The sequence below is a fragment of the Bacillus sp. SD075 genome (assembly GCF_017355165.1).
GTDB lineage: Bacteria > Bacillota > Bacilli > Bacillales > DSM-1321 > Peribacillus.
This window is the reverse complement of the sequence record NZ_JADILK010000035.1, coordinates 1-48502: the sequence shown is the minus strand read 5'-3', so window position 1 is coordinate 48502 and position 48502 is coordinate 1. Positions and strand designations below refer to the sequence as shown.

Annotated in this window: 53 protein-coding genes, 1 pseudogene and 2 riboswitches; of the genes and pseudogenes, 45 read left to right on the top strand and 9 right to left on the bottom strand. The window is 40.5% G+C overall.

All coding sequences use genetic code 11. The features are described 5' to 3' along the window. Positions 1-62: 62 nt before the first annotated feature. Positions 63-305, bottom strand: coding sequence for a hypothetical protein (locus IOC57_RS19205; protein ID WP_207440199.1), 243 nt, complete (start codon positions 303-305; stop codon positions 63-65). A gap of 224 nt (positions 306-529) precedes the next feature. Here IOC57_RS19205 and IOC57_RS19200 point away from each other — a divergent pair, with 224 nt between their 5' ends. From IOC57_RS19200 to IOC57_RS19150, 11 genes are all read left to right on the top strand, one after another. Continuing rightward, positions 530-1240, top strand: a complete 711-nt coding sequence (locus IOC57_RS19200; protein ID WP_207440198.1) for an anthrax toxin lethal factor-related metalloendopeptidase — start codon at positions 530-532, stop codon at positions 1238-1240. Positions 1241-1297: 57 nt separating this feature from the next. Further along, positions 1298-2092, top strand: coding sequence for a thymidylate synthase (locus IOC57_RS19195; RefSeq protein WP_207440197.1), 795 nt, complete (start codon positions 1298-1300; stop codon positions 2090-2092). Further along, positions 2089-2574, top strand: coding sequence for a dihydrofolate reductase (locus tag IOC57_RS19190; protein WP_207440196.1), 486 nt, complete (start codon positions 2089-2091; stop codon positions 2572-2574). Before IOC57_RS19195 ends, IOC57_RS19190 begins: the two co-directional genes overlap by 4 nt. Before the next feature lie 150 nt (positions 2575-2724). After that, positions 2725-3993 carry a threonine ammonia-lyase IlvA gene (ilvA, locus tag IOC57_RS19185; protein ID WP_207440195.1) on the top strand — a complete coding sequence of 423 codons (1269 nt, stop codon included), beginning with the start codon at positions 2725-2727 and terminating at the stop codon, positions 3991-3993. Positions 3994-4185: 192 nt separating this feature from the next. After that, positions 4186-4377 carry a twin-arginine translocase TatA/TatE family subunit gene (tatA, locus tag IOC57_RS19180; protein WP_034307557.1) on the top strand — a complete coding sequence of 64 codons (192 nt, stop codon included), beginning with the start codon at positions 4186-4188 and terminating at the stop codon, positions 4375-4377. An 85-nt stretch (positions 4378-4462) separates the two neighbouring features. After that, positions 4463-5209, top strand: a complete 747-nt coding sequence (gene tatC / locus IOC57_RS19175) for a twin-arginine translocase subunit TatC (RefSeq protein ID WP_207440194.1) — start codon at positions 4463-4465, stop codon at positions 5207-5209. 135 nt (positions 5210-5344) lie between these two features. Then, positions 5345-5608: a DUF2535 family protein gene (locus IOC57_RS19170; protein ID WP_306668291.1), complete on the top strand. Its 264-nt coding sequence runs from the start codon at positions 5345-5347 to the stop codon at positions 5606-5608. A 216-nt stretch (positions 5609-5824) separates the two neighbouring features. Further along, a complete protein-coding gene (locus IOC57_RS19165) occupies positions 5825-6667 on the top strand; it encodes a DegV family protein (protein WP_207440193.1) in 843 nt (280 codons plus the stop codon). Between the two features lie 153 nt (positions 6668-6820). Further along, positions 6821-7411: an SCO family protein gene (locus tag IOC57_RS19160; protein ID WP_207440192.1), complete on the top strand. Its 591-nt coding sequence runs from the start codon at positions 6821-6823 to the stop codon at positions 7409-7411. A 278-nt stretch (positions 7412-7689) separates the two neighbouring features. Continuing rightward, the gene (locus tag IOC57_RS19155; protein WP_207440191.1) at positions 7690-8532 is read left to right on the top strand and encodes an SGNH/GDSL hydrolase family protein; all 843 of its coding nucleotides are present in this window, start codon (positions 7690-7692) and stop codon (positions 8530-8532) included. Then, entirely contained in the window at positions 8529-9113 is a 585-nt protein-coding gene (locus IOC57_RS19150) for a YpmS family protein (protein WP_207440190.1), read from the top strand. Before IOC57_RS19155 ends, IOC57_RS19150 begins: the two co-directional genes overlap by 4 nt. Before the next feature lie 54 nt (positions 9114-9167). On the opposite strand, the gene IOC57_RS19145 is transcribed toward IOC57_RS19150, so the two are convergent. Next, positions 9168-9917, bottom strand: coding sequence for a DUF4397 domain-containing protein (locus tag IOC57_RS19145; RefSeq protein ID WP_207440189.1), 750 nt, complete (start codon positions 9915-9917; stop codon positions 9168-9170). Positions 9918-10154: 237 nt separating this feature from the next. Here IOC57_RS19145 and msrA point away from each other — a divergent pair, with 237 nt between their 5' ends. After that, positions 10155-10646: a peptide-methionine (S)-S-oxide reductase MsrA gene (msrA, locus tag IOC57_RS19140; protein ID WP_207440201.1), complete on the top strand. Its 492-nt coding sequence runs from the start codon at positions 10155-10157 to the stop codon at positions 10644-10646. Further along, positions 10636-11064 carry a peptide-methionine (R)-S-oxide reductase MsrB gene (gene msrB, locus IOC57_RS19135; RefSeq protein WP_207440188.1) on the top strand — a complete coding sequence of 143 codons (429 nt, stop codon included), beginning with the start codon at positions 10636-10638 and terminating at the stop codon, positions 11062-11064. Before msrA ends, msrB begins: the two co-directional genes overlap by 11 nt. Positions 11065-11115: 51 nt before the next feature. On the opposite strand, the gene IOC57_RS19130 is transcribed toward msrB, so the two are convergent. Then, positions 11116-12204, bottom strand: coding sequence for an SGNH/GDSL hydrolase family protein (locus IOC57_RS19130; protein ID WP_207440187.1), 1089 nt, complete (start codon positions 12202-12204; stop codon positions 11116-11118). A 305-nt stretch (positions 12205-12509) separates the two neighbouring features. On the opposite strand from IOC57_RS19130, the gene IOC57_RS19125 reads away from it, so the two are divergent. From IOC57_RS19125 to IOC57_RS19040, 18 genes are all read left to right on the top strand, one after another. Next, on the top strand, positions 12510-12659 hold the full coding sequence (locus IOC57_RS19125) for a YjcZ family sporulation protein (RefSeq protein WP_207440186.1): 150 nt from the start codon (positions 12510-12512) through the stop codon (positions 12657-12659). 354 nt (positions 12660-13013) lie between these two features. Then, a complete protein-coding gene (locus tag IOC57_RS19120; protein ID WP_207440185.1) occupies positions 13014-13988 on the top strand; it encodes a S66 peptidase family protein in 975 nt (324 codons plus the stop codon). A 224-nt stretch (positions 13989-14212) separates the two neighbouring features. Continuing rightward, positions 14213-14542: a hypothetical protein gene (locus IOC57_RS19115; RefSeq protein WP_207440184.1), complete on the top strand. Its 330-nt coding sequence runs from the start codon at positions 14213-14215 to the stop codon at positions 14540-14542. Positions 14543-14722: 180 nt separating this feature from the next. Continuing rightward, positions 14723-16087, top strand: a complete 1365-nt coding sequence (locus IOC57_RS19110; RefSeq protein ID WP_207440183.1) for an aspartate aminotransferase family protein — start codon at positions 14723-14725, stop codon at positions 16085-16087. A gap of 2 nt (positions 16088-16089) precedes the next feature. After that, positions 16090-16800 (top strand): 3-oxoacid CoA-transferase subunit A, encoded by a 711-nt coding sequence (locus IOC57_RS19105; protein ID WP_207440200.1) that lies wholly within the window; start codon positions 16090-16092, stop codon positions 16798-16800. Further along, positions 16767-17432 carry a 3-oxoacid CoA-transferase subunit B gene (locus IOC57_RS19100; protein WP_207440182.1) on the top strand — a complete coding sequence of 222 codons (666 nt, stop codon included), beginning with the start codon at positions 16767-16769 and terminating at the stop codon, positions 17430-17432. The genes IOC57_RS19105 and IOC57_RS19100 overlap by 34 nt, the downstream gene beginning before the upstream one ends. A gap of 9 nt (positions 17433-17441) precedes the next feature. After that, positions 17442-18713 (top strand): peptidase, encoded by a 1272-nt coding sequence (locus IOC57_RS19095; protein ID WP_207440181.1) that lies wholly within the window; start codon positions 17442-17444, stop codon positions 18711-18713. 79 nt (positions 18714-18792) lie between these two features. Beyond that, on the top strand, positions 18793-19641 hold the full coding sequence (ablB, locus tag IOC57_RS19090; protein WP_207440180.1) for a putative beta-lysine N-acetyltransferase: 849 nt from the start codon (positions 18793-18795) through the stop codon (positions 19639-19641). 82 nt (positions 19642-19723) lie between these two features. Further along, positions 19724-21109: a sigma-54 interaction domain-containing protein gene (locus IOC57_RS19085; RefSeq protein WP_207440179.1), complete on the top strand. Its 1386-nt coding sequence runs from the start codon at positions 19724-19726 to the stop codon at positions 21107-21109. A gap of 120 nt (positions 21110-21229) precedes the next feature. Next, positions 21230-22633 carry a lysine 2,3-aminomutase gene (gene kamA, locus IOC57_RS19080; RefSeq protein WP_207440178.1) on the top strand — a complete coding sequence of 468 codons (1404 nt, stop codon included), beginning with the start codon at positions 21230-21232 and terminating at the stop codon, positions 22631-22633. A gap of 1 nt (position 22634) precedes the next feature. Next, a complete protein-coding gene (locus IOC57_RS19075) occupies positions 22635-22910 on the top strand; it encodes a YokU family protein (protein WP_207440177.1) in 276 nt (91 codons plus the stop codon). 460 nt (positions 22911-23370) lie between these two features. After that, complete coding sequence (locus IOC57_RS19070) at positions 23371-23613, top strand: YozE family protein (protein ID WP_207440176.1); 243 nt, start codon at positions 23371-23373, stop codon at positions 23611-23613. 14 nt (positions 23614-23627) lie between these two features. Then, on the top strand, positions 23628-25394 hold the full coding sequence (locus IOC57_RS19065) for an ATP-binding protein (protein ID WP_207440175.1): 1767 nt from the start codon (positions 23628-23630) through the stop codon (positions 25392-25394). A 150-nt stretch (positions 25395-25544) separates the two neighbouring features. Then, positions 25545-26252, top strand: coding sequence for a hypothetical protein (locus IOC57_RS19060; protein WP_207440174.1), 708 nt, complete (start codon positions 25545-25547; stop codon positions 26250-26252). Positions 26253-26432: 180 nt separating this feature from the next. Further along, positions 26433-26603 carry a YozD family protein gene (locus IOC57_RS19055; RefSeq protein ID WP_064505166.1) on the top strand — a complete coding sequence of 57 codons (171 nt, stop codon included), beginning with the start codon at positions 26433-26435 and terminating at the stop codon, positions 26601-26603. 231 nt (positions 26604-26834) lie between these two features. Continuing rightward, on the top strand, positions 26835-27539 hold the full coding sequence (gene deoD / locus IOC57_RS19050; RefSeq protein WP_207440173.1) for a purine-nucleoside phosphorylase: 705 nt from the start codon (positions 26835-26837) through the stop codon (positions 27537-27539). A gap of 284 nt (positions 27540-27823) precedes the next feature. Beyond that, entirely contained in the window at positions 27824-29281 is a 1458-nt protein-coding gene (locus IOC57_RS19045; protein ID WP_309487735.1) for a lmo1851 family serine protease, read from the top strand. Between the two features lie 117 nt (positions 29282-29398). Then, positions 29399-30286: an LCP family protein gene (locus IOC57_RS19040; RefSeq protein ID WP_207440171.1), complete on the top strand. Its 888-nt coding sequence runs from the start codon at positions 29399-29401 to the stop codon at positions 30284-30286. 172 nt (positions 30287-30458) lie between these two features. Here the strand turns inward: IOC57_RS19040 and mtnA are convergent, their stop codons facing one another. From mtnA to IOC57_RS19025, 3 genes are all read right to left on the bottom strand, one after another. Next, the gene (gene mtnA / locus IOC57_RS19035; RefSeq protein WP_207440170.1) at positions 30459-31505 is read right to left on the bottom strand and encodes an S-methyl-5-thioribose-1-phosphate isomerase; all 1047 of its coding nucleotides are present in this window, start codon (positions 31503-31505) and stop codon (positions 30459-30461) included. Between the two features lie 14 nt (positions 31506-31519). Further along, on the bottom strand, positions 31520-32722 hold the full coding sequence (gene mtnK, locus IOC57_RS19030; RefSeq protein ID WP_207440169.1) for an S-methyl-5-thioribose kinase: 1203 nt from the start codon (positions 32720-32722) through the stop codon (positions 31520-31522). Between the two features lie 78 nt (positions 32723-32800). Continuing rightward, positions 32801-32954: riboswitch (SAM riboswitch) on the bottom strand. Between the two features lie 71 nt (positions 32955-33025). Further along, positions 33026-33808, bottom strand: a complete 783-nt coding sequence (locus tag IOC57_RS19025; protein ID WP_207440168.1) for a carbon-nitrogen family hydrolase — start codon at positions 33806-33808, stop codon at positions 33026-33028. A gap of 100 nt (positions 33809-33908) precedes the next feature. On the opposite strand from IOC57_RS19025, the gene IOC57_RS19020 reads away from it, so the two are divergent. From IOC57_RS19020 to IOC57_RS18990, 7 genes and pseudogenes are all read left to right on the top strand, one after another. Next, positions 33909-35081 carry a pyridoxal phosphate-dependent aminotransferase gene (locus IOC57_RS19020; RefSeq protein WP_207440167.1) on the top strand — a complete coding sequence of 391 codons (1173 nt, stop codon included), beginning with the start codon at positions 33909-33911 and terminating at the stop codon, positions 35079-35081. Between the two features lie 131 nt (positions 35082-35212). Beyond that, positions 35213-35365: riboswitch (SAM riboswitch) on the top strand. 105 nt (positions 35366-35470) lie between these two features. Beyond that, on the top strand, positions 35471-36703 hold the full coding sequence (gene mtnW, locus IOC57_RS19015) for a 2,3-diketo-5-methylthiopentyl-1-phosphate enolase (RefSeq protein ID WP_207440166.1): 1233 nt from the start codon (positions 35471-35473) through the stop codon (positions 36701-36703). A gap of 6 nt (positions 36704-36709) precedes the next feature. Continuing rightward, positions 36710-37369 carry a 2-hydroxy-3-keto-5-methylthiopentenyl-1-phosphate phosphatase gene (locus IOC57_RS19010; protein WP_207440165.1) on the top strand — a complete coding sequence of 220 codons (660 nt, stop codon included), beginning with the start codon at positions 36710-36712 and terminating at the stop codon, positions 37367-37369. Beyond that, a complete protein-coding gene (locus tag IOC57_RS19005) occupies positions 37366-37995 on the top strand; it encodes a methylthioribulose 1-phosphate dehydratase (protein WP_207440164.1) in 630 nt (209 codons plus the stop codon). The genes IOC57_RS19010 and IOC57_RS19005 overlap by 4 nt, the downstream gene beginning before the upstream one ends. 24 nt (positions 37996-38019) lie before the next feature. Further along, positions 38020-38553: a cupin domain-containing protein gene (locus IOC57_RS19000; RefSeq protein ID WP_207440163.1), complete on the top strand. Its 534-nt coding sequence runs from the start codon at positions 38020-38022 to the stop codon at positions 38551-38553. A gap of 123 nt (positions 38554-38676) precedes the next feature. Next, positions 38677-39603 carry a CobW family GTP-binding protein gene (locus IOC57_RS18995; RefSeq protein WP_207440162.1) on the top strand — a complete coding sequence of 309 codons (927 nt, stop codon included), beginning with the start codon at positions 38677-38679 and terminating at the stop codon, positions 39601-39603. A gap of 67 nt (positions 39604-39670) precedes the next feature. Next, positions 39671-39817: pseudogene (locus IOC57_RS18990) on the top strand (DUF2188 domain-containing protein); the annotation flags it as partial. Between the two features lie 57 nt (positions 39818-39874). On the opposite strand, the gene IOC57_RS18985 reads toward IOC57_RS18990, so the two are convergent. Then, positions 39875-40117, bottom strand: coding sequence for a hypothetical protein (locus IOC57_RS18985; protein WP_048688669.1), 243 nt, complete (start codon positions 40115-40117; stop codon positions 39875-39877). A gap of 109 nt (positions 40118-40226) precedes the next feature. On the opposite strand from IOC57_RS18985, the gene IOC57_RS18980 reads away from it, so the two are divergent. The 6 genes from IOC57_RS18980 to IOC57_RS18955 all read left to right on the top strand — a co-directional run bounded on the left by IOC57_RS18980 (position 40227) and on the right by IOC57_RS18955 (position 45369). Further along, positions 40227-40493: a hypothetical protein gene (locus IOC57_RS18980; RefSeq protein WP_207440160.1), complete on the top strand. Its 267-nt coding sequence runs from the start codon at positions 40227-40229 to the stop codon at positions 40491-40493. A 118-nt stretch (positions 40494-40611) separates the two neighbouring features. Then, on the top strand, positions 40612-41574 hold the full coding sequence (locus IOC57_RS18975; protein WP_207440159.1) for a YncE family protein: 963 nt from the start codon (positions 40612-40614) through the stop codon (positions 41572-41574). 5 nt (positions 41575-41579) lie between these two features. After that, positions 41580-42266 (top strand): response regulator transcription factor, encoded by a 687-nt coding sequence (locus IOC57_RS18970; RefSeq protein ID WP_207440158.1) that lies wholly within the window; start codon positions 41580-41582, stop codon positions 42264-42266. Further along, a complete protein-coding gene (locus IOC57_RS18965; protein ID WP_207440157.1) occupies positions 42263-43678 on the top strand; it encodes a sensor histidine kinase in 1416 nt (471 codons plus the stop codon). Before IOC57_RS18970 ends, IOC57_RS18965 begins: the two co-directional genes overlap by 4 nt. 21 nt (positions 43679-43699) lie before the next feature. Beyond that, positions 43700-44137, top strand: coding sequence for a FixH family protein (locus IOC57_RS18960; protein ID WP_207440156.1), 438 nt, complete (start codon positions 43700-43702; stop codon positions 44135-44137). A gap of 461 nt (positions 44138-44598) precedes the next feature. Further along, on the top strand, positions 44599-45369 hold the full coding sequence (locus IOC57_RS18955; protein ID WP_207440155.1) for a CAP domain-containing protein: 771 nt from the start codon (positions 44599-44601) through the stop codon (positions 45367-45369). 194 nt (positions 45370-45563) lie between these two features. On the opposite strand, the gene IOC57_RS18950 is transcribed toward IOC57_RS18955, so the two are convergent. Continuing rightward, positions 45564-46031, bottom strand: a complete 468-nt coding sequence (locus IOC57_RS18950; RefSeq protein ID WP_207440154.1) for an Hsp20/alpha crystallin family protein — start codon at positions 46029-46031, stop codon at positions 45564-45566. Between the two features lie 158 nt (positions 46032-46189). On the opposite strand from IOC57_RS18950, the gene IOC57_RS18945 reads away from it, so the two are divergent. After that, on the top strand, positions 46190-46963 hold the full coding sequence (locus IOC57_RS18945; protein ID WP_207440153.1) for an SDR family oxidoreductase: 774 nt from the start codon (positions 46190-46192) through the stop codon (positions 46961-46963). A gap of 64 nt (positions 46964-47027) precedes the next feature. Here the strand turns inward: IOC57_RS18945 and IOC57_RS18940 are convergent, their stop codons facing one another. Further along, positions 47028-48383 (bottom strand): MATE family efflux transporter, encoded by a 1356-nt coding sequence (locus IOC57_RS18940; RefSeq protein WP_207440152.1) that lies wholly within the window; start codon positions 48381-48383, stop codon positions 47028-47030. Positions 48384-48502 lie beyond the last annotated feature (119 nt).

Sequence of the window (48502 nt, the reverse complement as noted above, 5' to 3'; positions counted from 1 at the left end):
ATGTAGACACACTCGATTTTCATCGAGTTTGTCTACAGTCTGAGCTGACATCAAAAATGATGTCAGCTTTTTTTTTGGAAAATATCAAGTATTTGAAGAAGTGCTGTAAATGTAGTGAAGAAAAGCAAAGGCAACAAAAAGTTAAGCCAAAGAGAAGACATTAGAGGATGGAGCAGTATGCCAAAGAAAATGGAGAACAGAAAAAGGTCGAGAATGATAAACACTCTTAAACTGTATATATCAAGGACTTCTTCAGCAAGTTCACGACGCTCATTCAAGATGGCTTTTTTATTATTGGTTTCCATGCGATCACCTTACACCTTTTACGATTATATACTGTTGATATATGAAAAGAGCGGATCAATGGTTCTTCTCCTAAATGAATGTGCAACCCAAATTACCAAAAAAACATAGAGTTTTTGCACTAGAATGATATGTTATACTAATATAATAGTGTAAAAGATTTAGAGATTTTAAATTACATATATTTTCTTAACAATAAAGAGGAATTAAGAAAGGGGAGAAGAGGGTGAAAAGGAAGAAATGGTTATCCATACTTGCATTATTTGTCTTCTTACTCTCAATGCTCTCCTATTCATTAGCGAAGGGTGAAGGGGTAAAATGGCGGAATTTACCCAAAGATAACCTTTTAAGACAAGCTGAACTTTTTAAGGGAAATAAAGAATTGCAAAGAATATTTTTATTTCCAGAAGAGGAGTATGATGAAAGGGAAGCACTTAAAATTGCTGGAACCATTAATAAACTACCTCATTCCCTTTTGGTGAAAACTGCTGAAAGTGGTGTGAGGATCAAACTATTCGATGGTGATTTAACAGAAAATCAATCAGCGGCCAAATTAAAGGGGAAAACTCCACGTGGTTATTTGAATAAGGAAACAACTTGGGATGATGTGCCTGGTATGGGCGGATCACATACGGTATTGGTGAAAATCGGAGCAAGTGACAAGGGCAAGGGGCATGGCTCAGTTAATTTGGAACTACATGAACTGGGGCATTCCATTGATGTTATAGTGTTTGATGGAATCCGTGATGACATGGATTATTTGAAGATTTGGGGGAAGGAAGTGGATGGGCTGTTTCCTGGACAGACGTATTTTACCAATTACCCTGAGGAATACTTTGCAGAAACGTTTGCCATGTTTTATGTGAACAATGAACAAAGTCAATTGCTTAGACAAAAAGCTCCCGAGACTTATAATTTTATTAAACAATTAGATTAAACATTGGGCAATAATACGTTAAAATAAGGAGAATGAAAGTAGAAAAGGTGGTTTATCATGAAGCAATATTTAGATTTATGTAAGCATGTACTCGAAAATGGATCGCAAAAAGGTGATCGTACGGGAACAGGAACGATCAGTACCTTCGGATATCAAATGAGATTCAATTTAAAAGATGGATTCCCTGTACTTACAACGAAAAAGGTTAGTTTAAAAGCGATTATCCATGAACTATTATGGTTTTTGAAGGGTGATACAAACGTTGGCTACCTTAAGGAAAACAGCGTGCGCATTTGGAATGAATGGGCTGACGAAAAGGGGGAATTGGGTCCGATTTATGGTCATCAATGGCGTTCATGGGGAACTGCCGATGGAAGGCAAATCGACCAAATCAGTGAATTGATCGAACAAATCAAAACGAATCCAAATTCAAGAAGATTGATAGTCAGTGCTTGGAATGTTGGGGAACTGGATGAAATGGCCCTGCCGCCTTGCCATGCTTTCTTTCAATTCTATGTCACTGATGGCAAACTTTCATGCCAGCTATACCAACGTTCAGCGGACGTCTTCCTAGGTGTTCCTTTTAATATAGCTTCTTATGCACTCTTAACGATGATGATTGCACAGGTGTGTGATTTGGAAGTTGGGGAATTTGTACATACTTTCGGGGATGTCCACATCTATTCTAACCACCTTGAACAAGTGGAACTGCAATTGACTCGTGATCCGAAACCATTGCCAATCATGAAAATCAATCCAGAGGTGAAGGATATCTTTGATTTTAGCTTCGATGACTTCGTTCTGGAAAATTACGAAGCCCATCCCCATATAAAAGGTGAGGTGAGCATATGATATCGTTGATAGTGGCTATGGATTCAAATCGTGTGATAGGTAAAAACAATGGACTGCCATGGCATTTACCGGCAGATTTGCAGTATTTTAAACAAGTGACGATGGGGCATCCGATCGTCATGGGCCGAAAAACATTTGAATCGATCGGCAGGGTCCTGCCTGGCCGTGAAAATGTCATCGTTACCCGCAATCAGGATTTTAAAGTGGAAGGCTGCATAGTTTTACATGAGATTGCCCAAATCAAAACGTTTGCAGATAATCATGAAGAGGAGGTCTTCGTGATCGGCGGAGCCGAAATCTTCAGGGGAATCCTTCCTTTTACCGACCGTCTGTATATAACGGAAATTCATGAAACCTTTGAAGGTGATACTTTCTTTCCCGTAATTGATGAAAATGAATGGGATAAAATCTCCTCAAACCCGGGCAGCATAAATGAAAAAAATCAATATGCGCATGATTTTATTATTCTACAAAAAAAATAAAGTACTAATCCGATTATGGGGAAATGACCATAATCGGATTTTTTTGGTATGGAACAAACAAAAGAAAGAATTTTTAGAAAAATCAATTACATTAATAACAGTAAAGTGCTATAATGATTGAATTCATTAGGAAGGAAAAGAGGGATTGTTATGAATCAGACTGCATCTAAGAATAGGGGGATTCAATTGGAAGATATTCTAATTGCCTATAGAGAACTGAAAGAAATCGTTTTACATACTCCTTTACAAAAAAATCAGAGGCTTTCTGAAAAATATGATTGTAATGTTTATTTAAAACGCGAGGATCTACAACACGTACGTTCCTTTAAATTAAGAGGGGCTTACTATAAAATGAAAAGCCTGACCGAGGAAGAGACGAAGAATGGAATCGTTTGTGCAAGTGCAGGAAACCATGCACAGGGAGTTGCTTTTTCCTGCAGCCAATTGGGTATTCACGGGAAGATTTACATGCCTGCTACAACTCCAAGGCAAAAAGTCGATCAAGTTCAGCTATTCGGAAGGGATAATGTGGAAATCATCCTTATCGGGGATACATTCGATGATGCATTTGCCATGGCGATGGAATGCTGTGAAAAAGAAGAGCGTTCCTTTATCCATCCATTTGACGATGAAAAGGTAATCGCCGGGCAGGGTACAACTGCTGTAGAAATCCTGAATGATTGTGAAGATGGAATCGACTATGTATTTGCCGCTATGGGCGGGGGCGGTTTAATGGCCGGAGTATCGAGCTATTTCAAATCGGTTTCCCCAAAAACGAAATGCATTGGAGTGGAGCCGCAAGGTGCTGCTTCGATGGAATACTCCTTCAAGGCAGGAAAAGTTTCTGAACTTGAAAACATAGATACCTTCGTTGATGGAGCAGCTGTCAAGTGTGTGGGACAGTTGACATATCAGCTTTGTAAGGAAAACCTGGAAGAAATCGTTGTTGTACCTTCAGGCCAAATCTGTACGACGATTCTCGATTTATATAATCAGCATGCGATTGTCGCTGAACCGGCAGGGGCTATATCTGTAGCCGCGCTAGATTTATACAAAGAACAAATCAAAGGCAAGACGGTTGTTTGCATGGTCAGCGGAGGGAATAACGACATTGGCCGTATGCAGGAAATTAAGGAGAAATCCTTATTATATGAAGGGCTGCTTTATTATTTTATCGTGAATTTTCCACAACGTGCTGGAGCTTTAAGGGAATTCCTTGATGAGGTGTTAGGGCCGAATGACGATATAAGCCGTTTTGAATATACGAAGAAAAATAATAAAGAAAGCGGTCCGGCCCTGGTTGGTATTGAACTAAAAGTTAAAAGGGATTATGAAGGGCTCATTCAAAGGATGAGCAAGAAAGGCTTCTCATTCGTGGAGGTCAATAAAGACAGTAATTTATTTCACTTATTGATTTAATCATGGACAAAATGTTAAATTAGGATAGAATAATACCTATGTTTTTACATTTTATTTTGCCGGACCAGTCGTATATGGGCATACTGTCGATTTGTTACCATTCTATGACGAATTGCCAGTTCCCTTTCAATTGGTTGGAAATGGTATTATAATCGGAGTAGGTCTAATTACAACACCAAAGGGGATGTATCCATGTCGAATATTGGAGTACCTGGTCTAATTCTCATCTTAATATTGGCTTTAATTATCTTTGGTCCGAAGAAACTCCCAGAAATTGGACGGGCTTTTGGACAAACGCTTCGTGAGTTTAAAAAGTCCACGAGTGATTTAACAAAAGGTGATTATGAAGAAGATAAGAAGCTACAACAAAAAAATCATGAATGATTGAATGCTGGGCGTAAGATGGAATCGTCTTGCGCCTTTTTGCTGGAACAAAGATACTGATTTTCAGATGAAGGCGTGATCAACTTTGGAGGATAAAGAATTAAATATCATCGATCATCTCGATGAATTGAGAAAACGGCTCATCATAACGGCTGTTGCTTTTGTCATCTTTTTTGTCGCCAGTTTTATTTATGTGGAGGAGATCTATAATTGGTTCGTGAAAGATCTCGATTTTGACCTGATGGTATTGGGGCCGAGTGATATTATCTGGATTTATTTTATGCTTTCAGGTGTCGTAGCCATTGCGGCAACGATACCGGTAATTGCTCTGCAAATCTGGTTATTCGTTAAACCCGCTTTGATGCCAAATGAAGTAAGGGCGACCCTTGCCTATATTCCAGCACTTTTCCTGCTTTTTATCGGAGGGCTTTCTTTCGGTTATTTTGTCATCTTCCCGACCATTCTGCAATTTTTGATTGAATTGGGCGATGGGATGTTCATAACTAGTTTTACAGCGGATAAGTACTTTTCATTCGTATTTAATATGACGATACCTTTTGCTGTTTTATTCGAGCTTCCAGTCGTTACCATGTTTTTGACCTCACTTGGCATAATTAATCCTTATGTGCTGCAAAAGTTAAGGAAGTATGCATACTTTGTACTGGTTGTCATAGCGATATCGATTACGCCGCCTGACTTTATGTCAGACTTTATGGTGATGATTCCACTGCTGTTATTATACGAAATCAGTATTTCTTTATCTAAAGTCGTCTATAAACGAAGGGTGAAACGTGAAAGCCTGCGGGAAGGCACCTATGAGGAAGGTTTATGAAAAGAAACCCATAATGGCATTTTGCCCTTATGGGTCTTTTTTAAATGAAAGTCAACCTGATTTATCTGTTTTTTTACACATTTGAATATTTATACTTTTGGATTTATTGTGTATAATATAAGCAATCGGTTAAAAATGAGGATTGATATTTTGATGTTCAAATGCTTGGAATTCAAAGATTGTTTTGGACATAAGGTCACAATTTCAGAAATACCTGTCTTACTGCCTAGTGATCCGAATTTTTTTATGTTGACCGTGCGTTTGGAGATATTTGTTAAGAAGGTTTTTGCCAATAAAGATCATAAAGAAAATTACTCATTTAAGCATTATTTAGCTTCTGTACTCAAATGGCCCGTTTATAACAAGCTTTTTTTTGGAAGTTTACTCAATAATGCTTAATGCGGACTGTTCCATAGCTAACTTCTCCGTTAAAAGAGATAACAAATGCCATGAAGTTACGAATAAATCGGCATGTGTTCAGGTTAGCTTATGGAACGGTCTTTTTTTGTGTAATCATTTCAATAGGGAAGTATCACATCAAGAAAACCTTTGGTTTGAATGCGTGCCTTGAATAGGTATAATACAATAGATATGTTAATTTAGGGATGTGTAATGATGAATAAAGTTAAGATAGTAACAGACTCGACAGTAGATATGACACCAGAGGAACTGGAATTTTATGAAATAACAATGGTCCCTTTATCGATTTTTATAGATGGGGAGACTTTTTTGGATAAAGTTGAAATCGAACAAGAAGAATTCCTGAAAAGGATGAACCAGTCAAAAGAATTGCCAAAAAGCTCACAACCAGCCGTTGGTACCTTTGTGGAGGTATATGATGAACTCGGAAAGGACGGCAGCGAGATTATTTCCATACATATGACAGGCGGCATGAGCGGCACAGTTCGCTCAGCGGAAAGCGCAGCTAGCATGTCTGAAGCGAATGTCACTGTTCTTGATTCGAAATTCATTTCGAAAGCGATGTCATTCCAGGTGATTGAGGCAGCGAAAATGGCGAAGGAAGGGAAATCCGTAGCGGAGATAATTGATCGACTGGAACATATTAAAAAGCAGTCAAGTTTAATCATTGTCATAGAAACACTTGATAACCTCGTTAAGGGTGGAAGGATTGGCAAAGTTTCTGCTTTTATCGGTTCATTGCTGCACATAAAGCCGATTGCACTTCTGGACGATGGTGTACTGAATCCTGTATCTAAAGCTAGGAGCCAGTCACAGGTCGTGAAGTTCATCATCAAGAAATTCAAGGAAGACACTCAAGGCAAAAAAATTAGAGGCATTGGATTTGTACATGCGAATGGTCTTGAAATAGCGGATAAGGTCCGTCAGGCCATTGCGGACTTAACGGGATATCAAGACATAAAGATAGAAGCAACAACCGCCGTTGTCAGTACCCATACGGGTGAAGGCGCCATGGCAATCATGTACTATTGGGACTGATATGGATAAACCATTATAAACTGCGTAACACAGAGGTTTTGTCACTTTTACAATTGTCTTTAATTCGTAGAAATAGTTGCTGTTCTCATTCCAATTGGTCTGTTAGAATAAATGAAGTAACAGAATATTTTATACATAAAGGACGGGGTAGGGATGAGAAAGCTGCATTTGCTTATGGCAGCTATGGGAGCATCAATTTTTTTGCTGTTGACAGCATGCGGTTCCAATGGTGTACCTGATGCGAAAAATTGGGACCTTGAAGATTTCAATTACATTGATCAGGAGGGGAAACCTTTCTCAAAAAGCGATCTTAAAGGAAAGGTCTGGGTAGCGGATTTTATATTCACAAGCTGCGAAACTGTCTGTCTCCCCATGACTTCGAATATGACGAAGCTGCAGCAGCAATTGAAGGATGAAGGCATTACGGATGTAGAATTCGTTTCATTTTCCGTGGACCCGGAAATTGACAAACCTGATATTTTAAAAACGTATGGAGACCAATTCAATGTGGATTACGGCAATTGGCACTTTCTGACGGGTTATGGGCAGGATGAAATCGAACAGTTTGCATTGGATAACTTTAAAACGATCGTCAAAAAACCAGAAGCAGAAGATCAGGTGATTCATGGGACCAGCTTTTTTCTAATTGATCAAGAAGGAAAGATCATCATGGATTATACAGGTCTGCAGGATATTCCCTTTGACCAAATCATTAAGCATATTAAAATTTTACAGAATTATTGAACAGGTTAAATGACCTGTTCTTTCTGTTTTCATCCAGCCTTTAATATGATTTCACTAAATCGTTGGCGATGGTGAAAATGAGGCAATTTGTTTTTGAAGAAACAGCGGGAACGAAGAATGATTTTGCATGCTCAGTACATGCTAATTTTTATAGGACTAGCTTTAAATCACTGCATTTTTCATATCGTATAGTTAGGGTTAGAAGTACAATGAAGGTATATTGTTTGCAATCTTACGTTTTCTGCATGATATAATGTATGGGTAGGAAGGTGAGGGTCATGGGATACAGAATCACCTGTCTTTTCATATGCCTAGTTTGGATCTCAGGCTGCGGTCAAAGTGAAACAGTCTCAAATCAGCCATCTGTTCAGCAGAAAAGCATAGTTGAGCTGAGTAAAAAGGAAACCATTCCTGCCAGCTTTTTTCCGGACCCTGTGAAAATCGTATCGATTGGCGATTCCTTGACTCAAGGTGTCGGTGATAGTAAAGATAATGGCGGGTATTTGCCGTATTTACAAAATAAGCTGGAAAAAGAACCATCGATTATTTCCGTTGAGATGATTAATCATGGCATACGTGGAAATAGGACCGACCAACTATTGAAAAGACTGGATAAAGCTAGGATTAAAGAAGACATAAAGCAAGCTGACTCGATTGTCGTCACAATCGGTGGAAATGATATCATGAGGGTCTTTAAGCAGAATTTCTCGAACTTGGAACTGAATCAGTTTGATTCGGCAAAAATAGGGTATGAAAAAAGATTAAGGCAGATACTTGATAAGGTTCGTTCCGAAAATGATCATGCGCAAATTTATCTAGTGGGCGTCTATAATCCTTTTTCCAAATGGTTCGCAGATTTTTATGAACTAGATATGATCATGAATGATTGGAATGAAAGCGGAAAAGAAATTATCGAAGAATATGATTCAGCCTATTTTATTGAAATAGCAGACATTTTCGAGAATTCAGAAGAAGATTTGCTGTATGCCGAGGATTATTTTCACCCAAATGACCGCGGATATGAATTAATCGCGACAAGAATCTATAATGATATGGATATTACCACTATCGGAAAGGATACATTGGAAGCGAGTGCCAAAGGAGATGATGACCAAGAATGACAAATGTCAAATGGAAGACTTTGTTTATTTCCCTATTAGCTCTAAACATCCTGGTCATCCTGTTTGTAACGATTTTAGTTAATCTGCCGACTAAAGATAAAGAGTTGATACCCAAAGTAAGCCGCGAAGAAGATATTCAATTTCAAATTCACACGAATCGGGAAGATTTGACAAGATTAATCAACCAGTATTTGGATAAAGAGGGATTGACGGGATCTATTCACTATGAAGTGTATTTAACGGATGAAGTCGAGTTATATGGAACAATGCCATTTTTCAACCGTGAAGTGGAAATGAAATTGACTTTTGAACCAATTGCCCAAAAGAATGGGGATTTGATCCTAAAGCAAAAATCAATTGCAGTCGGGCAAATGAACCTTCCTGTTTCATATGTAATGAATTTAATAAATGAACGTTATAATATGCCGGATTGGGTTAGCATCAGTCCCAATGACGAAAGTATTTATGTGTCATTACAGGATATGGAACTGAAAAGCGATGTTAGGGTGAAGGCGAAAGAATTCGATCTAAAACATGATGATATTTCATTTTTATTGACCATCCCATCATCATTGCAGTGATCGTGAATAAATGGACAAAAAACCAGGATCGTCGCATCCTGGTTTTTTGTCCATTTATGGAGAGAGCGTAAGGGTTTCTAGTGAGGATGATTTCCGATACGATCCGATTATATAAATGGTTGAGGGAGTATTTTCTTGGAAAGCCTTGTTTGGCAAAGGGAATACGATCTCTTTTGTCCCAGCTATCCTCACTTCGAAGTCTACTATCATCGGCTGAATATTAAGATATTCGCTTTCTTTCCCGAAATGGAGTCGATCAAAAACGACATCTCCATCTTTGATGGCAATATCCAATGAGCGTATATCATGTGAAAGCTGGATGAATCGAACCTTTGCTTCATTTGGAGGAACAGTTGGATTATCTTCAAAATGTAACATTTTCAACGATTCAGCAGCCAGGGTAGTTGCTAAGGCAATGGTATAGGGATTCCCGCTTTCGAGAGCCACTATACAGCTTAAAAGAGGCATGGTGGTTTGCCCGCTGCGGTATATATCCAATTGGTACTTGGCAGGGGGCAGTGGTAAATAACCATTGTTCTCTTTATATGAGAAATTTTTGAGGATACACATTTCATTTACATAAACATCAAATGAGGGAGCTTTTGGGGCAGCATGTAAAAAGCGTACTTGTGCAGGCAGCAGGACATTCATTTGTTCATTTCTAAATTGTTGTGTTGATTTTTCGAGGCTTTTCAAATGCTTATGGTTATAATAATCATGCAATTGCGGATCGATGTTTTTATAATAAGACGATAGTAAATCATATGTTATGGAGTTTTGTGAATATGATTGTTTATCGCTCATTTCCAATCCCCCTCATATTTCCGTATGTTCTTATCATATGTTTTTATGCTTGGGCGTGTGTCTCTCATTTAAAAACGGAAGGGATCATTTTCGTGAAAAGGGTCGATCAGCATAATATTTTACAGGGTAATGTAAAAGCGTTAAAATGCATTCAATGGATTGTTTGTAAAAAAGGAGGATTTTCATTTGACAAAGCAATTAGAGAAAGCAACATTCGCAGGTGGATGTTTCTGGTGCATGGTGAAACCGTTCGATGAACAGCCTGGCATCGAATCCGTTATCTCTGGCTATACAGGCGGGACTACGGAAAATCCCACGTACAAAGAGGTTTGTTCTGAAACGACGGGACATTATGAAGCTGTTCAGATCACCTTTGATCCAAACGTATATCCATATGAGAAGATAATCGAGTTATTCTGGCAGCAAATTGACCCGACAGATGCTGGGGGGCAATTTTATGATCGGGGAAGTTCTTATCAAACGGCCATTTTTTATCATGATGAAAACCAACGAGAAATTGCAGAAGAATCCAAATCTAAGCTGCAGGCGAGCGGCAAATTTTCCGGACCGATCGTAACTCCGATTTTAGCAGCCAAAATGTTTTATCCAGCCGAGACTTACCACCAGCATTATTATAAAAAGCAACCTGAGCATTATGAAAGATATTCGATTGGCTCAGGACGCAAAGCATTTATACAACAACACTGGGGGGAAGAAAATGAAAAGTAAAGAAGAATTAAAACAAAAACTCACTCCGATTCAATATGAAGTCACGCAAAATAATGGAACGGAACCAGCATTTAACAATGAATTTTGGAACTTGAAGGAGGATGGATTATATGTCGATATCGTTTCAGGTAATCCACTTTTTACTTCAAAGGAAAAGTTCGATTCAGGCTGCGGGTGGCCAAGCTTCACTAAACCGCTTAACGAAGAGGAAGTCGTGGAAAACCTCGATACGAGTTATGGTATGAGACGGATCGAGGTTCGCTCAAAAATTGCCGATTCTCATCTGGGTCATGTTTTCAATGATGGGCCGGGACCGTCGGGATTACGCTATTGCATCAATTCTGCTTCATTAAGGTTCATCCCGCTCCAAGATCTTGAAAAAGAAGGATACGGAGAATACAAAAAGCTTTTTGATTGACTGGAAAACCCCCTATCAGATAATGATAGGGGGTTATTTATTGAGTAATATTCAATCTGTGATGATTGATGCGATCCGGACATAAGGAATTGTGGTAAGTTCCATTGCTTTAGTCCTGCCAATCACCTCAAAACGGACAGTATGTGAACCGGGACGGAGCCCGTTTGTGACAAATAAATATCTTTCACGGGCAAATGGCCACCACGTATTCAAAGTCGTGATTTCATTTCCATCGATCCATACATTCACTTCCCCGCCATCAGGACTTCTAAGAAGTTTCACACCAAGCATACTTCCCTTGAAATTATATTCAATCACACTGCCCTTTTCACTACTAGTGAAATAGCCGCCCCTTGGACGGAAACCACTCATTTTTTCATAGTGGTCAATTTCCGATAATTCAAACCCAGAACGGGCATGAAGCTTAGATGGAAGACCTGCTACAGCCTTCTCCTGTTTGATGTTATCCAGGAACCGTTCATAAATGGCATCAGCATATAATTTATAACCAAGCCCATTTGGATGAATCAAATCTCTGGTCAGCTGTTTTTCCGTATATCCTGAATCTTTGAATATTGGTCGCATATCCACATTCGTTGCACCATAATGTTTGGATAAAATTCCAATAGCAGATGCAAATTCCTCATATTTCAAGGAACTCTCTGTTATTGTGAATAATTCAGCGTTAGGGTGGAGACGTTTTGTCTTTCTCATTAACGCTTCATATGTCATGGTAAAATCATCGACATTCATATATTTGCGATCATTTTCACCAAAAACGAAAAAAATCAGATCTTTATGATCATGCTCCCTTCTTTGGGAAAGCTTGAATAGACCTTCAAATGCAGTGGCTCCGCTTTGGACCACATAGTCTCCGTGTAAAGGAATGCCATTGGTTTCATTCATCTTATTTTCTAACTGTTTGAACCATGTTAGATAAGGCTTCTCAGCTCCCGACCCTCTTCCGATGCTGTCTCCAATAACGAGATACTGAATGGGCTGGCCTGTTTGGAATTTTTGATAAACATTTACCGAATCATCTGATCCATATGTTTTAGGAACTTTTTGAAGGATATAGCTGATTAGAAGGATTGTGGCGATTGCAGCGAAAGGGATGAAGGATTTTGCGCTTGTTTTCAATTATGTTCCCCCGTATTAACCTTTTATGTATCTAACTGGGTATGAGATAGCTAAAAGAGGCTAAGAATAGTTTTTTCCTTATTATATCCCAATTTTAAAGTAACACAATAAAAATGAAACGTTTTTTGACATTTTTCATGGTTCCTTTTTATTTTTCAGCCATTGAATGATAAACGGTGATGAAGATGTTGATTGAAGCTTTTTTTAAAATCAAGAAAAATAGGCAAATGCACAGACCAAGGCGGGCGTATTGACATATGGTAAGGTGTAAAGAGAAATCAGAATTCTAAAAGGAGTGAAACTTAATGTACGGATATGGTGGAAATGTTGCAGGACCAGGGTACGGTTATGGTGGAGGTGGATACGGCGGCGGTTGCGGATTTGGATCAGGCTTCGCATTAATCGTTGTCTTGTTCATTCTATTGATTATTATCGGAGCTTCATTCTGCTGCTAATTGAATAACCAAAAGACCAGTTGAAAAAGCTGGTCTTTTCTTTATGCTAGATGTAAGGAAAATGGTGGCATTAACGGTGTCCCTTTCTGATTCCAGGGCAGTTGGCTAAAAAAGGCATGGATAAATCCAGGAATCATCGGACAGGCGATACATAACCATTCCTTTTTCCAATCCTGATACTGGCACAAAGGGAATGAAGGGAAAATGCCATTGAAGTGAAAAGCCAGGCCAAAGGTTTTGCAAGGAAAGTAAGTTGTGTGAATGACATACCTACCATAAGGGTCTTGGTTTTTCTTTGTTCACGATTTCTGCTAAAATAGCGACAGAATGTAATTCATTTAGGGGGATATAGATATGAAACCTTCCCGTTTGCAAGCAGGGGATGAAATTCGCGTAATTGCTCCTTCAAGAAGCTTGGCGATTGTCAAAGGAGAACAACGCAGATTGGCAGAAGAAAGATTGAATGAGCTTGGTTTTAAAGTGACATATGGAAAAACGGCTTTGTTCCATGATGACTTTTTCTCGAATTCGATTGAAGACCGGATCGAGGATTTACATGAGGCTTTCAGGGATCCGAATGTGAAGGGGATTTTTACAGCCATCGGGGGATATAACGCTAACCAATTGCTACGGTATATCGATTATGATTTGATTAAGGAAAATCCAAAAGTGTTGATCGGATATAGTGATATAACCGCAATTTTATTGGCCATTTATAATAAAACAGGCTTAACTACATATTCAGGTCCCCATTTTTCGACGTTCGGGATGAAGGCTGGTCTGGAATATACAATGGAATATTTTAAAAAGGCTGTAATTGAAAGTGAAGACTTTTATCTTGATCCAAGTAAAACGTGGAGTGATGATTCTTGGCATTTGGAACAGGATGATCGAACTTTTCACCCAAATGCTGGATATATGGTCATTCAGGAAGGTGACGCGGCTGGGACAATCGTTGGAGGGAACCTTTGTACGCTCAATCTATTACAAGGTACAGAGTACATGCCTTCATTAAAGGACAGCATCCTTTTCATAGAAGATGATGAAGAAAGCCATCCTTTCAGTTTTGATCGGGATTTACAATCCTTGCTCCATCAGCCAGGTGCAAGTGGGATTAAAGGAATCGTCATCGGCCGTTTTCAAAAGGATTCAGGAATGACTGAATATGCTTTGCAGGAAATCATTGCTGCCAAAAGGGAGATAAATGGCATCCCTGTCATCGCTAATGCCAATTTTGGACATGTTCATCCATTCGTAACGGTGCCGGTTGGTTCAAAAGCGGTAATGAAAGTGAAGAACGGAAAAGCGACGATCAAAATCCATTCATGACACACAGTTTGAGGACGCCGTTCAAAAAGTGGACGGTGTTTTAATCTGTTCGGGATTTGTATGAATATATTTTGCGTTTTGGTGTATTTTAGGATTCTTTCCTCTTGTCAGCCCTGGAAAATGTACTATTTTACAAGCATTATTAGGGAATATGAGTCTTATAGTTCAAATTCTATATTTTTCTGATATAATACTAAGAGATTTAAAATAGAAAAGGTGATTATGTGTTATTAACAATTCCCGCATCCATTCGTCTAGAAGGGGCTTTGGCCGAGTATAATAAAAAAGGCCGTGTGAGCCATACATGCTTCGTTTGTAACGAAGACACTTCTAATGGGGATGCAAGTAACTTGAACTACTATAAGTTAGGAACTAAAAAAGTTTGTCATTCCTGCATGAAAAATGTTTTGCGTCATCCGTCTTTAAAAGAGTATGAATATGTACATACTTCAGTTATCGATAAAACTGCTTTTTATAAAAATGTGCTGGCTGTTTTAAAGGATGAAAGTTTTTTGGAGTCAATTCGTAAAGAAAAACTAAATAGCGCATTGTAAGAAAAAAGTGTATCTCTCGCGGATACACTTTTTTTGTCGCCATTTTTTGGATATCCTCCATGAAACCAAGAAATTTATCCATTTACATGCTTTGGTCAATTTCCTTAGCAAGATTGACTTCATCTGGACATACACTTTACTATATTGCATTTGTTTTTTTGAGAAGGAGTGTGTGGGCTAATGGAGCAGTCGTCATTGATCAAACCGGTCCTGGGAGGAGCCTATCCGACTATCAGCCATGGTCAGGGAGTGTTTTTATACGATAAAGCAGGAAAGGATTACCTAGATGCTTCTTCCGGTGCTGTTACAGCCAATATTGGCCATGGGGTCCAGGAGATCATAGAAGCGATGGTAAAACAGGCTAAACAGGTTTCATTTGTGTATCGTTCCCAATTCACCAGCGATGCTGCGGAGAAACTTGCCGGAAAAATTTCAGAATTGACCAAAGGGGAACTGACATACAGCTTTTTTGTAAACAGCGGCTCCGAAGCGACTGAAACGGCATTGAAAATTGCCATCCAGCATTGGCAGGAAAAAGGGAAGCACAAGAAACAGAAAATCATATCGAGGTGGATGAGCTACCACGGCATAACGATGGGAGCTCTTTCCATGTCTGGCCATCCGATTCGCCGGGAACGATTTACTCCTTTGCTTGAATCGTATCCTTCCGTATCACCTCCATATTGTTACCGGTGTCCACTTCAACTTGATCCACATACGTGCGGAATGGCCTGTGCTTCGGAATTGGAAGCATCAATCCGGCGTATTGGCAGTGAAAATATAGCGGCGTTCATTGCAGAACCTGTTATTGGAGCAGCCGGAGGGGCCATTGTTCCTCCTGATGGTTATTTTCGAAAACTCAAGAAAATCTGCGAAGACAATGATATTTTATTCATTGCCGATGAAGTGATGACCGGATTTGGACGTACAGGGAAGATGCTTGCTTCTGAATATTGGGATGTGGAACCTGATATCGTAACTTTTGGTAAAGGGATGAGTGGGGGATATACCCCGATAGCTGCCGCAGTAATGACCAAAAATGTGATGGAGCCAATAATGAAAGGATCGAAGTCAATAATAGGAGGCCATACGCTTAGTGCAAATCCGTTATCGTGTGCGGTGTCTTTGGCCGTTTTAGAATATATCGAAAGAAATGAACTTGTCGAAAAATCAGCCGATAGAGGGACTTACCTGATTAGGGGCTTGAAAAAGTTGGCAGGGAAGTATTCCTTTGTCGGTGATATTCGCGGGAGAGGTTTATTGATTGGCATCGAATTTGTCCAGGGAAAAGATACGAAGGTCCCATTTCCGAAGGAGGCTGACGTGACCAATGAAATTATCGAATTGGGAATGAGGAATGGGATACTTCTTTATCCCGCAGCAGCAGGACTTGACGGTGTAACCGGGGCCGCCATTATCATCTCCCCGCCTTTAACGATATCGGAAGAGGAGTGTGCTGAATTGTTAATGAGAGTCGATATAACTTTTGGGCAATTTAATGAATCGATAGGTAAACGGCCATCACAACAAGGAAGTGAGCGATAGTGGTGGAAAATACATTCCAGAAGATTTGTCGTTTGGAGGATGTCCGCCATCACTTTCAAGATGATCAGTCCATCATGTTTGGGGGGTTCGGTGGCATAGGGACGCCCCCGGGATTGATCAATCTAATTTTGGAATCAGGCATAAAGGATTTAACTTTGATAGGAAATGATACAGGTTTCCCTGATATTGGAATCGGAAAACTGGTCACCCAACGCCGTGCTAAAAAAATCATCGTTTCCCATATCGGTTCCAATCCAAATGCAGGACTATTAATGAATAATGGAGAACTCGAGGTGGAGTTCTCTCCGCAAGGGACACTTGTTGAACGCATCCGGGCCGGAGGGATGGGACTAGGTGGGATATTGACTGATATTGGAATAGAGGCCGATATTGTCCGGGAAGGCAAGCAAACCGTAAACCTAGGTAAGAAAAATTATCTGGTGGAACAGGCATTAACTGCAGATATTGCCATTGTTTATGCAGAAAAGGCAGATCCTTATGGCAATCTAATATTTGATAAAAGTGCCAGGAACACGAATCCAATCGTTGCTGCGGCCGGACAAATCACTATAGTCGAAGCGATGCAAATCGTTCCGCTTGGCTCTTTGGATCCAGAGGATATCATTGTTCCGGGTGCCTTTGTGGATTATATCATTCCATCAAAAGGAGTCGATTGGAAATGGGTTTGGGAACCGAAGATAGAAATAGAATAGCGAAACGGGCAGCAGCAGAAATATGCGATGGGATGCTGGTCAATTTGGGAATTGGCATTCCATCACATGTACCGAATCATCTTTTGAATGACCATAAAGTGATGTTTCATGCTGAAAATGGCCTTGTGGGTATTGGCAGTACTCCCGAAACGGGGAAGGAAGATGCGCATCTTTGCAATGCTGGGGGACTGCCGATCACCATTAGAGCCGGGGCTTCTTACTGCGACAGTACTGTTGCATTTGGGATGATACGGCGCGGCAGGGTGGATATCTCGATTCTAGGTGCCCTTCAAGTAAGTCAAGCGGGGGATCTCGCTAATTGGATTGTACCGGGAAAGCGGGTGCCAGGCATGGGCGGTGCCATGGAACTGGCTGCAAAGGCAAAAAAGGTCATTGTCTTGATGGAACATAACGATAAAACGGGCATGTCAAAATTAGTGAAAAAATGTACGTTACCGTTAACTGCCAAGAAATGCGTACATATGATCATCACCGAATTAGGCGTATTTTCCGTAACTTCGGAGGGCCTTCTATTAACTGATGTATTTGATACGTCCAGCATTCAGGAAATCAGGAATCGGACCGAAGCCTCGTTTACCGTCACTGAAAACATCCATATTTTAAAAGAATGAGAGAGGAGAATGGGTATGTATGAGGAAAAAATAAGAACATGGTTGAATGAACATCGGATGAATGGGGTCCAGCTTTTGCAAAAACTGGTTCAGGAACCGAGCAAAAGGGGGCAAGAAGGGAGTGCACAAGCCATAGTGGTCGAGAAATGCAGACAACTTGGTCTAGAAATAGATCTTTGGGAAATCGGGGATGAACAATTAAGAAAACATCCCCATTTTTATTGCGACCGCAGGGATTTTAAAGGAAATCCAAACCTTGTGGCTATTAAAAGGGGAACAGGCAAGGGGAAATCTCTTATTTTAAACGGACATATTGATGTGGTTCCTGAAGGAGATCATGCAGCATGGCACGATGAACCCTATAGCGGCAAGTTAATAGACGGGAAAGTTTTCGGGCGGGGAACTACGGATATGAAAGGCGGCAATGTATCTTTATTGCTGGCCATTGAAGCGATCGTCGAATCTGGTATCCAATTGAAGGGAAATGTGATATTCCAGAGTGTGATTGAAGAGGAAAGCGGTGGTGCCGGCACACTTGCGGCAGTCTTACGGGGGTACAAAGCTGATGGTGCAATCATTCCGGAGCCTACAAATATGAAACTATTCCCTTTGCAGCAAGGTTCGATGTGGTTTCGGCTGAGAATAAAAGGCAAGTCTGCACATGGAGGCACGAGGTATGAAGGTGTCAGTGCAATAGATAAAGCGGTTGGTGTAATGAATGAAATCAAGAAGCTTGAACAAGAACGGAATGAGTCACTCCATCATTCACTCTATAAGAATGTCCCTATCCCCATTCCAATCAACATAGGAAGCATTCAAAGCGGGAATTGGCCTTCCTCCGTGCCGGATACAGCCGTTCTGGAAGGTAGATTCGGCATCGCCCCGACAGAAACCATGGAAGAGGCACAAAAATCGCTGAAGGAGCGAATAGATGCTTTAAACCAGAATGATGAATGGTTCAAAGAAAAACCTATTGAATTAGAATGGTTTGGTGCCAGATGGCTGCCTGGCAATCTCGAAATAAATCACCCGCTCATGAAGACAATTGGCACATACTATGAAAAAGTGGCAGGGGAAAAACCGCTTGTCGAAGCGTCCCCTTGGGCGACGGATGGAGGGTATCTTTCATTGGTTGGCTCTACCCCCGTAGTTGTGTTTGGACCAGGGGAAACGAAGATGGCCCATGATTCGAACGAATATATAGAGGTGGATAAAATGATGGAGGTTGCGGAAATCATCGCATTGACCATTATTGAATGGTGTGGGGTGGACCAGCAATAATCATTTTCCCCAAGGTCTGATTCCAGGAAGGGTCAGGCCTTCCGCAACAATTATTGAAGATGTGAAAGGAGTGGGACAAATGGAGGCTGGAATCATTGAAAAAAGAATTCAAAAGCCAAGGTGCACCATACATATTACGATCGACCATTTTAATAAGCGATTAAGGGTTGACGATTATCTAGGTCATTTTCAAGAATGCGTGGAGGAATCTTTGAAGGTGGCTAAGAGCATATCAGCAGAAAAAATCATCATCAAGTCACGCAAGGAAAATGTCATGGCATTGCTTGCTCAGGGCTTTCTATATGAAGGAAGCATCGATAAATTCTTTTTGGGAAGCGATTGTTTCTTTCTTGTTAAGTATAACCGGAATGAAAGGCGCAACAGTGCAGAATGGGAAAAGGAAGATCAAATCCTTACCGATGTTCAGAATTTGCCTATAAAATCAGGAATAGATGATCCGCCGTCAGTCTATCAAGGCCGTAAAGCAGAAGTGACCGATGCACTTCAATTGGCCCAATTGTATGCGAAGGTTTTCGAAGTGTATCCCACACCGATGAATGATCCGGTATATGTGAAAAAGTGCATGGAAATGGGAACGGTTTTTTATATTTATATCCATCAAGAGAGGATCGTCAGTGCTGCTTCCGCAGAAATTGATTCCTTTTACCATAATGCAGAAATCACTGACTGTGCGACACTGCCGGAACATCGGCAGTACGGCTTGATGAAACACTTGATTTCTGCACTTGAAGACTATCTTATTTCACATGGAATATATTGTATCTATTCGATTGCCCGGTCGCTCTCATTCGGAATGAATGCTGCATTGCATCAGCATGGATACTCGTACCGCGGACGTTTGGCCAACAATTGTTACATTTTCGATAAACTGGAAGATATGAACCTTTGGGTGAAAAATTTTACCTGAATGCTCATTTTTAGGCGGGTCATGACAAGTTTTTGGCATTTCCTCATATACATCTAGCAAGAGGGACTTAAGGAGGGATATCTTGCCAAGTGAATTTTTAAATACAAGTGAAGTTTTGGAAGCGATATTAGAAACCATTGATGAAGGCATTCATGTGATAGATCCAAAAGGACAGACCATCTTTTATAACGGTGTGGCGGCCAATCATGATGGGATGAAAAGAAGTGAGGTGCTGGGGAGACCGTTGCTTGAAGCCTTCCCTTCTTTGAATCACAAATCATCGACTTTACTCCGGGTCATTAAATCTGAAAAACCAATCTACAACTATAGTCAATCGTATGTAAATGCACATGGGCGTATCATTGAGACGCTAAATACGACGCTCCCCATATATGTGGATGGGTTTATGATAGGTGCAATAGAAATTGCCAAGGATTATTCGAGCTTGAAGCAATTATCTGAAAGGTTAGCTGACCTGGAAAGCTCGCTCAAGACGATTAAAAGTCCTGAAAGGAAAACGCCTGGGAGCGCCGGGTTGTATTCTTTCACTGAAATCGTGACAAGTGATACTGGGTTTAAAGATTTGATATCACAAGGGAAAAAGGCTGCCCGATCCTCCTCATCGGTATTGGTTTATGGGGAAAGCGGTGTAGGTAAAGAGCTCTTTGTTCAAAGCATCCACCAGGATTCGAGCCGCAGTAAAGAACCATTCATCGCGCAAAATTGTGCGGCCTTACCAGAAAATTTGTTGGAATCGCTTCTATTCGGTACCGCAAAAGGAAGCTACACTGGTGCTATGGAACGCCAGGGATTGTTTGAATTAGCCAATGGCGGAACCTTGTTTTTGGATGAATTGCAATCGATGCCGATTGACTTGCAGGCGAAGCTCCTGCGTGTGCTTGAAGATGGGTTCATCAGGAGGATAGGCGGTACAAAGAGTGTACAGGTGGATGTCAGGATCATGGCAGCGATGAATATAGATCCTAAGAAAGCCGTATCGGAAAACAGGCTAAGGCCGGATTTATTTTACCGATTGAACGTATTGAGCTACGAGCTGCCTCCGCTAAGGGAGCGGATTGTTGATATAGAGCTACTTACTGAACATTTCGTATCCATATTTAACAGTAAAATGGGACTGTCCATAAAAGGCATGGAGGAGGAGACAAAGGTTTTTTTTCGGAAATATCATTGGCCAGGAAACGTAAGGGAGCTTAAACATACGATAGAATTCATGATGAACCATACGGAGACTGATGTTTTGAATCTTGAAGATTTACCCCAGTTTTTAAAGAAGCGCATCACTTCCTCATCAGAAAAAATTCTTCCGCTTCGTGAGGCCATGATCGAGATGGAAACGAAATTGATCACCGAGGCCCTACTTCAAACGAACGGTAACGTTTTCCAGGCATCGAAGCTTTTGCAAATTCCAAGACAGACCTTGCAATATAAAATAAAAAAACATATTTGAATGGAAAAAAATCCGGATGCAGCCAGCAGTCCGGTTTTTTTTATGGACCTTCGAATTTTTGGGTCATTTTGGCACCCTTCTTGCATTTAATACTACTATCATAACTCAGGAGGTATAACCATGTTATTTGACTTATATAAGCCAGATCGCAATTGGAAAGATATAGAGCTATGGAAAGATGTAACCGAAGAACAATGGAACAACTGGCTGTGGCAGCTTACGAATACGATCCGAACGGTTGATGATTTGAAAAAAGTGATAAACCTGACTCCGGATGAAGAGGAAGGTGTGAGGATTTCCACAAAAACCATTCCATTGAATATCACCCCATACTATGCTTCGTTAATGAATAAAGATGACCCAAGGTGTCCAATCAGAATGCAATCGGTCCCGATCTCGGAAGAAATGCATAAAACCAAATATGACATGGAAGACCCCCTTCATGAGGATGAGGACTCCCCTGTGCCGGGACTGACCCATAGATATCCGGACCGCGTACTTTTTTTGGTGACGAATCAGTGCTCCATGTACTGCCGTTATTGTACACGAAGACGCTTTTCAGGCCAAATTGGCATGGGCGTACCAAAAAAACAATTGGACGCTGCAATCGGTTATATACGTGAGACACCGGCAGTTCGGGATGTTCTTATTTCCGGCGGGGACGGATTATTGATCAATGACACGATCCTTGAATACATCCTCAAAAACTTAAGGGAAATTCCACATGTTGAAATAATCAGGATAGGTACGCGTGCTCCGGTTGTTTTTCCTCAAAGAATCACTGAAAATTTATGTGTCATTTTAAAAAAGTATCATCCGGTTTGGCTTAATACCCATTTCAATACCTCGATAGAAATTACCGAGGAGTCAAAGAAAGCATGTGAGATGCTTGCCGATGCAGGTGTACCGGTGGGCAACCAGGCAGTTATTTTAGCGGGGATAAATGACAGTGTCGCAATCATGAAAAAGCTGATGCATGATCTTGTTAAGATCCGTGTCCGCCCTTACTATATTTATCAATGCGATCTATCGGAAGGCATCGGTCATTTCAGAGCCCCCATTTCAAAAGGGATTGAAATCATCGAAGGGCTCCGGGGCCATACGTCCGGGTATGCTGTACCTACCTTCGTCGTCGATGCTCCAGGAGGGGGAGGGAAAATAACACTGCAGCCGAATTATATCCTTTCACAATCTCCAACAAAAACGGTGCTGCGCAATTTTGAAGGTGTGATCACCACATATCCAGAACCTGAGCAATATACACCAGGACTTGCAGATGATTATTTCAAAGGGGTGTACCCTGATATGGAAGAAAAACAGTCAGATATAGGTGTATCGGGTTTAATGAACGACAAGCAATTCAATTTAGTGCCCGAAGGGCTGAAGCGAATGAATCGACGGGAAAATTACGTGACCAACCCAGAGCATGCTTCATTGAAAAACCAACGTGAAAAGCGAGATCTGTTAAAAGAAAAGAAATTCCAGGCACAGCAAAAAAAGGGTACTCCAAAGGGGGATGAATAACATGGAGACGTGTCCATGGTGTGAGGAAGGGAAGCTTACATCAGTAAAGGGGACCGTGTATTGGGAACTGCCGGATGGTACGAGGGCGATTGAAATTACGGAAACCCCTTCATCTCATTGTGAGAGTTGCGATGCTCTTTTCCAGAGTGATGAAATAGTGAAGGAAATTGAAAATCAACTATTTTTAATTGATTCGAAACAACTTGAAAAACAAACGAAGTACAGTGAGCTAATGAACATGAAAAGGCTGTTGAAACGTAATTACTTTGACTTTTAGTGGCAGGGTGTATCACATATATGAATAAATCCCCTCATTTTTGACGGAACAGTGTAAACCGCTATTTCTATCTTAGATGAAGGGGTTTTTCCCTTTCACAAAATGAAAGCCTCCGGGTAATTTTGATAATAAGATTTTGAAGTCATCCTTCAATACTCTGCGTGTTTTTAAGCGGCTTGGGTATGTGATTGAAGAAGTAGGTTAAACAAGATTGAAGCACTCCTTTCCTTTATCGAATCATGAAGAACTAATTCGTTAATGGTAAAAAAAATTCTTGAAAGGGAGTCCGATATTTAAGAGTAATTCCGTAAAATATCTAATGCATTTTATGTTGAAAAATCATGGATTTCACAAAATGAGGAAGGAAAAACCAAATTGAGTTTAAAAAAAGTGGACGGAAGTGAAAGTTTCCGATATATTAAAGCAGAAATCATAGTTATTTGAGGGGGGGCTCGACATCATGAGACCATTTTATATATATTTAATGAAGTTTCGACAGCCAAAGGAAATTGATGCAATCACTAAATTTGCCAATCATGCCTATGAGGATCATGGCTTCCCAAAACAATCGACTGATTATAATGAACTGAGCACTTATTTAGAATTGAATGCAGACTATTTAGAAAGTATGTCAGTATTCGATAATGCATGGGAAGAATATGTTCAAATAGAAGAAGGGCTCCAATTGGGAGATCAGGAATAGGGAGGATCGGAAGGATGCTTAAAAGCCTTCAAACCCGAATTTTGCTTTATTCTTTACTTATAGCAAGTGTTCCGCTTCTGATATTGGGGCTCATTTCCTATGGATCACAAAGGTCCCTGCTGGAAAAGGAAGCCAAAAACTCCCTGAATGCAGGTTCACAGAATATAGTAAATGAAACATACAGTTATTTGAACGAACGGATCAGTGATGTGAAGTTAATGAGTGCAAATTCGGTAATCATCAATCCTGGCTATTCAAAAGAAGAGAAGTCAGATGAACTAAAAAAGTTTATCGATGCAAAAGGAAATTATTATGGTGTCATGCATTTAGATATGGAAGGCAATGTCATTGCAGATACATCCAATAAAATGATTGGGGACAACCTAGCGAAGAAAATATGGTTCAAAGAGGCCATAGAGGGTCATGAATTCCTTTCTGACGTATATAAAACCCGTGCTTACTCAGAACCAATAATAGCTCTGAGTGCGCCGGTATATGATAATGCAGGGAAAATGATCGGTGTCGTATCTCCAGTTTTCCGATTGGAAGGACTTTGGGAGATGATGGGGAAAAAGGCTAATGAAATTAGCGATAAATACCCAGTGAACTTTTTCATGATCAATCAAGAAGGTATCATGATTTCGAAAAAAGACCCGCATGGCGTCATGCAGGATTCTGCCTTGAAGGAAATGGGATTAACGAAAGATAAGCTAATGGAAGCTTCGTTATCGGATGAATTGTACAGTGCAGAGAATGGGGAAAAAATATATTCCATCCAGCTTGTCCATACGATAGCAGAAACGGAGAATAAATGGTTTGTTGTTGTGGGTGCCGATAAGAAACAAGTGTTTCAGCCTTTGAATGATCTATTAACACGGTACCTGACCATCTACAGCATCGTTTTTGTTTCTATCATTCTAGCTGTCTATTTACTAACAAAGTCTCTCGTGAGGCCAGTTCAAGAGCTTGTCGAGGCGACAGAGGATTTCATTGGAGGAAAGGAATTCATCATTTCCGACAAAAGAAGCTTCGAGGAAATGGAAAAATTGAACCTTGCCTTTCTAAGGATGATGGAAACGATAGAAGATCGTGAGAAGGAAATCGTCCGTACGGAAAAATTGAAATATGTTGGCCAGCTTGCTGCCGGTGTCGCCCATGAGATCAGGAATCCACTGACGACAATAAAGGGCTTTTTCCAACTTTTGAAGAGCCAGGATCATGATAAAACATTAATTGAAAAATATAGTGATGTCATGCTTCATGAAGTGGATAGGGTGAATGTATTCGTGACACAACTTCTTGATTTGGCAAAACCACATCAATTGGAATGGGAGAAAATCGATTTAAAGTTTTTCCTTGATGAACTTATAGATACCTATACGGCCTCAATTCCGAGTTCTCATGTAAGAATAATTAATGGGGTGACACAATCCGTCATTGTTTATTCAGACAGGAACCGGTTAAGGCAGGTTCTCTTGAATGTCTTGAATAATTCTTGTGAAGCCATTGAAGCAAGGGGACAGATTGAAGTGCAACAGACTTCGGTGTCCCAATATGTAAAATTAGTGATAAGTGATGATGGAAAAGGCATCAGACCCGAGAATCTAAAAAATATCGGTATGCCCTTTTATACCACCAAACCGGAAGGAAATGGATTAGGTGTGGCCACGTGCATTCAGATAATGGAGGAATTAAAAGGGAAATTCCAAATTGAGAGCGTCCGCAACGAAGGAACGAAAGTGACGCTCATCATCCCCACTGCGAACCGTCTCATTAAATGAGGCGGTTTTTGGTTGTAGTGCCCTTTAATAAATGGGCAGGTTACTTATCTAAATGAGCAAAATGCCCTCTCATTTCCATTAACCTCCATGTTTGTTTGTGCATATAATTTACTAATCAAACGATAAGGACCATATTGGGGGATGTCTCTTATGGGCAAAAAAAAACAGCCGAAATTTAAATTAGGCGATACAGTCGTAATAACAATGTATGGGACAGTCGGGAATATAACCGATGTGAAATTTCTCGATGGTGCTTATGTGTATGAAGTGAACTATAGTGAAGGTCTTTATATCGAAAAAACATTGCAATCGATAAATGAATATGAAGGTGAAATCCTTTATCAAAAAGAGCAAATAGATATTGAATATAAATATTTATTAGGTGACTTGGTCCAGGTGGATGGTTATGAACAGGATTATTTCAAGATTATCGGCTATCGAACGGAAATTTGGCGCTATAAGGAAAATGCCTGGGAGGATGTAATCTATGAGTTATCAAGAATCTCGGATGGTGAATGGCTTGAAGCGCATGAAGAAGAACTGACTTTGATAGCCGATGCTAAACGTGCAGATGGAATCATTAAAAAGTTGGGCCTGCTCCTTCCTAAAAAGAAAAATGAGCTTGCTATCATTGCTAAACAAAACAACCCTGGTAAAGGTGAGCGAGATATGACAATGACAAAAAATGAAAAAAAGGAAATGATTGATGGACTGTTGGATTTATATAATGATTATTGTAAGCTATACGAACATTTTGGCGATGATGAATATCGTCATATCATGAAGATTGCCCTCGCTAAAATTGAAAAAGCGGCAGAGGAAATTTATCCAGATCATAAAAAGAAGCAAACGAAGTGAAAGGTATCCCAAACTTTTTAATGGGCAATTTCCAAATTTCCTATTGAAGCTTCCTTTCAAATTGAACACGAATAGGACCATGATAACTATAGGCCCTTCAAATGATTTTCCATTATGGGATGCCTTACTGGTATATTTGTCTCTACACATTCATAGACCTTTAAATAAGGGGGCGATGATTTGCGAGAAATTGAGGTTTTTATTGATACAGAAGAGATAGCGGAATTCTTTTTTCAAGAATTGATAAGACGGGGCTATCTTCCAACAGAAGCTGAAGTTGAAGATCTTGCTGACATCACATTCGAATATCTTCTTGAAAAATGCATAATTGATGAAGAAGTCGATGAGTAACCGTCATATGACGGTTAGCAGCTTCCTTTCCCATAATTTTATTAACCATTAAAAAAGACGGCGGACCTCCGCCGTTTTGTTTGCGGTTTAGAGTAAGGGTACTAAAAGTCTTTTCGTGATTTCCAGTTTTTCAAGTTCTAGGATAAGGTTCAATTTTCCTAACTTGTGGTTGATATGGTATAGTAGTTTTTGAATATCATTTCAACCACAAGTTAAGGAGGACATAGTCGTATGAGCGTACATATTGGTGCAAAAGAAAATGAAATTGCGGAAACGGTCTTACTTCCTGGAGACCCGTTGCGTGCAAAATATATTGCTGAAACATTTTTAGAGGATGCTAAACTTTATAATGAAGTTCGAAACATGTTTGGATACACAGGGACATATAAAGGGAAACGAATTTCTGTACAAGGTACAGGCATGGGTGTCCCGTCCATTTCGATTTACGTGAATGAATTGATGAATAGCTATAATGTCCAGAAGTTGATCCGTGTGGGAACTGCAGGAGCTATTCAAAAAGATGTAAAAGTCAGGGATGTGATCCTTGCCATGAGTGCGTCCACCGATTCCCAAATGAACCGCATGACTTTCGGCGGAGTGGATTTTGCCCCAACCGCAGATTTCGAATTACTAAGAAAAGCTTATGACGCAGGTACGGCTAAGGGGTTGCAATTGAAGGTCGGTAATGTATTTACTGCCGATCAGTTTTATAACGATAATAGTGAATTGGAAAAATGGGCAAAATACCAAATCCTTGCGATAGAAATGGAATCAGCAGCCCTATACACGCTTGCTGCTAAATTTGGCCGCCAAGCTTTATCTGTATTAACCATTTCCGATCACATCTTAACCGGTGAGGAAACTACGTCGGATGAGCGCCAGTCAACTTTTAACGAAATGGTTGAAGTGGCATTGGAAGCTGCTATCCAGGACTGATAATTGGATGTAAATGATAGGCGGGTGACCAAGAATAGTGATGCTGTATAATGACAGTTGGGATACAGGCTCATTTATTCATTGGTATCCGCATTTTTGTAATGTCAGGAGATGCCTGTTGCCAGTGGAGCAATCTCTATATTTAACGTTTGCGAAGGGTAAAAAATACATATGGACATAAGTTGTTATTTTTGATAACTATTATTTTTCGATTGGCATGAAAGCTGATAAAATAGAAAGAAATCGTTTATATCGTCATGAAGAATGAAAGTGGTGAGGCTTCAGTGGAAGAAGAAAATCAAAAACAGCCAAAAGAGGCAGGGAAATTCATTAAAATAAAGAAGTTTACGTTCATTATGGGGATTTTCTTAGTCATATTTCTAACTGCAGGGATTACTACAATAGCCTTGACCTTTGGAGATGAAAAAGTAGAGTCATTAGCACCGGATAAACATTCGGAATTTGAAAAGCTGTATTCTACATACGATACGATAAAAGATAACTATTATGAAGAGATTGATCAAGATAAGCTGGTTGACGGGGCAATTAATGGAATGATCAAATCATTGGATGATCCATACTCTGCTTATATGGATAAAAAGGAAGCTTCGAGCTTCCATGAGAGCATCTCTTCATCTTTTGAAGGAATCGGTGCTGAGATTCAGGAGCAGGATGGACAAATCATGGTCGTCTCACCGATAAAAGGATCCCCGGCAGAAAAGGCTGGGGTAAAACCGAATGATATCATCTTAAGTGTGGACGGTAAAAGCGTTGAAGGACTAAGCTCTTCTGAAGCTGTCCTGAAGATCAGGGGCGAAAAGGGAACGAAAGTGGATTTATCCATCTCAAGAGCTGGTGAGCAGGAACCGATTGAGCTCACCATTAAACGGGATACAATTCCGATTGAAACGGTTTACGCGGAAATGCTTGATGATGGAGTTGCAAAAATTCAAGTGACCAGTTTTTCCGAACATACAGTCCAAGAGCTGAAAACGGCGCTTGAAGACATGTCGAAGAAGGATATGAAGGGTCTCGTATTGGATTTGCGGGGTAATCCAGGGGGACTTCTTGACCAAGCAATAGAAATGGCAAGCCTGTTCGTACCTAATGGTAAAGTGGTCCTTCAAGTTGAGGAGCGCAGCGGGAAAAAAGATGTCTATAAATCGAAGAATGATGGAGAACTGAAGATCCCGGTAGTCGTGTTGATTGATGATGGAAGCGCCAGTGCTTCTGAAATCGTTGCAGCGGCTGTCAGTGAGTCTGCGGACATTCCATTGATTGGTGTCAAGTCATTTGGGAAAGGAACCGTACAAACTGCCCAAGACTTTGAAGATGGATCTAACTTCAAATATACGGCAGCTAAATGGTTGACTCCTGAAGGAAATTGGATTCATAAAAAAGGGATCAAGCCTGATATTAATGTGAAGCTTCCTGATTATGCCAGCCTTCCATACATTTCGCCTGATAAGGAATTGAAAGCATCCAATTCCTCGAGTGAAGTGAAAGCAGCTGAAGAGATGCTGAAGGAAGCGGGCCATGATCCAGGTAAGATAGATGGATTCTTTGATGAAGCTACCACGAATGCGGTCATAGCATTCCAAAAGGAACAAAAAATTAAAGAAACTGGCACGATTAAAGATGATACTACCGTGAAATTGATGCAGGTCATCCGTGAGAAAATCCTTAAGAACGACACACAAGTAAAAAAAGCGGTAGAAGTATTAAAGAAAGAAATCAAATAAATGATTTTGCCCGAAAAGCCGGCCAACGATTATCGTTGGCCGGCTTTTTTGTCGTTTAATGCATAGAATTCCAACATTAGGTGGAGAATAGGGGTAATTTTCCAATGAGGTGAGGTAATGAAAGAAAAGGTACTGTTCATATATCTATTGATCTTGATTCTGGCAGGCTGCACCTATGCCCCTTTACCCAAACAAAATGGAAATGCAAGTACGGAAAAAAAACTAACCAAAGAAGAGAACCAGGAAAGCGTAAAAACTTTTCTGTTTATTGGAGTTGATACAAGGGGAGAGAAAAAATCTCGATCAGATGCGATTATCCTTGCAAAATACTTTCCTGAGCAGGAGAAACTGAAGCTGGCTTCCATTATGCGTGATAGTTATGTGAAAATCCCCGGGAGTAAATCAAGATACAACAAAATAAATGCAGCTTATTATTATGGTGGAAGGGAACTGCTCAAGAAAACCATACAGGAAAATTTCGGTGTCAAGGTCGATTATGTAGCGGTAATTGACTTCCAGGGATTTGTGAAGATGGTCGATTTACTTGCACCTGAGGGGGTAGCGGTGAATGTAGATCAGGAAATCATTGATGATATGAGCATTCAAGCAAGCGTCGGTAAAAATGTTTTACATGGTGAGCAAATATTGAAATATGTCCGTTTTAGACATGACGATGAAAGTGATTTTGGAAGGGTAGAGCGTCAACAAGAAGTAATGGTTCAATTAAAAACAGCGTTTATAAATCAAATCTCATCTTTCGAAGGGATGGTAGCCCTTCCTAGTATCATCGAACAGGGACTATCTTATTTGGATACAGATATTGGATTGAAAACAATAATGGAGATGGGTCCAAAAGTTGTCATCCATACACCGGACACTGTCGAAACCTTAAGGATTCCGGTGGAAGGAAGCTTTAAAGATGAAATATATCCCCAGTCCGGAGCCGTTTTGGAAATGGACTACACTAAAAATAAGAAGGCACTTCAGGAGTTCTTTTTAAAATAACAAGAATTCCCCATTGTAATTGGTTATCGAAAACAACCTTATATTAAGAGAATATGATCGTCTCACTTAAAGTATTGTAGTATGAACCTCGCAAGAATACTTATTCGATCATCTTTAAAAAACGAGAGGGATAGGAAATCCTTCTCGTTTTTTATCACCATAAGGAGCCAGATCAATAAACAAAATGAGGAATGTTTTTGATGAAATCCGGTGTTATGATGCCGTTTTCGGTAATGATGCTTGTAATTAAATGATTCGGTGTAACGTCAAAGGCTGGATTGAAAGTCTTCACGTTTTCCGGAGCGATCCTTACACCCTGAATGAAGGTGATTTCCGCTTCATTCCGTTCTTCGATCGGGATGGATTTGCCGGATTCGATAGATAGGTCGAATGTGCTTGATGGTGCAGCCACATAAAAAGGGATACCAAAGTGCTTGGCTAATATGGCCAATCCCAATGTCCCAATTTTATTGGCTGTATCTCCATTAGCCGCAATCCTGTCGGCACCGACGATAATTGCATTTATTCGTTTCTGGTGAATCGTATGCGCGGCCATATTATCAGAAATTAAGGTGACATCAACTCCCCCTTGCATCAATTCCCAAGCTGTCAAACGCGCCCCTTGCAGGACAGGCCTGGTTTCACATGCGTACACTTTTAGCGCAAATTCCCTTTCTTTAGCCAGGTGGAAGGGAGCCAAGGCTGTGCCATACCGAGCTGTGGCAATTCCCCCAGCGTTGCAATGCGTTAGAATGGAATCTCCTCTAGTGAATAAGGATAAACCATGTTCACCAATCTTCCTGCACATTTCTTCATCTTCAGCAAAGATGGCTTTAGCCTCCGATACAAGTGCTTCCTGGGCAATTGAAATGCTTTGCGCAGCCTGCAAGGTGTTCTCCATCCTCCTTAAAGCCCAAAAAAGGTTGACTGCAGTTGGCCGAGAAGAGGAGAGTTTTTCAATATGACTCTTTACATTTTTCTTGAATTCCCCTAAATCAGCGGTTGTTTCCTGTATGGCACCAAGTGCAACACCAAATGCTGCCGTCAGTCCAATTGCAGGGGCACCGCGAACTTTTAAAGTCAAAATGCTATCATATACATCATCAACAGAATGAAGTTCTATAAATTCTGTTATGGAAGGAAGGGCTTGTTGATTTAATAATGTAATATGGGTATCGTCCCATTGTACCGAATATGGTAAGGATGCTAGTGTAGTCATGTGCAGGTCTCCTTTTAAATGGTTGAATAAGATGGCAGTGTACGTTGCTTCAACACTTCAATGACAGCTGGAACATCCAGTTCTTCCCGTTTTTTAATTAAAAAAGCGCCAATTTCCAATGTCGCCGTTTTGGCAGCGATCTTTATTTGTTTATCTTCTATGACGTTTAAATCGGCAACATGGGAAAGGCCGATCGTTCGCCGAATCAGTTCACAGCCTGCAAAACCGAATGCATCTTTTTTGAATTTTGTCAGCAAATAAGGCAGATACCCTTTCACATGGCGGAAGGGGCTTTTATTTTGGGATTCCCATAATTCGGTATAAGTTTCTTCAAAGGCATTCCAAAATTCATGAAGGTGTGAGAAAATTTCTTCCTTACCAGCGCCATTTCGTGTAATTGCCTGAAAAAGAAGGTTGGCGGTGTATTGACCAAGGTCAAAACCAACGGGCCCATAAAAAGCGAATTCCGGATCAATAACCTTTGTTTCAGTTGCACTTGCAAATATACTTCCAGTATGTAAATCTCCATGAAGCAAGGCTTCCTGTTCGGTTTCAAAGCTTTGTTTCAGTTTAGCGACCTCAAGTATCACTTCTTGATCATTCCATATATTTTTTGCGGCATCAGTCAATTCCACCTCGAAATCTCCCGGGAGCTCCTCAAAAAATGGATCCGTGAAAATAAAGACCTCGGTGATTTTGCAGAGTTCCGGATTCGTGAAATGTCGGGCCACTTCCTTTTTCGCGGATGGCTCTAAATGATAATCGGATGTATAAAATGCCGTCTTCGCAACATATTCACCAATATGCTGTGAAAGCAAAGGATATGAATTGCCATCGATCAATCCTGTTCTTACGATTTTTAAGTGTGATAAATCTTCCATGACTGTGATGGCAAGCTGTTCATCCGAATAATAGACTTGCGGTACGAATTCGGGGCAATAGCTTCTGAAATGAATCAGTGCATTCGCTTCAATGGATGCCCTTTTCAATGTGAGTGGCCAGCTTTCGCCAAGTACCTTGGCATAAGGAACCGCTTGTTTGATTATTATTCCTTTGTTTGTGACGGTGTCTGTAATATGAAAAACATAATTTAAGTTTCCATCGCCGATTTCTTTACACTTTAAACTTGCATCCGTATTGACCAACCCAAGTTTTTTGGCAAGGGTTGTAGCAGTTTCGTTTGTCAATCTCTTAAAATTTGAATGGTTTTGAGTCATTCTTTTCCCCTCCGGATTCAAAATAAGAATAAAAAAGCCTCTTTCATATAGAAAGAGGCAGAAGTTTTGGCTTCGGACCTCTTATCTTCCAGAAAATGAATTCTGGTGGAATTAGCACCGTGCTCTGTGGATTTAATAATCCGGCGGTGAATCCGCCCCATTTCACAATGGTATTACAGTCGGTTGCTGGGCTTCATAGGGCCTTTATCCCTCAGCCTGCTCTTGATAAGAGTAAATGTTTTCTGAAATTTTAATCTTCGGGAAAATAATATCAACATTTTAAATAGTTTGTCAATGGGGAAATTAATAAAAATCAGGTCGGCGATCTTCGAATACAGGAATTTTGTTACGGGCTTCCGTAACTTTATTGAAGTCCAAGGTGCCTGTCAAGAGTTCAATTCCTTCTCCTGCTTCACTTATGATATTCCCCCAAGGATCAATAATTAAGGAATGACCCGCAAATATATTATTGGCATCCGAACCTGAACGATTAACTGCTACAACATAGGCCTGGTTCTCGATGGCACGGCTTATCAATAAGGCCCTCCAGTGATCGAGTCTCGGCTTTGGCCATTCAGCCGTAACGAATAGAACTTCCGCGCCTTGAACGGTATGGGCTCGCTGCCATTCTGGGAAACGGATGTCATAACAAACGAATCCAGCACATATTTTTTCATCAAGAGTAAATAAACCATCTTTTTCTCCTGGCTGCAGGAAATGATGTTCATCCATTAGCTGAAATAAGTGAAGCTTATCATATTCCTTAATGAGATTTCCATGTTTATCGATGATGATCATGGTGTTATAGATCCCTTTGCTTGTCTTTTTTGCAATGGACCCGCCTATTATGTGAATCTGGTGTTCCTTTGCCAGTCTTTTAAAAAATTCAATCGTTTTTTCTGCCTCTGGATCAGCAATCTCATTTAACCTGGTCAAGTCGTATCCGGTTGTCCAAAGCTCTGGTAAAATGACGATATCGGCTTCTGACCGTGCTGCTTTTTCCATCCATTGTTCTGCAACCTGAAAATTGATATCTGGTTGCCCGAAGGCTATATCCATTTGAATACAAGCTATTTTCCACTTCATCGTTTAAAACCCCCACATGTAAAAAAATGCTTTACAAGACTATGATAAACATATATTATTTGTGACTAGAATTTCAAGAAATTTCAGAGAAGGTGTATAAATGGTACAATTTGAAAAATCCAGACAGCTACAGGACCTGCCCAAGCAGTTTTTTGCTTCTCTAGTCGCAAAAGTCAATGCGATTACGGCACAAGGACATGATGTCATTAATTTAGGCCAGGGAAACCCTGATCAGCCGACGCCAGAACATATCGTGAAAAGTTTGCAGTCTGCCGCTGAAAAAACGATTAATCATAAATATTCGCCATTCCGGGGACATCAATATTTAAAAGATGCTGCTGCCACCTTTTATGAACGTGAATACGGCGTCAAATTGGATCCGAATAGTGAAGTGGCGATTCTCTTCGGGGGAAAGGCAGGCCTTGTCGAACTGCCCCAGTGTTTATTGAATCCAGGTGATACGATCCTTGTTCCAGATCCCGGCTATCCGGATTATCTTTCCGGTGTTGTTTTAGCCCAGGCAAAGACCGAACTGATGCCCTTGACAGAAGAAAATGATTTTCTTCCGAAATACAAAGACATACATAAAGAAGTTCTTGATAAAGCCAAAATGATGTTTTTGAACTATCCCAATAACCCTACAGGTGCTTCTGCAACTGAAAGTTTCTTTGATGAAACCGTCTCCTTTGCAAAAGAGCATTCAATTTGCGTGGTCCACGATTTCGCCTATGGGGCAATAGGATTCGAAGGAAAAAAACCGATAAGCTATCTCCAGGCGGAGGGAGCGAAGGATGTAGGAATAGAAATATACACACTATCGAAAACATACAATATGGCAGGGTGGAGAGTCGGCTTTGCAGTGGGGAATAAGAGTGTAATAGAAGCTTTAGAACTATTGCAAGACCATCTTTATGTGAGTCTCTTCCCGGCGATACAAGAAGCTGCGGCAAGCGCTTTGCTTGACTCGCAGAGCTGTGTAGAGCAGTTAGTGCAGGTGTACGAGGGGCGAAGGAATGTTTTCATTGAGGGATTGAGGGCAATCGGCTGGGATGTCAAAGCTCCTGCGGCATCGTTCTTTGCCTGGCTCAAAGTACCCAATGGTTTTACCTCCGAGAGTTTTGCAGACTATTTATTAACGCATGCACATGTAGCTGTTGCTGCAGGTAATGGATTCGGTGAATTTGGCGAAGGTTACGTCAGGGTAGGGTTACTGACTTCGGAAGAACGGCTGAAAGAGGCTGTGGAACGGATACGTACGTTAAACTTATTTTAACGATGCAATGGGATATCCGATTTATTCACCCTTAATAGTTAAAACTTATTGACAAAGTAGGGATTACCTGTCAGAATACAAAATAAATTCTTAATCTTTCGATACTTGAATGCAATTTATATATCAGCGTTTTCTTATTTTGAGCAGGTGGAGGGACTAGCCCTATGAAGCCCAGCAACCGACTGTAATTCCATTGTAAAATGGGGCGGAATTCTTCGCCGGATTTTCCTGAAATCCACAAGGCACGGTGCTAATTCTTGCAGCCAATGGCTGGGAGATAAGAAGATGGCTTTTTAAAGCCTCTTCTTTATGAAGGGGCTTTTGCCATTTTGGGACCATTTCAGTTTAATGACATCGAGAGTTTACTAAAGTGATATAGGAGTGATCGGATGAGCGAGATAGTCGCTACTTATTTAATTCATGATTTCAATGGTAATCATGAGAAAAAAGCAGAGAGCATTGCCTTAGGTTTGACTGTCGGGACATGGACGGACCTTCCCCATTTGGTCCAGAAACAACTGGAAAAACATAAGGGACGCGTCGTATCGGTGACACCACTATCTGAAGAAGAGAGGGCAAACAGCTACTTTAATCGTAAAGTATACCGTTCTCTTATTAAAATTGCCTATCCGGCAGGGAATTTCTCCTATGATTTACCTGCAATCCTCACGACGGTCTTCGGCAAACTTTCATTGGATGGAGAAATAAAACTTATCGACTTGGACTTTGTCGGTGATATTCAAAAGGCATTTCCCGGCCCGCAATTTGGCATTGGAGGCATAAGGGAAAAGGTTGGCGTATTTAACCGTCCCCTGGTGATGAGCATCTTTAAAGGTGTATTAGGAAGGGACCTAACATTCCATAATGAACAACTGAGGCAACAAGCATTAGGAGGTGTCGACCTAGTTAAAGATGATGAGATCCTCTTCGACCAGGAACTGACTCCATTTTTCGATAGGATAAAAACAGGAAAAAGAATATTGAATGAAGTCTATGAAACCACTGGCCACCGAACTTTATATGCTGTCAATCTATCTGGGAAAACTTTTGAATTATTGGATAAGGCAGAGCAAGCTGCAGAAGCAGGAGCAGATGCTTTATTGTTCAACGTTCATACATATGGTTTGGATGTATTGCAGGCATTGAGTGAACATGATCGTATCAAGCTGCCGATCATGGCGCACCCCGCATATAGCGGGGCATTGGCCTCTTCATCATTTTATGGGGTCAGCTATCCATTATTGCTTGGTAAATTAGTAAGGTTATCAGGTGCGGATTTATCCTTGTTCCCATCCCCTTATGGAAATGTCGCACTGGAAAAGAAGGAGACATTGGCAATTGCTGAGGCTCTGACAAAAGATGAACTTTCATGGAAAAAGGCCTTCCCTGTTCCTTCAGCAGGCATTCATCCGGGCATGGTTCCAGACCTTATCAAGGATTTTGGGCTCGACAGTGTGATTAATGCCGGAGGTGGAATTCACGGACACCCTGACGGAGCAGAGGGCGGAGCCAAGGCTTTCCGTTCTGCTGTGGAAGCCGTTCTAGCAGGAAAGGAGCTACCTGAAGCCGCGGCTGAGGAAGAAACACTAAAAAAAGCTCTTGTATTATGGGGAGGCTTATAAGAAATAATGAAACCGATCATCTTTTGTGATTTTGACGGAACGATCACCAACACAGATAATATCATTTCCATCATGAAAAAATTTGCCCCTCCGGAATGGGAAGCGTTGAAAGATGGTGTCCTTCAGCAAAAAATCAGTATATCTTCAGGAGTTGGGGATATGTTTTCCCTGCTTGATAGTGGCTTGAAGGATGACATCATCCAATATATAAGAAAGACTGCCGGCATTCGTCCAGGTTTTTTTGAATTCGTTGAGTATACGAAACAAGCCAACTTCCCGTTATATATTGTAAGCGGGGGCATGGATTTTTTCATTACACCCCTTTTAAATGATATCTTGCCAACAGAGTCCGTTTATTGTAACCATGCATTTTTTGATAAGGAAAAGATCTATATTGAATGGCCGCATGCTTGTGATGAACAATGTAATAATGATTGCGGTTGCTGCAAGCCATCCATTATGAGGGAAATTGCGGGTGCGGAAGATTTTAAACTCGTTATTGGAGATTCAGTAACGGATTTTGAAGCGGCAAAACAGGCCGATTTTGTCATAGCACGTGACATATTGCTTGAAAAATGCAAAAGGGAAGGAATTTCACATCAAGGATTTGAAACATTTTTTGATGTAATTGACATTTTAAAGCAGCAGGAGGTGGTTAAAGCGTGAACACTCATTCTAAAGAATGGCGGGAGTTGGCAGATATTAAAGCTGAATTGGCCGAAAGGGACTGGTTTATGGGAACTAGCGGGAACTTGTCCATCCGCGAGCCCAAAAGCCCTTTCTTTTATATTACGGCAAGTGGTAAGGATAAAAGGAAGCAATCGGATTCGGACTTTTTACTGGTGGACTTAAAAGGAAAACCAGTTGAAGCAACGAACCTAAGACCATCGGCCGAAACTTTACTACATACGGTCATTTACCGGAAAACCGATGCGAACTGTGTCCTCCATGTTCATACAGTTGAAAATAATGTGATATCAGAATTGTACGGGGAGGAAGGCCAAGTATCCTTTCGTAATCATGAAATCATTAAAGCGACCGGCCGGTGGGAAGAGGATTCGGAGCTGCGGATTCCAATCATATATAATCACGCTGATATCCCGCTGTTATCCGATAAGTTCAAGACGCATGCCGAAGAAGACTCTGGCGCCGTGCTGATCCGCAATCATGGTATTACGGTTTGGGGCAAAAGCGGGCTCGAAGCAAAAAGAATACTTGAAGCTTGTGAATTTTTATTTAAATATCAACTGTTGCTTAATCAGCATAAGGCGTTGGCAGGTTCTTTAAGATAAACACTCATAGAGGAGGAATGAATGATGGCGACGATCAGATTCCATGAAACAAACGAGGTAATTGAAAACGGTGAACAGGTAAAAGGATTTTTAGAAACACAAGGGGTTATTTATGAGCAATGGGACATTTCTAAATTACCTGCCCACCTTGTGGAAAAATACGATCTAACTGATGCTGAAAAGGAGGAAATCCTTGTAACATTCCAAACGGAAATAGCGGAAATCTCCGAAAGAAGAGGCTATAAAGCGCATGATATCATCACATTATCCGATGCGAATCCGAACCTGGATCAAATGCTTGAAAACTTTAAGCAGGAGCACCACCATGAAGATGATGAAGTGCGTTTCATAGCAGGCGGAACGAGTATCTTTGCCATTGAGGGCAATGATAAACAATGGTTTGATGTACGTCTTAATCCAGGAGATCTTATTAGTGTACCAGAATCAACAAGACATTATTTCACGCTGGCAGAAGATAGGAAAACTATTGCTGTCCGTATCTTCGTTACAGCGGCAGGATGGGTTCCGATTTACGAAAAAGACGAAGTACAAGCATGAATCATTGTTGAAAACCAGCTTACGGGCTGGTTTTTTTATGTGGAGCCGGCAAGTGCTTTAGTAAGGTAAGTATGATAAAATTTAACGGAATCGAATTTAACCGGATCATAGGAGCAGATAAGAATGAAAACAATCGAAGTGTACATATTGGGCGGCTTTCTCGGCAGCGGGAAAACGACGCTTCTTCGAAATATTTTAAAACAGGAAAGTGAAGCGGGTAGAAAAGTGGCCGTGCTTTTAAATGAGCTTGGCAGTGTATCGGTTGACAGCGGACTCATTGGTGATGAAGTGCCCCTGAAGGAGTTGTTTGACGGGTGCATTTGCTGCACAATTCAAGATAAACTGGAGGTTCAGCTTCATGAATTGATAACCGAAAATGACCTGGATGCGGTTTATATTGAAACGACGGGCGCTGCACATCCAGTTGAAGTATTGGATGGCATCATGTCGCCGCTTTTTGCTAAAAGGCTGAAGTATAAAGGGATTATTACAGTCGTCGATTTATTAAGGTGGCGCGATCGGGAGGAACTGTCCCCGCAACTCCGACAGTTGCTTTCCGAGCAAATCCAGCATGCCGATTTCATATTATTGAATAAAGCGGATTTAGTAAGTGAGATGGAGGCTGCAAAGCTGATATATACGATACAGGCGCTGAATACGGATGCTGTATGTTTATTGACGGAGTTTGCAGCTGTTTCCTTGATATCATTGCAGCAGATGCAAAGAAAACGTCATAATGCCCATCAAAAGCTTGATGTACATGACCATTTGCATTTAACTGCAGTCGTTCATACATTTGAAGGGGCCGTGGCACATAGCGATTTTGAAGAGTGGCTTAGGGAACTACCGGAAACAGTCTATCGAATGAAAGGATACATTTCCTTTACACATTCACAGTACCCCCATTTATTCCAATACTCATATGGAATGCCGATGTATATGAATGAAATGGTGAAAATGCCATTGAATATCGTCATGATTGGGGAAAAATTGGATCAGGAAATGTTGATTGGTCAGTTGAAAGCTTTGGAAGCGAAAGCGGACCGATGAACGTTTACCGCCCATTAAAGAAGGGAAACATACAAAGAAGATTTTTCTTATTAAGGAGGCGGTACTTGTGCCATGGAATAAGAACGATTACCCAAATTCAATGAAGAATCTTGATAAAGAGGTCAGGGAAAAGGCTATAGAGATAGCGAATGCATTATTGGATGAAGGCTATGAGGATGGAAAAGCCATTCCAATTGCGATAGACCGGGCCAAGATGTCGGTGGGAAAAGATTGAAAAGATGGTCAGACCCATTTGTGGGCCTGACCATTTTTATTGTTGCATTCCAAAGGCGGCAAAAGTCTTTTCGTCTTCTATTAATCCGCAAGCAGCACATTGCACCCGAACTTCAGGGCCATTATATGCTAGATGGAATGGTTGAAGCGAGTCGTTAGAATATTGTTCGACAATCTCACCGGATTGCGGATCCTTTTTAATGGGGGTTGCTACTTGCTGAATGAGATTGAAGCGAGATTTATTTGTCCGGCAATTCGGACAGCGGTATACTTGAGACATTGTACTCACTCCTTTTTTGAATTTTATAAAGCATGATCGTATTAGTAAGATAGTCTTTACAAACTTGATCATTAATATGTATAAATTAGTAATGGATGGAAGGGATACTATGAAAGAAAATGTCAGGCAAGAAGAATTACTGGTGGCTTATTTAAGCATATGGAACAATCGTAAGGTGGCCGGAGAAGGTGGAAGGGAAGTGTTGTCGGAACTCATCCGCCGTGAGCTTTTGGATGAAAATGCCCATCCCCGTGCCAGAAAACCAGTATTGGATAAATTTTACCTCTGTATTAAACGCGTGATGGAATCTTCGCTTTCGGAAGAAATGAAAAATGAGATCGCCATGGCCTATATCACTGAATTTGAAAGATTATGATTTCCGAATGTGCTACGCATGCTTGTTAGCAAATATTCTCTTTTGCTTCATACTTTTTTCACAAATCATTGTTAAAATCTTTAAAAAATAGATATTTAATGAAGAAGGAGCTTAAAATATGAAGTGGGGCATTGGACTTTTTCTTGCCATCGTACTGCTTACTGGGTGTAATAGCGGTAATGCGTTTACTAAAATCAATAAAAGTGAATCCTTCCTGGCGACTGTCAATATCAAGGATACCTCACTGACTTTCATAGATGAAAACTATCATCCATTTGCAAAATGGGATATTTCAGAACCATTTACCGGAGCCCTGCTCCTGGCAGATAAAGATACGATCCTGCTTTATGGCAAAGAGATGGAGAAAGTCCAGGTGTACTCTTTATCAGCAGGAAAACTGGTAAACAATTGGGGACTTGGGAAAGGGATTGTCAATATGCAGTTGTTACGTGATGGAAAAAGCATCGTGGCAGTCAATCAATCGAATCACTCCATTCATTTTTTAAATGCTGATGGGGAGGTACAGGATATTGTCAAGGTTGGTAAAAGCCCCTTGACCGTCCTGCAAGGAGAGCAAGCGAACCGTTTGTATGTTATTAATTTTGGTGATACCAAATGTTCAGTGATAAATCTTCAAACGAAAAAGGTCGATTTTGAATTTCCCGTACATAGTGCAAGCACAGGCACATTATTAAGGGAAGAAAAGGATGAAATATGGATCGGAGGACACGGTGATGGGGACCATGTGGAAGAAGATTTATATATTTATTCGGCAAAAACGGGAAGGTTGAAGAAAAAGCTGAAAGCCCCAACCATGCCGATAAAGTTCCTGGAGAATGCTGAAGGCATATTTGTCCTTAGTCATGGTACAAGTTCCTTATATAAATTGAATGATCGATATGAGGAAGTGAAAAGCAAAGTGGTCGGCGTCAACCCCTTTGAAATGGCGAGCTTTAACGAAGATGTAGTCGTGGCGGGATATGATAGTGATGAAGTGTATGTAATGGATGCTGAAACAGTCGATGTTAAAAAAACGATCAAAGTCGGCGAAGGTCCGTTCCAATTGATGTTGAGGGAGTAGATGACATGCATGTTTACACCATTTTAGTCGTGGATGATGAAGAAGATATGCGAAATCTAGTTGAAATGTATTTGCTGAACTCAGGTTATCGATGCCTTCAAGCTGCGAATGGAAAAGAAGCTATTAGTATGGTTGAAACAGAGGATGTGGATTTAATCCTATTGGATATCATGATGCCAGGTATGGATGGTTTCTCCGTTTGTGAAGAAATTCGTGACAATTGGGAGATCCCTTTGATATTTGTCAGTGCGAAAGGTGAAGAATGGGATAAGGTGAAAGGGCTGAAGCTTGGCGGCGACGATTATATCGTCAAACCGTTCAATCCAGGAGAGTTAGTCGCAAGGGTCGAAGCGGTATTGCGAAGGACAGGGAAATTATCATTGAATGAAGAGAGTCAAAACCATGTCCGATTCGGTAAAATTAGCTTGAACTTACAATCCAGAACGGTTTTGGTGGAAGGGAAGCAAATTAATTTAACCTTGAAAGAATTCGAATTGCTGTTATTCCTCATGCGTCATAAAAACCAGGCACTCAGCCGTGAACAACTGCTTGAAAATGTTTGGAGCGGGGAGTATGGAGGATCTTTACGCACCGTGGATACCCATATCAAAACGTTAAGAATGAAATTAAGAGCGGCCGATTATATTCAAACCGTCTGGGGAATCGGTTATAAGATAGAGGAAAAGAAATGATTAATAAGTGGCGAACCCTCTCTTTTAAATTATGGCTCACCATCATCACCGCCATCATTCTCTCCGTGCTGTTCGCTTACTCCCTTTCTCAATATTATTATAAAAATCTTTATGTGGAAAAGCTTAAAACAGATTTAGTCAATGAAGCGTCATTGCTAGGGGCGGATTATTCCGGCGGTGAAATCAGCGAAGACTTCAAGGATAAAGTGGAATGGTTTAACAGTAAGAATGACAGCGAGGTCTTTGTCGTTAATAATCCCAGGGAATTGAGTGCCTGTCTGCCCTTTGAAATCAATTATGACACCCTTATTTCTGAAGAAGAACGGCAAATGCTTTTAGATGGGAAAGCCGTTGAAAAAGAGGGATATGAGAAAAGGTTTGAAAAGAACATCGTGGCGGCGATCATACCCCTGATTGATGAAGATCGCCTCGAAGGTATCATCTATACATATATTCCTGTAGATTCCATTACGGTCTTACTAAAGGAATTTGCAGCAAAATGGATGGCGGCGGTTCTATTATTCTTGATTGTCGCGATTTTGTTTACTACGAAATGGTTAAAAAAGCTAGTCAGTCCGATTAAGGAAATCGAGACTGCAGCCCATCGTGTCTCAGAAGGGAAATATGATATAAAGGTCGAGGTAAGGAGTCATGATGAAATAGGTAAACTGGCAATAGCATTTAATGATATGGCCAATTCCATCCATATGGAAGAAGAAAGAAAAAAGGAATTTCTAGAAAATGTTGCACATGAGCTGAGAACCCCTCTTAGCTACGTAAAGGGCTACACGCAGGCCATATTAGATGGTGTCGTGAAGAATGATGAAGAGCAACGGAAATACCTTCAACTCATTTTAAGGGAAGCTCTTAGGCTACAGAGGCTTGTGGGAGATCTGATGGACTTATCAAAAATGGATAGTGATCCATTCTTGTTAAATAAAATCCCGATTGCCTATGCGCAATTCATTGAAGATGTACTTGTGAAATATGAACCGATAATAGAAGAGAAGCAATTGGACGTGCAACTAGAGCTGGATCCAGACCCGATTATATTTGGGGATGAAGGAAGGATCGAACAGATCCTACATAATATTTTTGATAATGCCATCCAATATACCGATTCTGGAGGAACAATCCATATTGCCCTAATTCAGCATAATGAAGATTGCGAACTGCTGGTTACTGACACGGGTAATGGGATTCCCGAAGCTGATTTGCCATATATCATGAATCGTTTTTACCGAGTGAACAAAGCTCGTAGCCGTTTTGATGGCGGGTCAGGGCTAGGACTGTCCATTGTCAAAAAATTGGTGGAATTGCAAAGTGGCAAAGTCGAAATAGAAAGCAAGGAAAAAAGGGGGACAAAAGTCAGGGTCATCCTACCGTTGATAAAAGAAGAATGGAATTCATAAAAAAAGGGGATACGTTCAAAAATGAAAAAAATCATGTTATTTTGCGTGGCGTTAATTTTTTTGGCTGGATGCGGCAAGGAAGAGGAAATACCGAAAATGTTAAATGTCGATTTAGCTGTCGATCCAACTCAGGGTAAAGTGAATGAGCCTGTGAAATTTCAGGCAAAAGTGACCTATGGAGATGAAGAAGTGACAGATGCGGATGATGTCAGTTTTGAAATTTGGCTTGCGAATAGCGATGACCATGACAAGATTGCCGTAAAACATAAAGGGAACGGCATTTATGAATTGGAAAAGACTTTTGATGTAGAAGGAACCTATTATGTATATGCCCATGTAACGGCAAGGGATATGCACAACATGCCAAAGAAAGAATTCGTCATAGGCAAACCAAGCACTCCTGAACAAAATGGTGGAAAAACGGAAATGGACGAGATGAATGATGAAGAAATGAAATGATGAATATACCATCAAAATCAAAACAATCCGGACTTAAATCCGGATTGTTTTTTTGGGGGGAAAATGTTCAAGACAATAGATGAGGAATAATAAGGAAAAATGATGAAATGTCGAAGTTAAATCGAAAAATTTGTAACATAAAAGTAAAGAAAGTCATAATAAGTTGGTTAAAAACGATATGTCAACTAAAATTTATTAGTATTCCATGGAAATAGTTCTATGTAACTACCATTGACAAGGAATATCTGGGAAAATATAAGTATTTATACGAATGGCAGAAACATAGATAGTTAAAGGATTTTTGCTCGTTTTCTCTGAAACTTGGATCATAAATACATTTTCATTCGCATCCTGTGAATTTGATGGAAAATGATGGTGCCTTTATTACAAAAAATGCATGTTATGATAATTCCAGAAGCAAAGCACAACAAAAAAAATGAACATCACAGGAGGAAATACGAATGAAAAAGAAAATGATTATGTCAGCAGCAGCGGCTGCAGCTATTATATTCACAGGAGTAGGAGCTAACCAAGCTGAAGCAGCCAACTGTGATACAGTGAAACAAGTAACTTATAAATCTACGAATAAAGAGGATATGCAAAAAGTCCTTAACCAATATCTAGCTAAATACAATATCACTTTACCTGCAGCGCAAGCACAACAAAAACCAGTTCAAAAACCAGTTCAGCAAGAAACTGGAACAACTAACCAAGCAAAACCAGCAGCAAAACCAGCAGCAAAACCAGCAGCAAAACCAGCAGCAAAACCAGCAGCAAAACCAGCAGCAAAACCTGCTTCACCAGAAGTGACACCTGATAAATCAACTGATAAAAAACCAGAGACAAGCTCTGAATTAAGTGCTTTTGAACAACAAGTTGTTAAATTAACGAATGCAGAACGCGAAAAACAAGGTTTGGCAGCTCTTAAAATCGACGTTGAGTTGAGCAAAGTTGCACGTATCAAGTCTCAAGACATGAAAGATAAAAACTACTTTGACCACAATAGCCCAACTTACGGCTCACCTTTCGATATGATGAAACAATTCGGAATCAGCTATAAAACAGCTGGCGAGAACATCGCACAAGGTCAACAAACACCTGAAGAAGTTGTACAAGCTTGGATGGATAGCCCAGGACACCGTGAAAATATCATGAATTCTAGCTTTACTCATATTGGAGTAGGTTACGTAGAATCTGGTAACTACTGGACTCAACAATTCATCGGAAAATAATAGATTAATAGAAAAGTGCATCCCATTCACATGGGGTGCGCTTTTTTTTTGCGAGAATGGATCATTCCATTCAATGGATTAAAATCAATTGTGACTTACGATTGGCTTTCTATAATGTACCCAAATCTAAACAGATTGGACCTAGAAATAACTGGAACCGCACCTTATCATCAATGAGGTCCCAGTAAAGCAATTTATATCTCGGATACATCGATTTCTGAATACTGTGTATTGAAACTTTTCTGAAGACGTATTTCCAATGTTGATTCTTTATATTGGGCTGATGCCCCTTTTTTCTTAACAAGTGCGGGGAGTGTTATGACATGCCGATCTGACTCTTCAGGAATCCCCTCGATGATGGATTGGTTAGAAGTATGGTAAAGTTTCATTTTCTTTAGCCAAGATTCATCTTCTATGGGAATTCTTACAAAGATATATAAGTGGGTTTCAAATACATCGGCATGTAAAGGATGTTCAGATTTGGTCTTTTCTTTTTGAAAGCCGCCATCATTTTGGTTCATCATACCTTGCATATTGTCAGGGATGACTTGTGAAAATACTTTTTCAATGAATGATTGTACATCACTTTGCTGCATATTTTTCATGAAGTCCTTTTGATTCGGGTTATTCTTAAAAGAAAAAAGTGAATTCCACGGAAACATTTTGAATTCCTCTCTCCTGCTTATGGTCTGACAGGTTTATTTGTTATATTTTATGCAGCTAAAGCCCATAGGTTCATTTATATAATTACTAAATTATAGAAAATGGAATAAACTTATGTATAATTAAGTAAAATCCATTAGATAAAGAGGGTAAGCCTGTGGACGGAAAAGTAGCTTTTATTACTGGTGGAGCAATGGGAATCGGCAAAAGGATGGCATTTTCACTCGCGGATAATGGAATGTCCATTATCATTACTTATCGAAAAAGTAAAAAGGAAGCTTTAGCATTAGTGGATGAATTACAGGAAAAGTACCAAGTTAAGGCAATTGCGATTCAAGGTGACTCGTCAAGTGAGGATGATTGCCGGAATATTTTGCAAAAGATTTTGGAGACGTTTGGCCATGTTGATATCTTCATTCATAACGCAGGGCCATATATGAATGATCGTAAATCCATGACTGATTATGGCAGTGATGAATGGAGATATATCATGGACGGAAATTTAAATGGTTTTTTCTATTTTGCGAAAGAACTTATTCCGCAAATGCGCAGTAGAAACTGGGGTAGAGTCATTACATTAGGGTTTGAACGGTGTGAAACTGCACCAGGTTGGATCTATCGTTCTGCTTTTGCCGCTGCAAAGAGCGGCTTGACCTCCTTGACAAGAACTTTAGCCGCCGAAGAAGCTGCACATGGCATCACGGTGAATATGGTCTGTCCTGGTGATATCGTAGGTGATTGGAAAGAGGATGAAATTAGGGTTGCGAGAGCAGAGAAGGATGATTCGGTCCCAGTAGGCAGACCGGGTACAGGAGAAGATATAGCGAGGGTCATCACGTTCCTTTGTGATGAAAAATCAGATTTCATTACCGGTAGCATCATACCGGTAACAGGTGGTAAGGATGTTCTTGGGAAAATATATAAAGCCTAGTGGTTTAGGGTTTGAATTCAGCATGAAAAAGGTGAGGCCGGTGTAATCCAGCCTCACTCTTTTTTTACGCCATTTTTTTATATTTTACTTGCTGTATGAACCGTAAGCGAGCCGCCAAGCCTATAGCTCCGAGAGCCAAACCGGAAATTAAGCCGATCCAATACCCGAAGGCTCCCATATCTGTAAATTTCGCAAATAAATAGCCAATGGGAAGCCCGAGAATCCAGTAGGAGACGAGTGACATCGCAAATGTGACATTTACATCTTTATATCCACGCAAAATACCCTGGATAGGTGCCTGCAGGGCATCCGATATCTGAAAAAAGATGGCATATATTAAAAAATGTGATGTCAGCATCATTACCTCGTGATCTTTAGTGTATAAAGAGGCCACAGGTTCACGGAAGAGGAATAGGATGGTAGACAAAACGAGCGACATTGTCAATGCCATCGAAATACCAATCCAGCTATACTCTTTGGCATCTTTATAGCGGGCTGCCCCAATTTCAAATCCAATGACAATCGTCAATGCCATGGATATACTTAGCGGTATCATATAGAGAAGTGACGCAAAATTCATGGCAATCTGATGCGATGCAATTGTCACGGTATCATACTTACTCATCAAAAGGGTGACGGCCGAGAAAATGCTTGTTTCAAAAAAGATAGCCAGCCCGATGGGGACCCCAATCAATAATAAGGCCCTCCATTCTTTCCAGGAAACTGGGAAAAATTCACTGAAAACCTTATATGTCGAAAATGGGTTGATTTTTGCCACAACAAGGATGGCAACCAGGGCAATTAACCAATAAGTAATGGCAGTGGCATAACCGGAACCTACACCGCCAAGTTCGGGGAATCCAAACTTCCCGTATATTAACAGGTAATTAAATAGGACGTTCACCGGGAGTGCACATAAGGTGATGATCATGGATATCCTAGTCTGCCCCAGAGCATCTATGAAGGCCCTAAGCGCATTATAAATGAATAGCGGAATGATACCGATTGAAAGGGCGATTAAATAATCATGAGCCACCATGTGGACATTATCTTCAAGGTCCATGGCATTCAATACGGGGTTCAAAGAAAACGCCCCAATGATTAAAATGAACATGGCTAAAGCAACAGCTAAATAAACGGCCTGCATCACGGAATAGGAAACAGATTTAGACTGCCTGGAACCTAGCAGCTGTGAAACCACCGGCGTTAAGGCAATCAATATCCCGCTCAGCCCCGTATAAACGGGTGTCCATAGCGAACTGCCGATGGAGACGCCAGCAACGTCCTGAGTGCTGTATTGTCCAGACATCATCACATCAAAAAAAGTCATGGCATACATGCTGATTTGGGTGATCAGGATGGGTAGCAATATATATAATAACAGGCGGATCTTTTGTGTTTTAGTATAAGTCTGATTCATCAAAGTACCTCAATATCAATATTTGGAATATTCAACACAATGAAAGAATTATATCACATAAGCATGTAATGTTTTAAGAGTTTTTATTTAAAAAAGACTTGCCGTTTTAAGGCAAGTAT

What these genes read in the sequence shown, in the direction of transcription:
- IOC57_RS19075 (WP_207440177.1), top strand. Translation starts at nt 22,635, where the DNA reads ATGGAGACGTGTCCATGGTGTGAGGAAGGGAAGCTTACATCAGTAAAG.
- IOC57_RS19040 (WP_207440171.1), top strand. Translation starts at nt 29,399, where the DNA reads ATGAAAGAAAAGGTACTGTTCATATATCTATTGATCTTGATTCTGGCA.
- IOC57_RS19065 (WP_207440175.1), top strand. Translation starts at nt 23,628, where the DNA reads ATGCTTAAAAGCCTTCAAACCCGAATTTTGCTTTATTCTTTACTTATA.
- IOC57_RS19155 (WP_207440191.1), top strand. Translation starts at nt 7,690, where the DNA reads ATGGGATACAGAATCACCTGTCTTTTCATATGCCTAGTTTGGATCTCA.
- IOC57_RS19025 (WP_207440168.1), bottom strand. Translation starts at nt 33,808, where the DNA reads ATGAAGTGGAAAATAGCTTGTATTCAAATGGATATAGCCTTCGGGCAA.
- IOC57_RS19165 (WP_207440193.1), top strand. Translation starts at nt 5,825, where the DNA reads ATGAATAAAGTTAAGATAGTAACAGACTCGACAGTAGATATGACACCA.
- IOC57_RS19170 (WP_306668291.1), top strand. Translation starts at nt 5,345, where the DNA reads ATGAGGATTGATATTTTGATGTTCAAATGCTTGGAATTCAAAGATTGT.
- IOC57_RS18970 (WP_207440158.1), top strand. Translation starts at nt 41,580, where the DNA reads ATGCATGTTTACACCATTTTAGTCGTGGATGATGAAGAAGATATGCGA.
- tatA (WP_034307557.1), top strand. Translation starts at nt 4,186, where the DNA reads ATGTCGAATATTGGAGTACCTGGTCTAATTCTCATCTTAATATTGGCT.
- IOC57_RS19145 (WP_207440189.1), bottom strand. Translation starts at nt 9,917, where the DNA reads ATGAGCGATAAACAATCATATTCACAAAACTCCATAACATATGATTTA.
- mtnW (WP_207440166.1), top strand. Translation starts at nt 35,471, where the DNA reads ATGAGCGAGATAGTCGCTACTTATTTAATTCATGATTTCAATGGTAAT.
- IOC57_RS19120 (WP_207440185.1), top strand. Translation starts at nt 13,014, where the DNA reads ATGAAACCTTCCCGTTTGCAAGCAGGGGATGAAATTCGCGTAATTGCT.
- IOC57_RS18940 (WP_207440152.1), bottom strand. Translation starts at nt 48,383, where the DNA reads ATGAATCAGACTTATACTAAAACACAAAAGATCCGCCTGTTATTATAT.
- IOC57_RS19205 (WP_207440199.1), bottom strand. Translation starts at nt 305, where the DNA reads ATGGAAACCAATAATAAAAAAGCCATCTTGAATGAGCGTCGTGAACTT.
- msrA (WP_207440201.1), top strand. Translation starts at nt 10,155, where the DNA reads ATGGTGAAACCGTTCGATGAACAGCCTGGCATCGAATCCGTTATCTCT.
- deoD (WP_207440173.1), top strand. Translation starts at nt 26,835, where the DNA reads ATGAGCGTACATATTGGTGCAAAAGAAAATGAAATTGCGGAAACGGTC.
- IOC57_RS19095 (WP_207440181.1), top strand. Translation starts at nt 17,442, where the DNA reads ATGGGTATGTATGAGGAAAAAATAAGAACATGGTTGAATGAACATCGG.
- IOC57_RS18985 (WP_048688669.1), bottom strand. Translation starts at nt 40,117, where the DNA reads ATGTCTCAAGTATACCGCTGTCCGAATTGCCGGACAAATAAATCTCGC.
- ablB (WP_207440180.1), top strand. Translation starts at nt 18,793, where the DNA reads ATGGAGGCTGGAATCATTGAAAAAAGAATTCAAAAGCCAAGGTGCACC.
- msrB (WP_207440188.1), top strand. Translation starts at nt 10,636, where the DNA reads ATGAAAAGTAAAGAAGAATTAAAACAAAAACTCACTCCGATTCAATAT.
- IOC57_RS18980 (WP_207440160.1), top strand. Translation starts at nt 40,227, where the DNA reads ATGAAAGAAAATGTCAGGCAAGAAGAATTACTGGTGGCTTATTTAAGC.
- IOC57_RS19110 (WP_207440183.1), top strand. Translation starts at nt 14,723, where the DNA reads ATGGAGCAGTCGTCATTGATCAAACCGGTCCTGGGAGGAGCCTATCCG.
- IOC57_RS19010 (WP_207440165.1), top strand. Translation starts at nt 36,710, where the DNA reads ATGAAACCGATCATCTTTTGTGATTTTGACGGAACGATCACCAACACA.
- IOC57_RS18995 (WP_207440162.1), top strand. Translation starts at nt 38,677, where the DNA reads ATGAAAACAATCGAAGTGTACATATTGGGCGGCTTTCTCGGCAGCGGG.
- IOC57_RS19000 (WP_207440163.1), top strand. Translation starts at nt 38,020, where the DNA reads ATGGCGACGATCAGATTCCATGAAACAAACGAGGTAATTGAAAACGGT.
- IOC57_RS18975 (WP_207440159.1), top strand. Translation starts at nt 40,612, where the DNA reads ATGAAGTGGGGCATTGGACTTTTTCTTGCCATCGTACTGCTTACTGGG.
- IOC57_RS18955 (WP_207440155.1), top strand. Translation starts at nt 44,599, where the DNA reads ATGAAAAAGAAAATGATTATGTCAGCAGCAGCGGCTGCAGCTATTATA.
- IOC57_RS19070 (WP_207440176.1), top strand. Translation starts at nt 23,371, where the DNA reads ATGAGACCATTTTATATATATTTAATGAAGTTTCGACAGCCAAAGGAA.
- IOC57_RS19150 (WP_207440190.1), top strand. Translation starts at nt 8,529, where the DNA reads ATGACAAATGTCAAATGGAAGACTTTGTTTATTTCCCTATTAGCTCTA.
- IOC57_RS18960 (WP_207440156.1), top strand. Translation starts at nt 43,700, where the DNA reads ATGAAAAAAATCATGTTATTTTGCGTGGCGTTAATTTTTTTGGCTGGA.
- IOC57_RS19160 (WP_207440192.1), top strand. Translation starts at nt 6,821, where the DNA reads ATGAGAAAGCTGCATTTGCTTATGGCAGCTATGGGAGCATCAATTTTT.
- IOC57_RS19195 (WP_207440197.1), top strand. Translation starts at nt 1,298, where the DNA reads ATGAAGCAATATTTAGATTTATGTAAGCATGTACTCGAAAATGGATCG.
- IOC57_RS19190 (WP_207440196.1), top strand. Translation starts at nt 2,089, where the DNA reads ATGATATCGTTGATAGTGGCTATGGATTCAAATCGTGTGATAGGTAAA.
- IOC57_RS19100 (WP_207440182.1), top strand. Translation starts at nt 16,767, where the DNA reads ATGGGTTTGGGAACCGAAGATAGAAATAGAATAGCGAAACGGGCAGCA.
- ilvA (WP_207440195.1), top strand. Translation starts at nt 2,725, where the DNA reads ATGAATCAGACTGCATCTAAGAATAGGGGGATTCAATTGGAAGATATT.
- kamA (WP_207440178.1), top strand. Translation starts at nt 21,230, where the DNA reads ATGTTATTTGACTTATATAAGCCAGATCGCAATTGGAAAGATATAGAG.
- IOC57_RS19020 (WP_207440167.1), top strand. Translation starts at nt 33,909, where the DNA reads ATGGTACAATTTGAAAAATCCAGACAGCTACAGGACCTGCCCAAGCAG.
- IOC57_RS19125 (WP_207440186.1), top strand. Translation starts at nt 12,510, where the DNA reads ATGTACGGATATGGTGGAAATGTTGCAGGACCAGGGTACGGTTATGGT.
- mtnA (WP_207440170.1), bottom strand. Translation starts at nt 31,505, where the DNA reads ATGACTACACTAGCATCCTTACCATATTCGGTACAATGGGACGATACC.
- IOC57_RS19060 (WP_207440174.1), top strand. Translation starts at nt 25,545, where the DNA reads ATGGGCAAAAAAAAACAGCCGAAATTTAAATTAGGCGATACAGTCGTA.
- IOC57_RS18950 (WP_207440154.1), bottom strand. Translation starts at nt 46,031, where the DNA reads ATGTTTCCGTGGAATTCACTTTTTTCTTTTAAGAATAACCCGAATCAA.
- mtnK (WP_207440169.1), bottom strand. Translation starts at nt 32,722, where the DNA reads ATGACTCAAAACCATTCAAATTTTAAGAGATTGACAAACGAAACTGCT.
- IOC57_RS18965 (WP_207440157.1), top strand. Translation starts at nt 42,263, where the DNA reads ATGATTAATAAGTGGCGAACCCTCTCTTTTAAATTATGGCTCACCATC.